A 56,049-nucleotide genomic window follows, 5' to 3' on the forward strand; every position below is an offset into this window, starting at 1 on the left:
TGTTGCATCATCGGGGTGTGGGCGCTGAGATCGCTTTGGCTCATCGTTTTAACTGTCCGGCTGAATCGTAAAAGCGCCTAGTGTACGGTATCAACCTAGTCCGCCTTAACCCCGGAGTGAAGATGCAAGCAAATCAATCCGAGATAACCCGCCTGGCAGTTGAATTGGGTCGCAAACTGACCGATTTGCATGCCCAGGTCAGTACGGCTGAATCCTGCACGGGCGGCGGTATTGCCGAGGCCATTACCCGCGTACCCGGTAGCTCCGCCTGGTTCGAAGCGGGCTACGTGACTTATTCCAATACACAGAAAACCAAACAGCTGGGCGTTGGTCCTGAGCTTTTTGTTCTGCTGGGTGCTGTAAGTCGCGAAGTGGTCGAGGCCATGGTGCGTGGTGCTCAAGAACAAAGTGGTGCGCGCTATGCCGTTGCCGTCAGTGGCGTGGCCGGGCCTGATGGCGGCACAAAAGAGAAGCCTGTTGGCACCGTTTGGTTGGCTTGGGGCGATTCCGAGCAGCTGTACAGCGTGCGCAAAGAGTTTGCCGGTGATCGGCAAAGTGTCCGCCGACAAACGGTTATAGCCGCCCTAGAGGGGCTGATACGCCTGCTCGAAAAAGAAAATCCAACTCTGGGGTAGGCGGGCGGCCAAGGCTATGGAATAATACTGGCTACTTATACAGTTGTTGGCGGCCGTCAGGCCCTCTTGATCACGTGAGGACTTCAATGGACGAGAATAAGAAGCGCGCTCTGGCTGCTGCCCTTGGCCAGATTGAAAAGCAGTTTGGTAAAGGCGCGGTCATGCGCATGGGCGATCACGATCGCCAGGCTATCCCGGCCATCTCGACCGGTTCTTTGGGGTTGGATATCGCGCTGGGTATTGGCGGTTTGCCAAAAGGCCGTATCGTTGAAATCTACGGTCCTGAATCCTCGGGTAAAACCACACTGACCTTGTCGGTGATTGCTGAGGCGCAAAAGCTCGGTGCTACCTGCGCATTCGTCGACGCCGAGCATGCCCTTGACCCCGAGTACGCAGGCAAGCTTGGGGTAAACGTTGACGATCTGCTGGTCTCGCAGCCAGACACCGGCGAGCAGGCACTGGAAATCACGGACATGTTGGTGCGCTCAAATGCCATCGACGTCATTGTGGTCGACTCGGTGGCGGCCCTGGTGCCAAAAGCTGAAATCGAAGGCGAAATGGGTGACATGCATGTTGGCTTGCAGGCCCGCTTGATGTCGCAAGCGCTGCGTAAAATCACCGGTAACATCAAGAACGCCAATTGCCTGGTGATCTTCATCAACCAGATCCGGATGAAGATCGGCGTTATGTTCGGCAGCCCTGAAACCACCACGGGTGGTAACGCTTTGAAGTTCTATGCTTCTGTACGTTTGGATATTCGTCGTACTGGCGCGGTCAAAGAGGGCGACGAAGTTGTCGGCAGCGAAACCCGCGTGAAAGTGGTGAAAAACAAAGTCGCACCACCATTCCGCCAGGCCGAGTTCCAGATTCTCTACGGCAAGGGCATCTACCGTAATGGCGAAATCATCGATCTCGGTGTGCTGCACGGCTTCCTGGAAAAATCTGGCGCTTGGTACAGCTACCAGGGCAGCAAGATTGGTCAGGGCAAAGCCAACTCGGCCAAGTACCTTGAAGACAATCCAGAAGTTGCCCGCACCATTGAAGGCTTGATTCGTGAAAAGCTGCTGGTCCCGGTAACACCTGCCAAGGCCGGTGCTGAAGCGCCAGTTGATGCTGAAGTTGACGCTTAAGCACCATGCTCGACAACCCCACGGCCGTGAGGCGCGCAGCAATGGATTTGCTGGCGCGTCGTGAGCACGGGCGTGTGGAGTTGGTACGTAAGTTGCGCCAGCGCGGCGCAACCGATGACTTGATTGATCCTGCCCTCGATCGCTTGGCGCAAGAGGGCCTATTATCTGAAGCGCGCTACCTGGAAAGTTTTATCCGCTACCGTGCCCGTTCGGGCTGCGGGCCTGTGCGCATACGTGAAGAACTGTCTCAGCGAGGTTTGCTGCGCGCGGATGTCGAGCAGGCGCTGGCCGAGAGTGGTATCGACTGGGCTGAGCAACTGCTTGATGTCTGGCAGCGCAAGTATGCCGGGAAGTTGCCGCAGGATATGCGCGAGCGGGCCAAGCAGCACCGTTTCCTCAGCTATCGAGGCTATCCGATGGAGCTTATCAGCGAGCTGTTGCGCGGCAAGCTCAGCGGTTAGTTGTCGGTCACGCGCTTAGCCAGTTTTCACGCAGGTTGATGAAATCAAGCAACTCGCGCAGCCGTCCGTGGTTGCGTCCGTTAAAACTGAAGGTCAAGCGCGGCAGATGTGCCAGCTCGGGTGTATCCTGGCCTTCCTTCGCCTTGTCCTGTAGTTGGAAATCATCGGCCTTGCAGATGTCTGCAAATGTGCTGCGTATTGCTGTCAGCGCTTGGGCATTGAGCGAGTGATTGAGGCGAATGATGAACTGCCTGTTCAGCCAGCGGCTGGAATTGTAGTTGCTGTAAAACCGGGTAATTTGCGTAACGGCATCATCGGCGCTGTAGACCAGGGTCATCAAGTTCAGGTCGCTGGCAAGGATATAGCCGCTGTCCTTGAGTTGCCGCTCGATGAACAGCAAGGCTTCTGACCAGAAGCTGCCACCTGGCTGATCAAGCAGCACCACTGGTACCAGCGGGCTTTTGCCGGTTTGTATCAGGGTCAGCACTTCGATGGCCTCATCCAATGTGCCAAAACCACCGGGGCAAAGTACAAGCGCGTCGGCTTCCTTGACGAAGAACAGTTTGCGCAAAAAGAAAAAGTGGAAGGACAGAAGATGGCTCGAGCCGCTTACAGTGGCATTGGCGCTTTGCTCGAAGGGCAGGGTGATATTGAAGCCCAGGCTATTGTCGAGCCCCGCACCTTCGTGCGCCGCTGCCATGATGCCGCCGCCAGCGCCGGTCACGACCATCAGGTCGTGGCGGGCAAGTTGGGCCCCGAGCTCACGGCCCAGTTGGTAAATCGGGTGGTCGACCGGGGTACGTGCCGAACCGAAGACCGTGACTTTGCGCCGACGTTTGAACTGTTCAAGCACGCAAAAGGCATGCTCCATCTCACGTAGGGTCTGCAGCATTATCTTGGCATCCCAGCGATTACGGTCTGCCTGGCCCATGCGAATAACGGTGATCAGCATCTCCCGGTACAGCTCGATGTTGGGGCTGTTGGCGGGGGCGATCAGCGACGTGAGTTCATCAACTTTACTGCGAAGATCAATACCACTGGCTTGAAAGTGCCGGGCTAGATAGTCATCGGCGTCGTAAGGCATGCTGTGTCTCCTTGGCCCGTCCATGCCAATAATAATAGGCTGTGCAACGATCCAGTGCTGCTGCGCTCGAGGCGTGCTTGATCAACTGTCGTCTTCGCGATCAAGGGCCTCTGAAAAAGCGGCGAGCATCAGCAAGTCGATAGCCATGAAAAAACGATCAGGGGCATGGGTGCAGCACATGGGTATTTGCTTATGCTTGCGGGGCCGCAGCAAGGGCAGCCCGGTATCAACTGCGCAGCATTATCGAGCGGGCTTACAGGCCGCAATCGGCCTTGTCGAACGTCTCGCGAACAATAGGCCTGTTGGTCTTGTATTCCGTAAATTCATAGCGCAATTCGGCGCCTTCGCTGAGCAACTTATGGAAACCGCCATTGTTGCATACGCTTTTGCCCAGCTGGGCGCGTACAGCGTCGAGGTTGTTGCGCATTTGCGCCGCATGCCGTGGCTGCACACTGAGGTGGTTGACCAGGGTGTGGCCTTCGACCGTGTAGCCCTGGTCGAGAATATCGGCGTTGATGGCGCGGGGCGTGCCAACGCTACTTTGCTGGGCGACGCTTTGCAGCATCTTGGCCAGCTCGTATTCTTTCAGCGAGGAAGCATGGGCGGCAAAGGGTAGGCTCAGGGCCAGGGTAAGAGCGGTTAGGCGTAACATCCAAGTCTCCACAGTCATTTCAATCCTTCGACAGGTAAGCACCCGCAGAGGTTCAGCTGGTGGCTATGATAACGCTCAAAGCCAGGGTTGTACCTTAGGGAAGCACAAAAATTACTCGCCCAGCCTTGTTTGAAGATGACTTGAATCGTTCAAGCAAGCCAGATTTGCCGGGCTTTGCTAGACTGCGCGCCGATTAATCCAGGACTGAATATGCCAAGCTTTTCTTACCGTGGTCCGCGCCCATGAGCCATGCAGTCGCGCGTTTGCGAGACAAGCGTCTGGCGCGCAGTGAAAAACCCTTTCTGGCAAGGGGCTGCAAGGCCGTGCGCTGTGATCAATGCAGAATTGCCCAGAGCCATTGTTTGTGCGCCTGGCGCCCACGCATAGATACGCAATCGGCCATGTGCCTGATCATGCATGACGTGGAAGTGCTTAAGCCGAGTAATACTGGCTGGCTTATCGCGGACGTAGTTGCTCAAACCAGTGCCTTCGGTTGGCTACGAACCGAAGTTGATCCGGCCCTGCCTGCGTTGCTCAATGATCCACAGTGGCAGCCATATCTTGTCTTCCCCCGGGAGTACGTTGCACCTGAGCGGGTCGTCAGCCAGGTTGATGTAGCGCCAGGCAAGCGGCCGTTGTTCGTGCTGCTTGATGCGACCTGGACCGAGGCGCGCAAAATGTTCCGCAAGAGCCCTTATCTGGATAACCTGCCGGTGCTGAGCCTGTCACCGGAACGCCTGTCGCGTTATCACCTGCGCCGTTCTACCCGTAACGAACAACTCTGTACTGCCGAAGTCGCGGCCTTGTGTCTTGAACTGGCTGGTGACCAGCGCGCCGCCGACGGCCTGAATGCCTATTTCGACGTGTTCAGCCAACATTACCTGGCGGCCAAGGCGCCGCGCGCTGTTGACCTGGCCGACCCAGTGCACCGCAGGTTGCAGCCGTTTCTGGAATAGCATTGCAGCCGTCAATCGATTGTTTGACGGCTGGTCTTCGTTTGCCCTTAACCTTCGTTCGCAGTGCCTGGCTTCGGTTTTTGGGGCCAGAGTTGCGCCAGGAGCATGCCGGCAAACATCAGTGTGCAACCGATGTAGCCACGTAGATGGAGCGTTTCGTTGAGCAGGATGGCACCTGCAATCGCAGCGAACACAGCTTCCAGTGAAAGAATGATTGCCGCGTGGGAGGCAATAGCATGTTTCTGTGCAACCACTTGCAGGGTGAAGCCAATGGCGACACCGAATATGCCGCCGTAGATGATCGCCGGGGCCGCCGCGATGATGGCGTCCAGTGCAAATGGTTCGAATATCAGCGCCAGGATCATGCTGATTGCCGCACAGGTGATAAATTGAATGATTGCCAGGCGCAGCGGGTCATGGCGGGTCGCAAAGAAACCGACCAGCAATACATGCAGCCCCCAGACGAACGCACCAGCCAGTTGTAGCCAGTCTCCGGATGCGACCGTAAAACCTTCGCCCACACTCAGCAGAAACATGCCGACAACGGCCAGGCTGGCGCCTAGCCAGATACCCAGGCCGCTGCGTTGACCAATGAACAGGCCGAGTATGGGCACGATAATGACGTAAAGACCGGTGATGAAACCCGAGTTAGTGACGCTGGTGAACAGCAGGCCGACTTGCTGTAGATTGATCCCGACCGCCAGTGCCAATCCCATGATCGCGCCGCCGGACAATAGGCTTTTATCCACTGCTGGCTTGCTTTCGGCTTTGTTGCGGCTGAGGAGCGGGAGTATGGCCAGCAGCACGACTGCTGCCAGGGAAAAGCGCAGGCCGCTGTAGAGAAAGGGCCCGATCGAGTCCATGCCTAAACGTTGTGCAACAAATGCGGAGCCCCAGATCATGGCTGTGACTAGCATCAAAAGATCGGCGCGCAGGGCTTGGCTTCGCATAAAAAGACTCACGGATTAGAAGGCCGCAGACTTTGCCGGAAAGTATTGCGCTTGACCACCCCGGTTTCGCTGGGCATGCTGGGCGCCGCCTCAGGCGCATTTGAGGCTCGCGCCTAGTGTATGGGTTGCTAAAGTGTTGAGTTAACAAGCGCTCTTATGTCGCCCTCATAACAATAACGGGATCTGCCATGGCTGTTTACGAAATCCTGATCGCTGATGACCATCCATTGTTTCGCAGTGCATTGCAGCAAGCGTTGACCCAGGGTTTAGGGCCGGGTGTGCGGCTGGTAGAGGCAGCAAGCATTGCTGAGCTGGAAAGCCGTTTGGCTGAGAAACCGGATTGGGACCTGGTTTTGCTCGATCTGAATATGCCTGGGGCCTATGGCTTTTCCGGGCTGGTATTGCTGCGTGGGCAATATCCACAGATACCGGTGGTGATGATTTCCGCACAGGAAGAGTCTGCGATTGTGTTGCGCTCGAAGGAATTCGGGGCCAGTGGCTTCATTCCCAAGTCGAGTTCGTTGGAAACCATCCAGCAAGCCGTTCGTCAGGTTCTGGAGGGTGATACCTGGTGGCCAGAAATCAGCGCTGATGTGCAAGCTGTATCGGCTGAAGCCAAGGCCGCAAGTGCCGGGCTTGCCAGTTTGACGCCGCAGCAGTTTCGGGTCTTGACCATGGTTTGCGAAGGGCTGCTTAACAAACAGATCGCCTATGAACTGGGTGTTTCAGAGGCAACGGTGAAGGCACATGTCACCGCGATATTTCGCAAGCTGGGTGTGCGTACGCGCACGCAAGCGGCGCTATTGCTGCAACAACTTGAGAGTATTCCAAGCGCGACGACGGTTTGAGGTGATTGTTGCCTTCAGTGGCATGGCTGAAGACCTGCGCCTGGTGTAAAAAAGTCAGGTCTCAAGCAGCGTATTAGCGTAGCCTGCCGACCTTTTCCGTTAGTGGTTGTTAGATTATGTCTCCATTCAAGGGCCAGACAGGCCTCAAGCGCATCCTCAATGCCACGGGGTATTCGTTCGATGGCTTGCGCGCCGCCTATAGGGGCGAAGCTGCATTTCGCCAATTGGTGCTGCTCAATGTGGTGTTGATTCCACTGGCATTTGTGTTTGATGTGAGCAAGGGCGAGCGCGCCGTCATGATCGCGGTGTGCCTGCTGGCGCTGATTGTCGAGTTACTCAACTCTGCGGTTGAAGCGGCGATTGATCGTATTTCCCTGGATTTGCATCCGCTGTCAAAGAACGCCAAGGACATGGGCAGTGCCGCTCAGTTTGTTTCGCTTTGCCTGATTGCGAGTGTCTGGCTGGTGATCCTTTTCGGCTAGCTGGTGCGCAGGCCTGCGCCGGGTATCGGTAGATGGCGAGGCTCAGGCAATGGTTGGCAGTACGATTTCATCACTGCGCCTTACACCAGCCGTCAGAGTCTGGCACAGCTCGAGAAAAGCACGCATTGCCGCCGTTTGATACTTTTGTTGGTGCCAGATGAAGTAGAACTGTCGCCGCAGGTCGAGATCCGGGGTTTCAATGGGGACCAGGCTGCCGCGGCGAAAGGCATCGCGCAAAGCCAGGCGCGAGATGCAGCCAATGCCCAGGCCAGACTCAACCGCTCGTTTAATGGCTTCGGTGTGTTCAAGCTCCAGGCGTATGTTCAGCGGGTTGGGGTGATGGCGCATGGCTTGGTCGAAGGTCAGGCGCGTGCCGGAACCTTGTTCACGAAGAATCCAGGCTTCCTGGTTAAGTGCCTCAACGCTGGCAACTTTGTATCGGGCCAGTGGATGTTGCGGTGCACAAAAGACCACCAGTTCATCCTCCACCCAGGGTTGCACTTCAATGTCCGGATGCTGGCAATCGCCCTCGATCAAGCCCAGGTCCATCTCGTAATGAGCCACTTGCTGCACCACATGTGCGGTGTTGTGAACCTGGAGCTTGACCCGGCATTCGGGATGCAACTGCATGAAGTTGCCGATCAATAATGTCGCCAGGTAATTGCCAACCGTGAGGGTGGCCCCCACATTCAGGGTGCCAAAGCCGCTTTTGCCAGCCAGCAGGCGTTCAATCTCTTTGGTTTGGTCGATCAGGGCAACCGCCTGGGGTAACAATTGATGGCCCAGTGCATTTAGGGTCAGGCGCTTGCCCGCGCGATCAAATAGCTGGCAATCGGTTTGCCGCTCGAGCTCGGTCACCGAGGTGCTGGTGGCCGACTGCGACAGCGCCAGGGATTCGGCCGCACGAGACACGCTTTCTTGCTGGGCGACGGCCACAAATACTTGAAGTTGTCTGAGAGTAAATCGCATATCTATATAACCGATAACCTATATCTTAATAATTCACTTAACAGATATTCTGCGCCCCTCTAGAATGCAGCGCAATTACCCACAGTGGGTCGCGTACTTTAGTGAGGATACCTGCATGAGCAACTTGAACGTCGAGCGTGTGCTCAGCGTCCACCATTGGAATGACACGCTGTTCAGCTTCAAGACCACCCGTAACGCTGGGCTGCGTTTTGAAAATGGTCAGTTTGTAATGATTGGTTTGCAGCAGGACACTGGTCGCCCGCTGATGCGCGCTTACTCCATCGCCAGCCCGAATTACGAAGAGCACCTGGAGTTCTTCAGCATCAAGGTGCAGGACGGCCCTCTGACTTCGCAACTGCAACACCTCAAGCCGGGTGATGAGTTGATGGTCAGCCGCAAGCCAACCGGGACCTTGATTCTTGATGACCTGCTGCCAGGCAAGCATTTGTACCTATTGAGCACCGGTACTGGCCTGGCGCCATTTATGAGCGTAATCCAGGACCCTGAAACCTACGAGCGCTACGAGAAGGTGGTGCTGGTTCACGGTGTCCGTTATGTCAACGAGGTGGCGTACCGCGAGTTCATCACCGAGCACTTGCCGAAGAACGAATACTTCGGTGAGGCGCTGAAAGAGAAGCTGATCTACTACCCAACCGTGACCCGCGAAGAGTTCGAGAATCAGGGGCGCCTGACTGACTTGATGCGCAGCGGTAAGTTGTTCCGCGATATTGGCCTACCACCAATCAACGCACAGGACGACCGCGCAATGATTTGCGGCAGCCCGAGCATGCTGGATGAAACCAGTGAAGTGCTCGACGGCTTCGGCCTGAAAGTGTCTGCACGCATGGGTGAGCCGGGCGACTACTTGATCGAGCGGGCATTCGTCGAGAAGTAGGTTATTGGCCATGAAAAATCCCACCCTTTGCGGTGGGATTTTTTTTGCTGAAAAAAAGTCCCGCTAGAGCGGGACAAAGGGAGGATGTTAATACTTACAGCAGGGCTACAAGGCTGGTGCCTGGCACAACTTGAAAGTCGATCGACATCATTAGGCTCAAGGCGCTGATGGCTACGATGGAGAAGGCGAACAACTTGCGTGCCCACAGACGATCATCCACGGCGCGATAGCCGGAAAGGGCGATTACCAGCCACCAGGCACTGACCAGCAGGGCGATCAGCAGATACCCGTAGCCTGCAAAGCCAGTCAGGTTGAGCAGGAGCGAGGCGCCACTGAATGCCAGGATATACAGCACGATCTGCAGTTTAGTGGCGTTGATCCCGCGCTTGACTGGCAACACCGGGATGCCTGCTGCCTTGTAATCGTTCAGGCGGAATATCGCGATGGCATAGGAATGCGGCATCTGCCACAGGCAGAAGATCAGCAGCAACACAGCCGCACCGGTATCGAATTGACCGGTGACCGCACAGTAGCCCACTACCGGCGGCATGGCCCCGGACAAACTGCCGACCAGGGTGCCGTACTCCGAGCGGCGCTTGAGCCACAGGCTGTAGAAACCCACATAGACCACATAGCCGACAGCCGCCAAGACCGTCGCCAATCCGGTAGTTTCGAACCACAGCAGGCTGAACCCGGCGATGCCGAGTAACAGCCCGTGGGCCAGCGCTGCCTTGAGCGAGATCTTGCCGGTGACCAGCACGCGGTCGCGGGTGCGTTCCATGTGCTGGTCGATGTCGCGATCAATGCAGTTGTTCAGTACGCATCCGCTGGCCACCACCAGCGACAGGCCGATCACGGTGGACAGCAACAACATCAGGTCGATGTGACCTTGCGCCGCCAGAAAATAGCCGCCCGCAACGGCAATCAGATTGCCGAAGATAATCCCGGGCTTGGTGATCAGGAGATAGCGTTTGAACTTCATGGTCACATCCAGGGCATCATCAGTTGGTCGGCATTGACCATGATCCAGATCGCCAGCCCAACCAGCATCACGATGATCAGCACAGTGAACAGAAAGGCCAGCAGGTTCCAGCGGCCTTCCGAGGATGTGTTCATGTGCAGGAAGCAAACCAGGTGCACCAGAATCTGGACCACCCCCAGCACGACCATCGAGGTCAGTGCGACGTTGCGCGAGAAATGCCCACTCATGACCATGGCGAACGGAATCGCCGTGAGAATTACCGAGAGAATGAAGCCGATTGCGTAGGACCGCACGCTGCCGTGGCTTTCACCGGCATGGCTCTGTGCATGTGCGTGGCTCATTGGGCAACTCCCATCAGGTAGACAACGGTGAAGACGCAGATCCAGACGATATCGAGGAAGTGCCAGAACAGGCTCAGGCACGACAATCGGGTGGTGTTCTGCGGCGTCAGGCCACGGCTGTAAACCTGCGCCATCATGACCACCATCCACACCAGGCCCGCGGTTACGTGCAGACCGTGCATGCCAACCAGGGTGAAGAACGAGGACAGGAATGCACTGCGGTTTGGTCCGAAGCCTTCCATGATCAGGTGATGGAACTCGTTGATCTCCATGCCAATAAAGCCAAGGCCACAGAGGAAGGTCAGGAACAGCCAGGCAATGGTCTTGCCCTTGTCTGCTTTGTGGGCAGCCAGCATGGCCATGCCGTAGGTGCAACTGCTGACCAGCAGCAAGGCGGTTTCGACCAGTACATAAGGCAGTTCGAAGATGTCCTTGCCGCTGGGACCGCCAGCGGTGTGGTTAACCAGTACCGCATAAGTGGCGAACACGCTGGCGAACAGGATGCAGTCGGTCAACAGGGACAGCCAGAAGCCAAATACCGTCATGTCACCGCTGTCATGACCATGGTCATGATCATGGTCATGATCATGGTCTTGGCTGACGCCGTGTTGAGAATCAAGGATTGCCGTAGACATCCGGGTTACACCTCTTGCGCGAGTTGTTGGGCGTGTTGCGCACGGTTGTGGGAATGACCAGCTTCGCGAGGGAAGCGCTGGTTTTCGATGCGTTCGATTTCATCCGGCTGCACGTAGTAATCAACATCCTGGTTGTAGCTGCGCACGATGAAGGTGGCGACCATGCCGATAAAGCTCAGGCCAGCCATCCACCAGATGTGCCAGATCATGGCGAAGCCGAATACGGCGCCGATCAGGCCGATAACCAGTCCGGCCGCCGTGTTCTTCGGCATATGGATGGGGCTGTAGCTGGCGGGACGCAGGTAAGCGGTGTCGTTTTCTTTCATTTCGTGGAAGGCATCCACAGCATGCACGGTAGGTAGTTGCGCAAAGTTGTAGAACGGTGGTGGCGAGGAGGTAGACCATTCCAGGGTGCGGCCACCCCATGGATCGCCAGTGTGGTCACGCAGCGCATCGCGGTTCTTGATGCTGACGAGGATCTGGGCGATCTGGAACGCAATGCCGCAGAAAATCAGCACCGCGCCGAAGAAGGCGACAATCAGGTAGGGGTGCCACAGTGGATTGTCGTAATGATTCAGGCGTCGGGTCATGCCCATGAAGCCCAGCACATACAGCGGCATGAACGCTACGAAGAAGCCAGTGATCCAGCACCAGAAGGCGCACTTGCCCAGGCGCTCGTCGAGCTTGAAGCCGAAGGCCTTGGGGAACCAGAACGTGAAGCCAGCCAGGTAGCCGAACACGGCACCGCCGATGATGGTGTTGTGGAAATGGGCGATCAGAAACAGGCTGTTGTGCAACACATAGTCGGCGCCCGGTACGGCCAACAGTACGCCAGTCATGCCGCCAACGGTGAAGGTCACCATAAAGCCCAGGGTCCAGAGCACGGGTGTGGTGAAGTGCAGGCGGCCACGGAAAATGGTGAACAGCCAGTTGAACAGCTTCACCCCGGTTGGAATCGAGATGATCATGGTGGCAACACCGAAGAAGGCGTTGACATTGGCACCCGAGCCCATGGTGAAGAAGTGGTGCAACCAGACCACGAAGCCAAGCACCGTGATTGCCGCAGTGGCCCAGACCATCGAGGTGTAGCCGAACAGCCGTTTGCCGGTGAAGGTGGAGATGACCTCGGAGAATATGCCGAATGCCGGCAGGATCAGGATGTACACCTCCGGATGGCCCCAGGCCCAGAACAGGTTGATGTACATCATGGCGTTGCCGCCCAGCTCGTTGGTGAAGAAGTGCATGTCCAGGTAACGGTCAAGACTCAACAACGCCAAGGTGGCAGTGAGGATGGGGAACGACGCGACAATCAGGATATTGGTGAATGTGCAGGTCCAGGTGAAGATCGGCATTTGCATCAGCTTCATGCCTGGGGTACGCATCTTCAGTACGGTGACCAGGAAGTTGACCCCGGTCAGCAAGGTTCCCAAACCGGATAGCTGCAAGGCCCAGATGTAATAGTCGACCCCGACCCCGGGGCTGTAGCCCAGCTCCGACAGCGGTGGATAAGCAACCCAGCCGGTGCGCGCGAACTCGCCGACACCCAGGGACAGGTTGACCAGAATCGCGCCGGCCACGAACAACCAGAAGCTCAAGGAGTTGAGGAAGGGGAAGGCCACGTCGCGAGCGCCGATCTGCAGCGGCACGGCGATGTTCATCAGGCCGACCATAAAGGGCATGGCCATGAAGATGATCATGATCACGCCATGGGCGGTGAAGATCTGGTCATAGTGCTCGGGCGGCAGGAAGCCGTGGTTGGCGCCCTCGGCCATGGCCAGTTGACCGCGCATCATGATGGCGTCAGCGAAGCCGCGCAGCAGCATGATCATGGCGACGAAAATATACATCACGCCAATTTTCTTGTGGTCGACTGAAGTCAGCCACTCGGTCCACAAATAGGACCACTTGCGGTAATAGGTCAGCGCAGCCACTACGGCCAGGCCAAGCAGGGCAACGACAGCCAGGGTGCCCATAACAATAGGGACGTCCAGGGGCACTGCTTTGAGCGTTAACAAACCGAACATCAGTGGTTACTCCTCGATACTCGCGTTCATGGGCATGTGCATGTTTTTCATATCCTGCATCTCATCTTTGCTCCCAGCGCCAAGCTGCGGCGTTGAGGGGCCGTGCATGTACTGCATGAGAATTGAGTTGTAGAGCGTCGGGCTGACCGAGGAGAAGTACTGCGCCGGATCGTTTTCGCTGGGCTTGACCAGCTCCGGGTAGTTGCTCTGGTCCAGCGTTTTCGGCGCGGCCTTGACCTTGGCGACCCAGTCAGCGAAACCCTTTTCCGAAGTGGCGATAGCCTGGAATTTCATGCCGGAGAAGCCGTCGCCGCTGAAATTCGAGGACAAGCCATCAAAGTTGCCTGGTTGGTTGGCAATCAGGTGCAGCTTGGTCTGCATACCGGCCATGGAGTAGATCTGGCTACCCAGTTGCGGAATGAAGAAGGAATTCATTGCGTTCTGCGAGGTGATCTGGAAATTCACCGGGGTGTCGGTGGGGAAGGCAATCTCATTGATCGTGGCAATGCCTTGCTCGGGGTAGATGAACAGCCATTTCCAATCCAGCGACACTGCCTGAATCACGATTGGCTTGACCTCGGAGTCCAGTGGACGATAAGGGTCTAGCTCGTGGGTGGAGGTCCAGGTCAGGGTGCCGAGTACCGCGATGATCGCGCAGGGCACCAACCACACCACCAGTTCGATGGGGGTTGAGTGGGACCAGTTCGGCTTATAGGTTGCCTTGGTGTTGGATGCGCGGTATTTCCAGGCAAATGCCAGGGTCATCACTATGACCGGGATCACCACGATCAGCATCAACAGGGTGGAAGTGATAATCAGCGACTTTTCATCCATGCCCACCTGACCTTTGGGGTCAAGCAAGGTCATGTTGCATCCGCCGAGCATCAGCAGCGGGAGCCACGAAAGTCGTTTCAGGTATCCAAGGTACAGCTCAGTTTTCATCTTGCGGCCTTAATGGATAAATTGACCCCGTCGCCCCGGTCTTCTCTTACCGAGGTGACGTAGCCGACACCGTCCTGACAGCGTTAGCTGCGGGACGCTTTTTTGCGCAAAGCCAGCCGCCACCAGAATTCGGGCAAGCCTCTCCCGTCTAGTTCTCGCGTGGCGAAACTGAGTTGTGCGCTGTTTGGAATATTGTTAGTCAGCGTTTGCCATGACCCCCTAAGGGGCTTTTGCTGCAATCCTTTGAAGTGAAATCCGCATGGCAAGCCGCGCGGATTTTCAGCCACATCGCGCAATGCCTGCGCGTGGACGAATTCGATCAAAGCGTGAGCTAATTCACGGCTGCTGATGAAAGGTGGCAAACACATTACAAATTATTACAGGTGCAACTTCAAGTTACATATTCCCGTGCGGCCTTTGCCGGAAGCTGAATCAGCACCCTGTGTTCAGTCGGTGAAAGTTGCAGAGCTACCATTTTTACTGGCTTGTAGCGCTTTGCTCAGTCTCTTGGCGAGTTGTGTCGGGTGCGACACCGGGCCGCACTTTTGCGCATCGTCACAGCGCTTTGAATTGATGCGGATCAGCAGGTTTAGTGTGCTTAGCTGGTAGGGAGGATGCGCTTGAGTGGTCGCCAGGCAGGAAACCTGAGGGTGGGGAGTGAGGCAGGCAGGTGCATGAAGGCCACGTCTTCTGTTGCCTGCCTCAGTAACTCAGGCGCTTGGCGGCGCTGGTTTTTTGCGCAAGGTATCGAGCGCAAGCAGGTCTTCATCACGCCAGGCCATTACCACAAGGCAGCCTGCAAATATGATCAGTGATGGATAAAATAAGGCTTTGCTGCCGGTAAAGATCCAGCCCCATGGGTCAATCACCGATTGCCACACCGCCAACAGCGTAGCTGCGCTTAATAGCAATTGGATGGGGTAAACCAGGCGACGCATAAATCCTGCAACAATCAGCAAACCGATGAGCATTTGCAGTATGCCAGCTGCATGTAGCAGGTTATCGGAGGCAAAAAGGCCGAAGTAGAACTTGTTGGCGACCGCAAGACCGTGCTCGACATTGACCACTTTATTGACGCCCCAGATTACCAGTAGCCAACCAAGCGAAATACGCAGTAGCAGCAGGCTCCATTGTTTCATCATCAGGTTTTCCTTGAACAGCAGTAAGAGAAGTACTGATGTGACTGGGTGCTCGGCAGTAAATTACAAGCGCCCTTGGCTAAAGGCGCTGTATTGGGCCGTTTGACGCGGCGCCGCGTGAGTGGCGCCCGCTGCAGGCTGGTGCAACAGACTCAGGTCAAGTGCCTGGAACCACTTCCAGTACGCAGATCTGATCCGGTTGCGGATAGTGCCAGCGCACCTCGACATCCCATAAGCGGGTGCCATACCGCCGTTCGGGTTGAGGGCTTTGATAAGCCGGGCGCGGGTCTTGGGCCAGGCATTGTTCAATCAGCTCAACCAAGGGGTGCTGGAGCCGTTGGGCCTGTTCAGATGCCTGCTGTAAGGCTTGAGGTTGCCAGTTAACCTTGATCAAGCGCGGTGCTGCATCAGCCATGCTGTTGGTCGCGCTGCTGATGCAGTCGGCGTAGGGCACATAGGGTTTAATATCCAGCACCGGGGTGCCGTCGAGCAGGTCGATGCCCGACAAATGCAACTTGCCTGGCTCGATCTTGTCCAGCGCGACCACGGATTGGCCGATGCCATTTGGCCTGTGTGTAGCGCGGGTGGCAAACACGCCCATCGACTGGTTGCCACCCAGGCGTGGCGGGCGCACTTTCAGACGGGGTTTGTCTTCAAGGGCCTGATGAAACAAGAACAGCAGCCAGACATGGCTGACGTGCTCTAGCCCTTCAATGGCCTCGGGCTGGTCAAAGGGCGCAACCAGCTCCAGCACGCCACGGGCTGCCGGAGCCAAATGCGGCTGGCGAGGAATGGCGAACTTCTCTTTGAAGCACGAGCGCACAAAACCGATGGGTGAAACGGAGTAAGACATTGCAGGCGACCACAGCTGGAAGTTGCCCATCTTAACCGCAAAGCGGCGCTCGCCTTAAGCGCGGTTGTCGGTGCCGTGCAGCCATCTTAAAGGCTGAAGCCGCCATCAATCGGGATGATATTGCCGGTCATGTAAGCCCCTGCGGTGCTGGCCAGGCTGATTGCCAGTGCTGCCATTTCTTCTTCACGACCCCAGCGTTTCATCGGGATGACCGCAGTGTCTTGCGCCATTGCCTCGTTGTCGTTGGCGATATGCTGGGTCATCTTGCTTGGGAAGCGTCCAGGTGCAATCACATTGACGTTGATGTGCTGTTCAACCAGTTCGCGAGCGAGCATGCGCGAAAGTTGGTGCAGTGCTGCTTTGCTCGGGCCATAGGCGTAGGCGTTTTCACCAAATGAGCTGATCCCAGCCACTGAGCCAATATTGATTATCCGCGCCGGATTGGCGCTGTTCCCGGCTTTTCGCAGCAGCGGCAGCAATTGCTGGATGCAGCTGAAAACCGAGGTGACATTGAGTTGCATGACTTTTTCCCAGCCCTTGGCCGGGTAGGACTCAAGCGGTGCGCCCCAGGTCGTGCCTGCATTGTTGACCAGGATATCGAGCTGGGTAATTTTGCCGCCAAGCGCTTGAGCGAGTGCCTGCACGCCTTCTTCGGTTGCCAGGTTAGCGGCTATGCCGTGGCAGGTGCCGAAGGCGCTGAGTTCTTTTGCGGTGTCGCTGCAAGCCTGAGCGTCGCGGGCGCACACATAAACGGTGGCGCCTGCTTCAGCAAAGGCTTTGGCGATCATCTTGCCGATCCCACGAGTACCACCGGTAACCAGTGCGGTGCGATCTTTCAGAGAAAAATAAGGGTGCATGGCGAGTCCTTGGATCAACAGGTGCCATCACCCTAATCGGCCAGCGCCAACTGTGGATGCATTATTGTTGGCGCAAATACAGCGCCATCTGCAGTGCGAGGTTGAGACAGCTATCGCCAGGCTTATTCAGCGGCCGCTTGAGGGCGCTCGCGCAAGGTCAGGCCCTTGAGGAAATTACGCAGGAACTGGTCGCCACAGGTGCGGTAGTTGCTATGGCCAAACTTGCGGAACAGTGCGCTCATTTCCGGTTTGGACACCGGGAAGTCAACGCTCTGCATGATCGCGTGCATGTCATCTTCTTTCAGCTCGAAGGCCACGCGCAGCTTTTTCAATACCATGTTATTGGTCATTGGCAGTTCGAATGGCTGGGCCGGACGGCTATCGTCCTTGCCGCGCTTGAAGTAAACCAGGCCATCAAGAAAATGCGCCATGAGTTCATCGTCACAGGCGATAAAGCCGTCTTCATCTTCTTTTTTCAGCAGTGGCTCAAGCTCGGCGCTGGTGACGCTCTTGCCGCTCAGGGCAATGATCTCGGCCAGTTTTGCATCGTTGACATCAAGCATATAGCGCACGCTGCGCAGCACATCGTTGTTAAGCATTATGGATTCCTGATTGAGGACCCAGGCAGCATGAGGCTGCCTGGGCAAGAAATGAGAGCGGGCGCAGGGCTCAGAAACGCTCTTTTGCCGCGAGATAACGCCATTGCCCCGGCGCGACTTTCGACAGGGGCACGCCGCCGACGCGTATGCGCTTGAAGCTCAATACCTTGAGCCCGACTTCATTGCACATGAATACGATTTGGCCCGGTATGGGGTTTTTCAGGGCGAAACGCAGGCGGGTTTCGTTCTGCCAGCTGACTTTGCAGGGCGGCAGGGCGTAGTTGTTGAAGACCAGTCCGTGATTGAGCCGCTTTAGATCACGTTCGCTAAGCTCGCCGCTGACTTCGACCACATATTCCTGCTCCATCTTGACGATGTCATCGCGCAGCTTGCGCTCGATACGCCAATCCTGCGTCAGCACATGCAGGCCTTCGGCACCGGCCTGCAAGGGAATGCAGGCAGTCAAGTTGGTCAGGTGGCCTTTCAAGGGGCGAATTCCCGAAGCGTCCTCTGGCCAGTGGCTGGCGGCGCTGAGTGCCTCTGTGATTCGCTCGGCGTTGTTGTGTCCTGGCGGGATATGCACCAGCAAGGTAACCGGATCCAGTGGTGCGGCGACCGCGTTTGGAAGCAACGCAACCTGCTGCTCGGCAACCTTGAAGTGGGGGGCGTCGATCACCTCGCCATCCACCGTTACCCAGCCGCCCTCAATGTACAACTCAGCTTCGCGTCGGGAGCAACCGACCAGTTCGATCAGGCGTTTGGAAAGGCGTATTGGCTCGGTCATCAGGCAGTCATCAATAAAGTAATGCTCCTATTGTAACTGGCTGCAAGGCTTGTGTACGGACGGCGCGGCTTTTAGGCCGGACATCGGCCGGCTCGAACCTGAATACCCGAGCCGTTTGTCGCCTAATTATCCTTGTATTCCCACTGGTTGGGACTTGGATTTCATTAAGTGGGAAAGTTCCAGCATTCTAAATGTAAGGAGCGCCCATGAACTACAAAACCCCAACTGATCGCTTGCTACAGATATTGGTCGCCTTGGGCCAAGCCGACGAGGTTATTTCGGCCAAGGAACTATCTGAAAACCTGCAGCAGCCCTTGAGCAGCACTTATCGCCACTTGAAGACCTTGCTGCGCTGGGGGTTGGCCGAGGACAACGGCCAGGGGCGCTATCTGCCTGGGCCAACCTGTATGCAGTTGGCCAAGAAGTTTGATCGCGATGCGGTATTGGTCACATTGGCCAAGCCTGAACTTAAACGCCTGGCTGAGCTGAGTCGGGAAAGTGTTGCCTTGATGGTGCCAGTCAATGGCCAGGCGATATGCGTGGAGTTGGTCGATAGCCAGCAGCCCTTGCGCTGCTGTTATCAGAAAGGCCTGGCCCAGCCCTTGTTGATTGGGGCATCGGCTCGCGCATTGCTGGCCTTTATGGATCAGGCGCAAAGCCTGGCCATATTGATCGCCAAAGGGGTCGAGGCCTCGGCGCTGGACGACTACATGCGCAATTTCGATGAAATCAGGCAGGCGGGTTATGCCGTTTCCAATGGTGAAATTGATGAAGGCGTCTGGGGCGTCAGCGCACCGCTATTTGATAGTCGCGAGCGCTTGCAGGCAGTAATCAGCCTGATGGCACCGGCGATTAGAGCAGAGCAACGCAGCGAGCAATTGATTCGCTGGACACAGGATGCGGCGCTGCGGGTCAGCGCACGTCTTGACTGAATATAAAGAGAGCCAAGGTATGACCGTTATCGCCGATATGCAGGTATGGACCGGCCGCACTGATGCAGCCGAAGGTCAAAGCGCTTTGCGCTGGCACCAATGGGTTCAGCCTTGTGCGCAACAACAGGCGTCAGGCACGACCTTGCTAGGTTTTGCCTGCGACGAAGGGGTCAGGCGCAATCAAGGGCGCACCGGTGCCCGCCAAGGTCCGCAGGCGCTGCGCAAAGCCCTGGCCAATCTCGCATGGCACGGTTCTGCGCCGGTATACGATGCCGGTGATGTCTGTTGTTAATCCGACCAACTGGAATCAGCACAACAGCGCTATGCCACAAGAGTTACCGAGTTGCTCGGCCAGGGGCATCAACCGCTGGGCCTGGGCGGTGGCCATGAGATTGCCTTGGCCAGTTTTACCGGGCTGGCGGATCACCTGCGCAGTCAGGAGTCTGCGCCGAAGCTGGGTATCTTGAATTTTGATGCGCACTTTGACTTGCGTTTCGCTGCGCAGAGCAGCTCCGGCACACCCTTTCTACAGATCGCCGAGTATTGCCAAGCGGCCGGCATGGACTTCGAGTACTGCTGCCTGGGCGTCAGTGAGCACAACAATACCCAATCGCTGTTTGACCAAGCGGCCAGGCTGAACGTGCGCTATCTGCTCGACCGGCAAATGCAAGGCTGGAACCTGGCGGCTGTCGAAGCGTTCCTGCAAGCGTTTCTGAGCAGAGTTGATCACCTGTACATGACGGTCTGCCTGGACGTGCTGCCTGCAAACCAGGCGCCGGGCGTGAGTGCGCCATCGGCCCATGGTGTGGACCTTATGGTGGTCGAGCACCTGGTTCGACTTGCCAAGGCCAGCGGCAAATTGCGCCTGGCTGATATTGCCGAACTCAATCCAAGCCTGGATCAAGACAATCGCACTGCGCGTATTGGTGCCAGGCTGTTGGCCAGCATGGTCGATTGAGGTTTTTGAACACACTTACCTGATCAGAATTTGATCAGCAATAACAATAGAGAAATCTGCCATGTTGACCCTGGAACTGGATGCATTGACCACCACCGCCCTGGCGCTACTGTTGCTCGGGGCGGGGGCCTTCCTTAAAAAGCGCAGCTACTGGCTCACTCAACTCTGTGTGCCCGCACCGGTAATCGGAGGCTTTGGCTTTGCCTTGCTGGTGTGGTTGCTACGTAACCAGGAGTTGTTGAGCCTGAAGTTCGATACGGCGTTGCAAACGCCCTTGATGGTGGCGTTCTTCACTACGGTGGGGCTGGGTGGCAGCCTTGGGTTGTTGCGCAAGGGCGGCAAGGTCCTGTTCGTCTACCTGGGCGCCTGCTGGTTCCTGGCACTGCTGCAAAATGCCTTGGGCGTGGGAGTGGCCAGCTTGTTGGGCATAGACCCGCTGCTGGGCTTGATGGCTGGCGCTGTCTCGCTCGAGGGTGGTTTCGGTGCCGCCGCGGCATTTGGTCCCGTGGCGGAAAGCCTTGGCGCTCAGGGTGCAACCACCGCCGCACTGGCTGCCGCAACATTTGGCATGGTGGCCGGCGGCTTGCTTGGCACACCCATCGCGCGCTGGCTGATCGAGCGCAGGAAACTGGCCGTGGTGACCGAGCAGGTCAGTTCACTGGCTGCGTTGAGTCCGGGCGAGCAGGCACCGGCTCAGGCTCTGGATGCGCCGACGCTATTAAGGTTGCTGGCCTGCATTCTGGTGATCATGGTGCTGGGTTTCTGGCTCGGCAACGCCTTGAATGATCATCTCGGCATTGTTCTGCCGAGCTACGTTGGCGCCATGTTTGTCGCGGTGCTGTTGCGCAATCTGAATGATCGCGCACGGATCATCGAGATTCCTGACTCGGCCATCAGCACCATCGGCGATGTGTGCCTGGGTATTTTCCTGACCATGGCGATGATGAGCCTGAAGTTCTGGGAACTGGAGCAACTCGGCCTGCCGCTGCTGGGCATCCTGGTCGTGCAGATCCTGGTAATGATCTTGCTGACGGTATTTGTGCTGTTTCGCCTGCTGGGCGCCAACTATGACGCGGCGGTACTCTGTGCTGGCTTTATGGGGCATGGTCTTGGGGCTACGCCAAACGCGGTGGCGAACATGGGCGCGGTGTGTGAGCACTACAAAGTGTTTTCCTACAAGGCCTTTATCATTGTGCCGCTGTGCGGCGCGGTGCTGATCGATATTGTTGCGATCCCCTTGATTACCTGGTTCCTCAACGCTTTCGCGGGCGTCTGACCGGTGGCTCGGCAATAGTCACTTCATATAAGTCGAACCCATAAAAAATGCCGCTGAAATCAGCGGCATTTTTAGTTGCAATGAACCCGGTTAACCACCGAGATAGGCGTCGCGTACCTTTGGATCGTTGAGCAGCTCTTCACCGCTGCCCTGCATGACGATACGACCGTTTTCCAGTACGTAGCCACGATCCGCCAGTTTCAATGCCTGGTTGGCATTCTGCTCAACCAGGAACACTGTCACACCATCTTCGCGCAGTTGTTCGATGATATCGAAAATCTGCTGAATGATGATGGGCGCCAAACCCAGTGAAGGCTCATCAAGAAGCAGCAGCTTTGGCTTGCTCATCAGCGCACGGCCAATGGCAAGCATCTGCTGTTCGCCACCGGACATGGTACCGGCTCGCTGCTCAAAGCGTTCTTTCAGGCGCGGGAACAGGTGCAACACCTTGTCCATTTGCTCCTGGAAATCAGCTTTCTCGGTAAAGAACCCGCCCATGGCCAGGTTTTCTTCGACCGTGAGCCGCGCAAACACCCGACGGCCTTCAGGAACCACGGCAATGCTTTTGCGCATGATGTCCGGCGTCTGCATGCCGACCAGTTCTTCACCCTGGTAACGAATGCTGCCGCTGGTGGCTTGCGGGTTGCCGCAAAGGGTCATCAACAGGGTCGATTTGCCTGCGCCGTTGGCGCCGATCAGGGTCACGATCTCACCCTGGCGGACTTCAACGTTAACGCCGTGCAGGGCCTGGATCTTGCCGTAGAAGGTCGAAACGTTTTCAAAATAGAGCATCAGGCTTCCCCCAGATAGGCTTTGATTACATCCGGGTTGTCGCGGATCTGCTCCGGCGTTCCGTCTGCCAGCGGTGTGCCCTGGTTGATCACGAAGATGTGGTCGGAGATGCTCATCACCAGCTTCATGTCATGCTCAATCAGCAACACTGTGACGTTATGTTCGTCGCGCAGCATGCCGATCAGTGCCTTGAGGTCTTCGGTTTCCCGCGGGTTAAGACCTGCAGCTGGCTCGTCGAGCATCAGAATGCTTGGTCGCGTCATCATGCAACGGGCGATTTCCAGGCGGCGCTGCTGACCGTAGGCGAGGGTGCCTGCGGGGCGGTTGGCGAATTCGGTCAGGTTGACCTGCTCCAGCCAATGCGCGGCATACTCCATGGCCTCGCGTTCGCTTTTGCGGAACGCAGGCGTCTTGAACAAGCCAGACAGGAAGTTGGTGTTGAGGTGGCGATGTTGCGCCACCAGCAAGTTTTCAACCGCCGTCATGTCCTTGAACAAGCGCACGTTCTGAAAGGTACGCACTACGCCTTTGCGGGCAATCTTGTGGCCGGTCAGCCCCTCGATCTGCTCGCCATTGAGGCGCACGCTGCCGCTGGTTGGCTGGTAAAAACCGGTCAGGCAGTTGAATACGGTGGTTTTGCCGGCACCGTTGGGGCCGATCATCGATACTACTTGTTTCTCGTGGACGGTCAGATTCACACCGTTGACGGCCAGCAGGCCGCCAAAACGCATGGATAAGCCGCTTACTTCCAGAATCGGGCGGCTCATTGTTTCAGCTCCAGGTGTGGGCGCTGCATGGGCAGCAAGCCCTGCGGACGCCAAATCATCATCAATACCATCAGGGCACCGAAGAACAACATGCGGTACTCGCTGAATTCACGCATCAGTTCCGGCAGCAGGATCATCACGATTGCGGCGAGAATCACCCCAAGCTGAGAACCCATGCCGCCCAGAACCACAATGGCGAGGATGATTGCTGATTCAATGAAGGTAAACGACTCTGGTGTCACCAAACCTTGGCGAGCGGCAAAGAAACTGCCGGCAAAACCTGCGAAACAGGCACCCAGGGTAAAGGCCGAGAGCTTGATGACGGTAGGGTTCATGCCCAGTGCGCGACAAGCGATTTCGTCTTCACGCAGGGCTTCCCATGCCCGGCCAATCGGCATGCGCAGCAGCCGGTTGATCACGAACAATGTGAGCAGCACCAGCAGCAGGGCAATCAGGTACAGAAAGATTACCTTGTTGATCGACTGATAGGAGGTGCCGAAGAACTCGTGGAAGGTTTGCAGGCCTTCGGCGGCCTTGCGCTCGAACGACAGGCCAAACAGGGTTGGCTTGTCGATGTTGCTGATGCCGTTCGGCCCGCCTGTCAGCCAGGTCATGTTACGCAGCAGGATGCGGATGATCTCGCCGAAGCCCAGGGTCACGATTGCCAGGTAGTCGCCGCGCAAGCGCAGCACCGGGAAACCGAGAATAAAGCCGAAGAAGGCCGCCATCAGCCCCGCAATCGGCAAGCACACCCAGAAACCCAGGCCGTAGTAATACGACAGCAGGGCGTAGGTGTAGGCGCCAACGGCGTAGAAGCCGACGTAACCCAGATCGAGCAGGCCAGCAAAGCCCACGACGATATTCAAGCCCAGGCCGAGCATCACGTAGATCAGGATCAGGGTGGCGATATCCACCGCGCCACGGCTACCGAAAAACGGCCACGCCAATGCCACCAGGATCAGGCCGAGGATAATCCAGCGCTGGGTCGAGGGCAGGGTGATGAAGTTGGTTGCCTTGCTCGGCACGCTTGGCAGCTTCGGCGCCTGTGACCAGGCAGCGCTGATCGGCCCGCGAAACAGTTGCCAGAAGAACATCACGATGGTGCACGCCGCGATAGTCCACAGAACCGCCGGGCTGGCGTTGTGCACTTCGAGCTTGATACCAACGGTGGTGAGCTTGAGCCCCAGCACTGGATAGGCCACTGCCAGTACCAGCAGGGCGCTGAAAAATGCCGTCTTGAGGTTTTTAGTAATTGCCGAACTCATACTTTTTCAACCTCCGGACGACCCAGGATGCCAGTCGGGCGGAACAGCAACACCAGCACTAACAGGCTGAATGCGACAACGTCTTTGTATTGGTCACCAAAAATATCGGCGCCAAATGCCTCGGCAACACCGAGAACCAAGCCGCCAAGCACAGCGCCTGGAATACTGCCGATACCGCCCAGTACTGCTGCGGTGAAGGCCTTGATGCCCGCGAGGAAGCCCAGGTGCGGGTTGATCACGCCGTATTGCAAGCTCAGCAGCATTGCAGCAACTGCTGCAAGCGCGGCACCAATGACGAAGGTCAGGGCAATGATGTTGTTGGTATTGATGCCCAGCAGGTTGGCCATCTTCAAGTCTTCAGCGCAGGCGCGGCAGGCGCGACCCAGGCGGGAGCGGGAGATGAACCAGGTCAGGCCGATCATGACCAGGAAGGTGACGATGAAAATCAGCACCTGCATGTAGGAGATAACCACGCCGTTCATGCTGTTCTCGCCGAACACGAAGTTACCCGGAAGCAGATTGGGAATGGCCTTGTCTTTGGAATCCTGCGCAAGCAGTACTTCGTTCTGCAGGAATATCGACATACCAATTGCCGAAATCAGGGGGATCAAGCGGTTACCACCGCGTAAAGGCCGGTAGGCCACGCGTTCAATACTGTATCCATAGGCACTGGCGACAATGATGCTGGCCGCGAATCCCGTGATCAGCACAATGGGTAGGCTATGGATGCCAAACATGGCGAGACCGGCGACTGCGATAAACACCACGTAAGAGCCAATCATGTAAACCTCGCCGTGGGCGAAGTTGATCATGCCGATGATGCCGTAGACCATGGTGTAGCCAATAGCAATCAAGGCATAGGTGCTGCCAATGGTCAGGCCATTAACCAGCTGTTGCAGGTAGTGATAAAGATCAGGCATTGCCTAGCTCCTGGGTCGTTGCGTAATGCATCGCTTGTGGCGCCGCGCAAGACCGGGATTCTTCTGATAAACAAAGCCCACTGCGGCTGCAGTGGGCTTTGGGTTCGGACAGTGAGGCTTATTTAGCTTCGGTTTTTGTACCGTCCTGGTGCCATTCGTAAACCACGAAGCTGAAGTCCTTCAGATCGCCCTTCTCGTCGAAGGAAAGGTCGCCGGTTGGCGTCTTGAAGGTGTTAGCGCGCAGGGCGGCTGCCACTTTGTCGGTGTCAGTGCTGCCGGCTTTCTCGATACCACCAGCGATCACTTGTACCGCTGCGTAAGCAGGGAATACGAATGGGCCGCTTGGATCTTCGTTCTTGGCTTTGAAGGCTTCAACCAGTGCCTTGTTGGCTGGGTCCTGGTCGAACGACTTCGGCAGGGTAACCAGCAGGCCTTCGGAAGCAGGGCCGGCGATTGCCGAAATCTCTTTGTTACCCACGCCTTCTGGGCCCATGAACTTGACTTTCAGGCCCTTCTCAGCCGATTGACGCAGCAGCAGACCCAGTTCTGGGTGGTAGCCACCGTAGTAAACAAAGTCGACACCGGCTTGCTTGAGCTTGGAGATCATCGACGAGAAGTCTTTGTCGCCAGCGTTGATGCCTTCGAAGATGCTGACCTTGACGCCTTTGGCTTCAAGCGTCTGCTTCACGGCAGTGGCAATGCCTTCGCCGTACTGCTGCTTGTCGTGGATAACGGCAACGTTCTTCGGCTTGATATGGTCAGCGATGAAGTTACCCGCAGTTGGGCCTTGCAGGCTGTCCAGACCGATGGTGCGGAAGATCAGCTGATAGCCGCGAGCGGTAATTTCAGGGCTGGTCGAGGCCGCGGTAATCATCAAGATGCCTTCGTCTTCGTAGATGTCCGAAGCAGGCTGAGTGGAGCTGGAGCACAGGTGACCGACAACAAACTTAACTTCATCGTTAACGATTTTGTTGGCTACGGCCAAGGCTTGTTTTGGATCGCAAGCGTCGTCATAGACTACGCCTTCGAGCATTTCACCGTTTACACCACCCGCCTTGTTGATCTGCTCAATGGCCATTTTAGCGCCGATGAACTGCATTTCACCGTACTGGGCAACAGCACCAGTAACCGGACCCGCCAAACCGATTTTGATTGTGTCTGCAGCCATCGAGTAGCTTGCAACGCCGGCCATTGCCATGGCGGCTAACAGTTTGGACATCTGCTTAGTTGCCTTTTTCATAATGCTCCACTCTTGTGTTTTTAGTTGTTGTAGTTCTTGCGGCCAAAGCTGCAGAACCGAGTTCTATTCCTCGGCCATACCCCTAGCAACTGTACCGGTACAGTGTAGAGCGCGGATTTGCGCCTTGAAAAGCCGGAAGCAGGGGACAATAACCGAAGGTGTCGCTTAAATATAAGAAATGTATAGAAAAACGGCGTGCCTTGGGTTCATTTTATGACGTCAGGCGAACTTGCCTGCCAGCATGCCGACGTTATCATGATGGCAATCAAAAATCGGCTAAAAAATAGGCACAACCATGACAGAGCAACCAAGCACCCTTTATGCCAAACTCCTTGGGCAAACAGCCGCCATTACCTGGCAAGAGTTGCAACCCTATTTTGCCAGGGGCGCGTTGTTGTGGATTGAGCCGACACAGGATTTAATTGAGGTCGCCCAGGCCGTGGCCGAGAACGACACCGACAAAGTCTCGGGCTGGTTGTCGAGCGGGCTTGTCACTAAAATGACCGACCAGCAAGCTCAAGGCGTGCTGAGCCGTGATCCGCAGTTGTGGGCCGTGGTCGTGGCACCCTGGGTGCTAGTGCAAGAGCGCATGGATGCACCAAATAAGCGCTGAACGCTCAGATCGTCTCAGTGGTCGTACCCATTTAGATGCGTGATTAATTTTTACATGGAGTAGCACAATGTTTGAGCCAGGACACGTACATCGCACCAAGCAACGCGCTTCGAGCGATATACCTGAATTCAGTGTCGATATTTATTACGACGTGCACCGTGATGAGAACTTCAAGCCGATACTGTGCATGCGCATGGCCGGTAACGTTAACGGCTCTATGTTCGAAGAGTCCTTTGAGCTGTCGCGCGAAGAGGCATTCAATTTCGCCAGCGTGATTGGCCGCATTGGTAAAAAATACGGGGTGCCTGGCAGCGATGGCCTGATTGCACGCAACCACAAAGATTACGACCGGATGTATGCCGACATCAAGGCCAAGCTCGGCGTGCCTGTTGAGGTGCTCGAGCCCGAGGTAATCGAGGAAGCGGTGCCTCCGGTTTCCAAATATACCGAGGGTCACCTGCACCGGGCCAACAAGGTCGCCAGCAATGGTTGCCCGGTTTATTCACTGGACATGTACTACGACGTTCGCCAGGACCCGGTTGAAGGGCCGATGCTTTCGGTGCGCCTTGTCGGTAACTGCAATGGCAAGGACTTCGAGGAGAAGTTCGAACTACACCGCGACACCGCCTATAACTTCAGCAGTGTGGCAACCCGTGTCGTGGCCAAGCATGGCATTCCGGTGAACAACGGCATCATCATGCGTCGTCACAAGGAGTATGACTTGATGTTTGCCGATATCCGCGAAAAGCTGCAGCTACGCAGCGGCGAAGCGGTTGATCTGCAGCACTTGGCCAAAGACGGCCTGTAAGCACATGCGTTGGCGCTGGGTTACTGGCTGACCCAGCGTTGGCGTGCCCAGGCGCTTAATGCATCGACCGCCAGCACCAGCACCAGCATCGCCAGGATTACCGATGCAGCCTGTGCTTCCTGGAACAGGCTGAGGTGGAAGTAGAGCATTTGTCCCAGGCCCCCTGCGCCAACAAAACCCAGCACGCTGGCCATGCGAATATTGTTTTCCCAGCGGTACAGTGTGTAGGCGATCAGTTGTGGCCAAACTTCCGGCAGCGTGCCGTAGCAAAAGGCGACAGCGCGTCCACCACCGGCTAAGCGAATTGCCTGTGCGGGTTCGTCACTGACATTTTCCAAGGCTTCGGCAAATAGCCGGCCGAGCACGCCTGCGGTATGCAGTGCCAGGGCCAGCGTGCCGGCATTGGGCCCCAGTCCGGCAGCCAGCACGACCAGCGCTGCCCAGACCAGTTCAGGAATCGCACGTAACGCATTGAGCAGCAGGCGGCTGAGGCTCATGGCAAACAGGCCAAACCGTCCGGCGGCTGGAAGTGCCAGCAGCATGCCGAGCAGTGCGGCCAGCAGGGTGCCAATGGACGACATGGCCAGGGTTTCCAGCGCACCTTTACCAATAGCGCGTAAGTGCGAGGCGTTAAAGTCAGGGCTGAAAAAGCCACTGGCGTAGCTGCCCATCTGGCTCAAGCCATCACCGGCAAACAGGGTCGTCAGGTCGATATTCAGGTAGCTGAAGGATGCGAATACCGAAGCCAGCAGCAATGCCACCAGGCTGTAGTTGAGCAGGTACTTCATTGCAGTCTCGCCCTCAGCAATCTGCTCAGTTGGTCAGCGAGCAGCACCAACAGCAGGAAGGTCAGGAGCATGCTGGCGCCTCCCCCGCCAGCGAACATGCGCAATGACAAATCGATTTGCGGGCCGAGTCCGCCTGCACCGACAAAACCCATGACCACCGATGCCCGCACCGCACACTCCCAGCGGTACACCGTATAGGACAGCATTTCGGCCGAGGCATTGGGCAGCACGCCATAAGCGAATGCCATCAGTCGTGGACTGCCCGCTACCAGCAGCGCGCGAGCGGGGCGAGGGTCAACCGACTCGAAAATTTCGGCGTAGACCTTACCCAGCATGCCGCTGTAGGTAATGGCGATGGCCAGCACGCCAGCCGTTGGTCCCAGGCCCACGGCGCGCACGAATAATAGCGCCCAGACGACTTCAGGCACGCTGCGCAGCACAATCAACAGCCCGCGTACCGGCCAGCGCAGGGCCAGTGACCACCAGGCAGGGCGGCCATTGCGATGCGCTGCCGAGAGTGACAATGCGCGGCTGGCCAGCAGCCCGCAAGGAATCGCCAGCAGCAGTGCCAGCGCCATGCCTGCGGTGGCGATGGCCAGTGTTTCAAGGGTGGCGCGCAGCAGTATGTGCAGAAACTCGGAGTCATGGGCGGGCGGCCAGAAGCCACTGAGAAAACTGCCCATGGTCTTGGGGGGGGCAAGAAGCCACTGAGAAAACTGCCCATGGTCTTGCTGTTTTCAGCGTCGAACAAGACTCCAAGGTCAAGCTCGCTCAGCTTGATCCCGGGCCACAGGATGATGATGGCGAGCAGGGCCAGTGCCAGGCGTGGCAGTGCAGCCGGGTCGCGTAGAGCAGGTTTCAGCATCGTGGAATTTGCACCACAAGCGGGGGCGGCGTGATTACTTCTGGCGTTGGCTGCAACTTTTCATTGGCATAGAGCGTATCCAGTTGCTCAGGACTAATCTGGTCGCTTGGCAGGTCAAACATAATGCGTCCCGCGCGCACCCCTATCACCCGAGGGAAATGCGCCATGGCCAGGTCGACCGCATGCAGGCTGGCCAGCAGTGTCACCCCACGGGCGGCAGCTTCGTTGTTCAACACGTTGAGTGTATGGCCGGCGAGTACCGGGTCCATGGCGGACACAGGCTCATCGGCGAGAATCAATTGCGGGCCTTGGTACAAGACGCGGGCAATACCCACGCGTTGCAGCTGACCACCGGATAATTGGTCGCAGCGCTCGAACAGCTTGTCTGCCAGGTCCAGGCGGGCCAGCGCGGCTTGGGCGCCGGTAATGTCCACTGGGTAAAACAGGTTGAGCACGCTCTTGAGCAGTGACCACGCCCCGAGTTTCCCGGCGAGAATTGCCGTGACTACGCGCTGGCGCGGCGGTAATGGCGGTGCCTGGTGGATCAAGCCAATGCGTGCGCGCAAGCGTTGACGCTGGCTTGCACTGAGCGCCCAGGGCTGTTGTTCAAGCAGGCTGATCGAGCCGGTACTTGGCTGCAAGCTGGTTGCAAGCAAGCGCAGCAGCGTGGTTTTGCCTGCGCCTGAAGGGCCGATAATGGCGATGCGCTCAGCTGCGTTGATCGTCAGATCAATATCACTGAGCGCAACCTGTCCATTGGCGTGGGTCAGACCCACGCCTTGTAGCGTTACAGTCACTTCAACAGGCCAGCTGCGCGTGCTGCTTGCTCGATGCCTTCGTAGTTTTCAGGCTTGGTTTCGATAAAGCGACTCGCCGCCTGCAGGTCAAGAATGGCTTTCTGCTCCGGTACTGCCGGATCGAGCGCCAGGAACGCCGCCTTGATCTTGGCTTGCAGCGCCGGGTCAAGGGTGCCGCGCACGGTCCAGTTGTAATCGTAGTAGGTTGGCGTGGTGGCGATCACCTTGACTTTGTTGGTGTCGACCTTGCCGCTGGCAACCAGTTTTTCCCAGACCGATGCATTGAGTACTCCGCCGTCTGCCTTACCCGCCTGGACCCAGGCTGCGGTCGCGTCGTGGGCACCGGAGTAGGCAACCCGGCTGAAGAACTCTTCAGGCTTGATGCCGTCTTGGAGCATGAAATAGCGTGGCATCAGGCTGCCGGATGTCGACGACACTGAACCGAAGGCAAAGGTCTTGCCCTTGAGGTCCTTGACCGACTTGACGTCTGGATCGGCGCTGATGAACTTGCTGGTGAACTGGGCGTCCTGCTCGCGCTGGACCAGTGGCACGGCATTACCGGTTTTCAGTCGGGTCTGGACGAAGGTAAAGCCACCCAGCCAAGCCATGTCGAGACGATCAGAGGCCAGTGACTCGACCACTGCGGCGTAGTCGGCAACTGGAACAAACTGAACCTTCATGCCCAGTTGCTGTTCAAGGTATTCACCCAGCGGCTTGAACTTGCGTAGCAGCTCAGTCGGGGCCTCGTCAGGAATAGCAGAAACTCGCAGGACATCGGCTGCATGGCTGCAAACGGCGGAAACAGACAGCGCAATGCCTGCGGCGAGCGCAAGGGTACGTTTAAACATGGCGGGTTCTCCGGTTAAATAGCGGGGAAAGCGAGCTAATTATAAGGGCAAGTCTTGGTAAATGTGGACGTGAAGCATAACGTGCTTGCCTGCGGGACACGTATAAATGTTTTATGTGCGGGGCAACCATCGGGTATGACTGACGCTGCTGGGGTCAGCTAGCTGGCAGCGCCCACACGGCGAACTCATTGCCGCTGGGTTCGATAAAGTGGAAACGGCGTCCGCCGGGAAAACTGTAGATCGCCTTGTTTATTGTGCCACCGGCAGCGCTGACCTTGGCCTGCGTGTCTTCAAGGTCGTCACTGAACAGGACGATCAGCGCACTGCCGTTGGCGCAGGTCGAGCGTTGGTCCGAGGCGAAGAATCCACCGTCCAGGCCCTGATCGGAAAACGCCACATAGTCGGGGCCATAATCGATAAATGTCCAGCCAAAGGCTGCGCTGAAAAATGCCTTGGTAGCGTTCAGGTCCCTGGCTGGGAATTCGACGTAGTTGATCTTCTCATGGGCAGGCATTGGTGGCTCCTGTGTCGATGTGATTGGGCTCAAGCTAGCCTCGCGTTTCAGAGTAGACCAGCTACCCAGGGTATTTTTCTTCAATCCTTGCGATTGCATGCTGTTTAGCCTTGCGCTTCCTGAATTACAGTTGCGTGAGGGTTGGGTATGAGTGTTTGGTTGTCGATGGCGGCGTTTGCCCTGGCCAGTTCAATTTCACCGGGGCCGGTCAATATCATCGCCCTGAGTAGCGCAGTGCAGTTTGGCCTGCGTGCCAGCCTGCGGCATGTAACCGGTGCAACGCTGGGCTTCACCTTGTTGTTGGTATTGACTGGATTGGGTTTGCACAAGGTCTTGCAACTGTGGCCGTTTCTGACCGAGCTGATCAAGCTGGCTGGCGTGGCATTTTTGTTGTTCATGGCCTTCAAGCTGGCAACCGATAGCGGTCAACTGGACACAGCTGCAAGGGGGCGGGCGCCGTCGTTTCTCTATGGAGCAACGCTGCAGTGGCTCAACCCCAAGGCCTGGATGGCCTGCGTTGCTGGCATGGGCGCGTTCGTGGCTGATGGCGACGTGCAGCAGATTGCCGCGTTTTCAACGATTTACTTTATCGTCTGCTACCTGTCGATTGCCTGCTGGGCAGTGGCTGGGACCTTCTTGCAGCAGTACCTGAATTCACCAACTGCCATGCGTGTGTTCAACCGCTCGATGGCGGCGCTGCTGGTGCTGTGTTGCGGCTATTTGCTACTGGCTTGATCAGCCCCGGTATTGCCCGGGCGTGGCGGCCATGAACTGTTTGAAGGTGCGTTGCAGGTGCGCTTGGTCGGCAAAGCCTGCTGCCAGCGCCGCATCGACGATCAACTCGCCGCGCTTGAGCAGGCGTTGCGCAAGCTGCACGCGCTGGTTGGTCAGGTAGGTGTGTGGTGTCATGCCGAAGTGCTGGCGAAACGCGCGAATCATGTACGAGCGGGAGAGGCCCGCTGCGTCGCTGATCTGTTGCAGGCTCAGCGGCTGCGCGCAGTTTTCACGGATAAACGCCGCAGCCAGTTCAAGCCTGGCGTGGGCTTGTTCAGGTTCGCTTGCTGCGTCAATCGATGGCGCGAGCGTGCGATCCATCAGGGTGAAGAACGCCAGCGCCGATGCCTGCTTCTGCTTTGGCGCGAGCGAGGTGTCGAGCAGCTTGTCGTAGAACTGATTGAAGGCCTCGAAGAGCGTCGGGGAAAGGCTCAGTATCGGCTGGTAGGCCTGGAATTGCTCAATTGAAAGCCGCCGCACAGAGGCTTGCACCCGAGCCAGCCATTGGCAGTCGACATAGAGCATTCGATAGGACCAGGGTTGCTCGTCAATCGGGTTGCAGGCATGCACCGCCTGTGGATTCATCAGCACAGTGGTGCCTTGGCTGATAGCCTGGCGTTGCGCGCCGTTGATGTAGGTGCAGGCTCCGGCGGTAATCACCCCAATGGAAAAATGGGCGTGGGCATGCAGTGCATAACAGACCTTGCGCCCATCAATAATCGAGCGTGCCTCAATGGCTGGCAATGCCGGATCACGGCAGAATTGCGGCACGCTATCGGTCATGACCTTTACTCTGTAATCGCAGCGACTACGGAAATTTCAACCAGCAGTTCAGGGCTGGCCATGCTCGCTTGCACGCATGCGCGGGCCGGTGCAAAGCCACTGGGTACCCAGTTATCCCACACGCTGTTCATGGCCGCGAAGTGGCTCATGTCCTTGATGTAAATGGTTGCAGAGAGAATCTGCTCGCGGCTGCTGTTGACCGACTCAAGCAGTGCATCAACCTTGGCCAGCATGGTCCGGGTTTGATCTTCGATACCCGCTGTGCGGTCTTCGGCAACCTGGCCGCACAGGTAGGCGGTATTGTTATGAACGACAACGCGGCTCATGCGTGCGGAGGTTTCTAAGCGAGTGATGCTCATGGAAGTCCCTTGGTCTTGTGGCAGTGAATTGGGCACAGTCGCATTGTGCTGCAGCCTACTATGCTCGAAAGCCCATAGTCTAATCAGCTAGCGACTGAATGACGACCATGCTTTGGGTTTAAGATAGCCGCATAACCTTTGTCGAGACTGGAGTTGATGATGTCTGCTGGTTTACCCGCTTTAGCTTTTGCCGGAATTGGTCTGATGGGCCTGCCGATGACGCGTCGCCTGTTGGCGGCAGGTTATCCGTTGGCGGTTTGGAATCGCTCGCCTGAGAAGTGCCAGCCGCTGATTGAGCAGGGCGCGGCTTCTGTGGATCAACCGGCACAACTCTGTGCCAAGGCTGACATCATCATGTTGTGCCTGGCCAATACCGATGTGGTACGTGAAGTCGTGTTCGGCCCCGGCGGCGTGGCCGAGACAGCAAGGGCGGGCCAACTGTTGGTCGATTTTTCCAGTCTTGACCCCGCACAAACCCGGGAAATGGCCGCCGAGCTTGAGAGCCGTACCGGCATGCGCTGGATCGATGCGCCGGTCTCTGGCGGTACCGCTGGCGCGGAGGCGGGATCATTGGCAATCATGGCGGGCGGCAGCCATGCAGACATCGAACGAATCCGACCCGTGCTGGCCCATCTTGGCCAGCGCCTAACGCGCATGGGCGATGTGGGCGCGGGGCAGGTGACCAAGGTCTGCAACCAGATGATCGTTGCCTGCAATGCCTTGGTCATTGCCGAGGTCATGGCCCTGGCTGAAAAGTCAGGGGTCGATGCAAGCCTGATCGCGCCAGCCCTGGCCGGAGGCTTTGCCGATTCGAAACCCCTGCAGATTCTTGCGCCGCAAATGGCGGCGAGTTAGTTTGAACCCATCAAGTGGCACGTACGCACCTTGCTCAAGGATCTGGATACCGCCGTTCGAGTCGCCCAGCAGACAGGCTCGGCAACGCCCGTAACTGGCTTGGCCGCTCAGCTGATGCGCTTGCATGGCAGCCAAGGCTATCTGGAAAAAGACCCCGCCACCCTGGTTCAGCAATACCGTGAGCAAAAACTATGAAAATCTGCGCCAATCTATCACTGCTATTTACCGAACTGCCTCTGGTTGATCGAATAGTCGCTGCCAGTGCAGCGGGTTTTGACGGGGTTGAGATCCAGTTTCCCTATGAGGTTCCCGCTATTCGCTTGAAGGAGGCGCTTGAAGCCGCAGGCATGCCGTTGCGCGTGATCAACCTGCCAGCCGCAGACCTGATGACTGGCGGAGATGGCTTGGCGGCGGTACCGGCGCGCCAGGCCGAGTTTGATCAAGCGCTGGAGACTGCTTTGAGCTATGCGGCGATGGTACGCCCGGCCATGGTCAACGTACTGCCAGGAAGGCTGGCAGATGGGGTTGAGCGCGAACAAGCCTTGCAAACCCTGGCAGCAAACTTGCGCAAGACTGCCGACGCCTTCGCCTTGCTGGGTATTGCGGTGGTGTGCGAGGCGGTCAATACAACGGATATGCCCGGTTTTTTAATCAATACAAGCGAGCATCTGCATGCCCTGCTGGAGAGGGTCGATCACGCCAACTGCAGCGCCCAGTACGATATCTATCACATGGCCATGCAGGACGATGACATCAGTTCTGGTGTCCAGCGGCTCAAAGGCCGTATCGGTCATGTGCAATTTGCCGACTGTCCTGGTCGTGGCGCTCCAGGCAGCGGCAACCTGGACTTTATGGCCGCGTTCAAAAGCCTCAACGCCTCTGGTTATGAGGGCTGGATGGGGGCCGAGTACAAACCTGGCGCCCAGGGCACCCAGGCCAGTCTGAGCTGGCTAAGTCAATGGCGCACGCAGCTGGATCAGGCCTGAGCTGCGTGTTCAGGCGCTTGCCTATAGGTGATGTGCAAGACTGCTTTCTACCTTGAAGTCTGCGAGGAAGGTCAGTAGTTGCTGCATGGGAATGGGACGGCTGAGCAGGTAGCCCTGAATGCTGTCGCATTTCAATTTAGCGAGCAGGTCCAATTGCTCGGGGGTTTCCACGCCCTCGGCCACCACTTTGAGTCGCAGTGAATGAGCCATGGCGATTATGGCTTGGACAATTTCCATGTCTTCATTGGCACCGGGAATGTCCTGGATGAAAGAGCGATCGATTTTCAAGGTGTCGATGGGTAAGCGTTTCAGGTAAGCCAGTGACGAATAGCCAGTACCAAAGTCGTCAATAGATAAACTGACGCCTTGGGCGCGCAGCTCTTGAAGTAGATCGATGGCTTGGCCGATATTTCCCATCAGGGCGTTTTCGGTGACCTCCAGTTCGAGTCGTTGCGCAGGAACCGAGAAGTGCAACAGCGCCTCGCTGACTTCCGTGGCTAACTCCTTGCGACCCAGGTTGAGCGCAGAGCAATTGACGGCGATCTTGATATGCTCGTGGCCCTCGTCGGCCAATCGTGAGAGATCACAGCAAGCACGGCGCAGTACCCAGTTATCCAGCTCAGCGATAAAGCCGTTGGCTTCAGCGATACCAATAAACCGGTCAGGGCTTAGCAGCCCCCGCTGAGGGTGCTGCCAGCGCACGAGCGCCTCAAGCTTGCTGAGCTTCCCGCTGTGCAGGTTGAGTATCGGCTGATAGAAGAGTTGCAGGCCTTGATCGCTGCGCAAGGCGGTGTGCAGTTCTTCTTCGAGCAGCAATTCAACACTGGCCTTGGCCTTTAGCTGCGAGCTAAACACATGCATCTGATTGCGTCCGCTGCCCTTGGCTTGGTACAGCGCCAGTTCGGCATGCTTGAGCAGTTCATCCGGGCTGTTGCCATCCTCGGGAAACATGCAGATGCCGATGCTGGTAGTCATCGTCATGCAGCGGCCGTTGATCACTATGGGTTCTTTCATTGCCAGTAAAACGCGCCCGGCCAACACCCGTGCTTCATCCTTGGATTTGAGGCTGGCAAGCACACAGAACTCATCTCCTCCCAGGCGTGAGAGTACGTCGTCGTTGCGCAAGGCTGAGCTCACGCGCTCGGCTATTACTTTGAGCATGCTGTCGCCGATAGCGTGGCCCAGGCTGTCGTTGATCCGCTTGAAATGGTCGATATCGATAACCAGTACGCCCAGTGGTGTATTGGTTTGTTGGTGCTTGAGCAGCTTCTCGGTGAATGCGAGGTTCAGGCCCCGGCGGTTCAAGTGCTGGGTTAAAACATCATAGTTGGCTGCTTGCTGGAGCGATGTGCGGGCGTGGTCCAGTTGGTTGAGCAGGCTATTGACCCGATGCACATTAGACTGGTTGACGACCTGGTACTTGTCTCGCGCTGCGGCAATCAGGCTCGCGGCAAATCCAAGCAATGCCAGGCACGAGACAATCAGGGCCATGTGCGACTCAGCCCCCGGCACGTCTGTTGAGGCAGTGCTTGCGAGGTCGGCGACCACAGCTTCCACACCGAAGCTGTGCGTGAACTCAATGGCCAGTGCAAGCGCTGCGCTGGCGGTAATCCGGCTCAACCGTGACATCGCCGGGGATTGTGCATGCTGGTGGGCGGAGCTATACAGGGCGGCATAGCTGAATGCGAAAGCGAAGGCGAGCGCAGCCATGATCAGCAGGGGCGAATAAAACAGGGCGATCACCTGGGGACTTTGGGTGATCGCAAACAGATGCAGCACTGTGCTGCTCAAACTGATAAGCAAGGCGCTAGTGAAAAGCCGTGCCGGCTTGGCGTGCCCCTTGGAGATGCTCAGCATGACCACAAAGGCCGAAGCCGTTGCGACACACAGGGAACTGAAGTTTGCCGGCGCAGCTACGGCAGACTGCGCATATTCTTCAGCGGGTAACTGATTGATAAAGTGCAGTACCCAGGAGCCACTGCCCAGGCAGAGCGCACCGACTATCCGCCACAACCAGCGGCTCAGTGGCTGTTGCGCCTGGCTGATGCGCTCAATCACTTCAAGAACGGTGTAACAGGCAATACAGGCCAGTAGAAAAGCCAGGAGCATCATGCCCAGGCTTTGATGACTGGTTTCCAGCAGATGACCATCTGATGGCATGTGCTGGATAAATCGCAGATCAAACCAATCCATGATTATTTCTCCAGTAGCAACCGAATGCCATTCGTCTCAGGGCTGGCAAAGTGACATTGGCTCATGCAAGTGTAGCCATTGAGGGTCAATGCGCGAAAAAGTTGTTGAAGAAACAACGACCGGGCCTGGAACGCTGCATAAACACAGGTTTAAGCCGGTCGAACGTCGCGTTCTGGCTGGATGGGAATGTTTGGCTCAGCAGGCGTCACTGTCCTGATGTACGGATGCCATGGATAGGGTTGGGTTAGGGCCGTGGATTCAGCATGCGAATAGTCACAGACACAGGCCGCCATAGGCTCTAGCGTGCTTGCAACATCAATAGTTGGAACGCTGTCTGAGGTTTCAGCAAAACAACAAGAATAATAGGAAACTTCGCATGCAACCCACCCAGCAGGCAGCCAATGCGTGGCGCGTTTTGTTTTTGCTGTTTCTGGCCAACATGTTCAATTTTTTCGATCGCACCATTCCTGCGATCATTATCGAGCCTCTGCGCAAAGAATGGAGCCTGAGCGATCTGCAGCTGGGGCTGGTGGGCACGGCATTTACCATTGTCTACGCCATTGCAGGCGTGCCGCTTGGGCGCATGGCGGATACTGGCGCACGGCGCAAAATCATGGGCTGGGGCCTGGCGGCCTGGAGCGGCTTGACCGCGGTCAATGGCCTGGCGTGGAATTTTTGGAGTTTCTTGCTGATTCGCATGGGCATCGGCATTGGTGAAGCCAGCTATGCACCTGCCGCAAATTCACTGATTGGCGATCTGTTCCCGGCGCACAAACGTGCCAGGGCGATGGGTATTTTCATGCTCGGTTTGCCGATTGGCTTTTTGCTGGCGTTTTTCACCATCGGCAGCATGGTGCGTATCTTTGACAGCTGGCGAGCGCCATTTTTTATCGCGGCGGTGCCAGGCTTGCTTCTGGCGCTGATGATGTTCTTTATCAAGGAACCCGCGCGTGGCGCATCCGAGCGCGTTGCCGTGGCAACCACCAAGGTTGAAAAACCGCTGCGCAAGGTGCTGGCCATTCGCACATTCTGGTGGCTGGTGCTGGCCGGTTTGGCGTTCAACTTTGCAACCTATGCTTGCAACTCATTCATGGTGCCGATGCTGCAGCGCTACTTCTTGCTACCCCTGGAGCAAGCGGCCGTGGCCACTGGCGTGATCGTGGGCTTGACCGGCCTTGTTGGCTTGACCCTGGGTGGCTGGGTCGCGGACAAGATTCACCAGCGTTCAGAGACCGGGCGCCTGTTATTTGCGGCGTTGAGCATGCTGATTGCAACGCTGGCAACCGGCTACGCCCTGTTCTCCGGACGTATCGATGTCGCCGTATTTGTCGGCGTGTTCAGCCTCGGCTGGCTGTTCTCCTACAACTTCTACACCTGTGTGTACACGGCGATTCAAGATGTCGTAGAACCCCGCTTGCGGGCCACGGCCGTGGCGTTGTTTTTTGCCGGTCTTTACCTGCTGGGCGGTGGTCTCGGGCCATTGGCGGTTGGTTTGCTGTCTGATCACTTTGCCCAGGCGGCGATGCTGGCGGCAGGCGCCAGCGAGATGAACGAGGCGTTCAAGGCAGTTGGTTTGCATGATGCGATGTATCTGATACCAGTGGCGTTGTTCCTGACCATGCTGGCGTTGGTCCAGGCTTCGCGCTGCTTTGCTGCGGATGCGCAGCGCATGCAGCACAAAATGTCCGCCGAGGTGCCGCTGGATGCTGGCGTGGCCTTGGGCTGAGCTTTCACGCACACAAAAAGAAGCCCGCGAATGCGGGCTTCTTGATTCGAGTCGGCTACTTATTAACCTGCAACCAACACGCGGATTGCCTCAAGACGTAACGCCGCTTTATCGAGCGAGCTCAAGCCTTGCTCACGCTGGTTGCGCAGGGTTTCGATCTCGCCGTCTCGCACGCTTGGGTTGACCGCTTGCAATGCGGTGAGACGGGCCAGCTCTTCATCCATATCAGCTGCCAGGCGACGCTTGGCTTCGGCGACACGCTCCAGGTGGCGCGGCATGACTTTTTCTTCACCCACTGCAATTTGCGGGTTGAGTGTGTCGCGCTGCGCCTGGACGAACTTGTTGGCGCTGGCACGGGGCACGCTTTCCAATTGATCGTTGAGCGTCTCGAAGGCCACCTTGCTGGCAAGGTCGTTACCGTTGGCGTCGAGCAGGCAACGCAGCGCTGCCGGCGGCAGGTAGCGACCAAGTTGCAGGGCGCGTGGTGCGACCACATCACTGACATAGAGCAGTTCAAGCAATACGGTGCCTGGTTTTAGCGCCTTGTTCTTGATCAAGGCCACGCCAGTGTTGCCCATCGAACCGGAGCGCACCAGATCCATGGCGCCTTGCACCATGGGGTGTTCCCAGGTCAGGAACTGCATGTCTTCGCGGCTTAGCGCCAGGTTGCGGTCGTAGGTGATGGTCACGCCTTCGTCGTCGCCGAGCGGGAAGCTGGCGTCAAGCATCTTCTCGCTTGGGCGCAGGATCAGTGCGTTTTCCGAGTGGTCTTCGCTGTCAATACCGAAGGCATTGAACAACTGCTCCATGTAGATCGGCAAGGCGAACTGGTCGTCCTGCTCTTCGATATCGGCCGCCAGGGTCTGGCCTTCACCGGCGCCGCCGGAGTTAAGCTCCAGCAGGCGGTCGCGCCCCGCATGCAACTCGCCTTCAAGACGTACACGCTCGGTTTTGGCTTCGTCCGCCAGGGCTTGCCATTCGCTGTCATCACCGCTTTCCAGCAGCGGCAACATGCGGCTGCCAAACTGATGCTGAAGGGCGTTACCTGTCGGGCAGGTGGCCAGAAATGCGTTGAGCGCATTGTGATACCACTGGAACAAGCGCTCTTGCGGGCTGCTCTCAAGGTAGGGCACATGCAACTGGATACGGTGCTTTTGGCCGATACGATCAAGACGGCCAATACGCTGCTCAAGCAGGTCGGGGTGGGCCGGCAGGTCGAACAGTACCAGGTGGTGAGAGAACTGGAAGTTGCGGCCTTCACTGCCGATCTCGGAGCAGATCAGCACTTGGGCGCCGAATTCTTCGTCAGCGAAGTAAGCGGCGGCACGGTCACGCTCAAGGATGCTCATGCCTTCGTGGAATACGGTGGCGGGGATGCCCGAGCGCACGCGCAGTGCGTCTTCAAGGTCCAGCGCGGTTTCGGCGTGGGCGCAGATCACCAGGACCTTGAACTTTTTCAGCATCTTCAAGGTGTCGATCAACCACTCGACACGCGGGTCGAAGCGCCACCAGCGCTGTTCTTCATCCACCTCGGCTTGGGCTTGATAGCTGACTTCCGGGTACAGGTCCGGATGCTCGCCAATCGGCAACTCCATGTACTCGTCCGGGCTTGGTAGCGGATAGGCATGCAGTTCCCGCTCAGGGAAACCCTGGACAGCGGCACGGGTGTTACGAAACAGCAGGCGGCCAGTGCCGTGGCGATCGAGCAATTCGCGGATCAAGCGCGCCGAGGCTTCGCTGTCGCCGTCATTGACTGCTGCCAGCAGGCCTTCGCCTTCGGCACCAAGGAAGTCATGAATGGTTTTATGGGCCTCGGACGACAGGCGACCTTGATCCAGCAATTCTTGCACGGCCTCGGCAATCGGCCGGTAGTTGGCACTTTCGGCGCGGAAGGCTTCGAGGTCGTGGAAGCGGTTGGGGTCGAGCAGGCGCAGACGGGCAAAGTGGCTGTCCTGGCCGAGTTGCTCAGGTGTTGCGGTCAGCAACAGTACGCCGGGGATGACTTCAGCCAGTTGCTCGACCAATGAGTATTCCGGGCTGGAGCGTTCCGGGTGCCAGACCAGGTGGTGTGCTTCGTCGACTACCAGCAAGTCCCAGCCAGCGGCAAATAAAGCGTCCTGGGCCTTTTCATCTTCGCGCAGCCACTCCAGGGCGACCAGCGCCAGTTGGCAGTCTTCGAATGGGTTGCTGGCGTCGCTTTCAATAAAGCGTTCGGCGTCGAACAGGGCGACGTCGAGGTTGAAACGTCGACGCATTTCCACCAGCCACTGGTGTTGCAGGTTTTCAGGAACCAGTATCAGTACGCGGTTGGCACGGCCAGAGAGCAGTTGACGGTGGATCACCATGCCTGCTTCGATGGTTTTACCCAGGCCGACTTCGTCAGCCAGCAATACGCGCGGTGCAATTCGGTCTGCAACTTCGCGGGCAATGTGCAGCTGGTGCGCAATGGGCTGTGCACGCACGCCACCCAGACCCCAGAGCGGCGATTGCATGTGGTTACTGGTGAATTCAAGCGTGCGGTAACGCAGGCCGAACCAGGCCAGTGGGTCAATCTGGCCTGCGAACAGGCGGTCGCTGGCCAAACGGAACTGGATAAAGTTGGAGAGTTGGGTTTCCGGCATTGTCACGCTTTGATGCTGCGCATTGAGACCGTGATAGACCAGCAGGCCGTCGATATCGTCGACTTCCTGTACGGTCAGCTTCCAGCCTTCAAAATGGGTGATCTCATCGCCGGGCGAGAAGCGCACACGCGTCAGTGGTGCGCTGCGCGCGGCGTATTGACGGGTTTCGCCAGTCGCCGGGTAAAGTACCGTGAGCATGCGACCTTCCTGCATGAGGATGGTCCCCAAGCCCAGCTCTGCTTCGCTGTCACTGATCCAGCGTTGCCCCGGTTCATACTGCTGCGCCATGCCTGTCTCCCGCGTGAAAAGCCGGCTATGGTAACCGCAACGCCGGTTTAGGCCAAAGCCCCATTGATCTTTTCGCGTTTTGCTGGATATAAAAAATCAGCCTTTGAGTCGAAAGTGTAGTGAGGTCAGGCTCATGTTTGCGCTCAACCTGCCGACAGCCTGACCAAAGGAGGGTCCAATCGTGTTGCCACCGATCCCGCAGAGCTTGGTCCCCGTTACTGCTAGCCAGGATGTGGTCAAGCCCAAACCGCTTACCCCGCCGGTCATGCCTGTGGCAGAAACCAGCAAGGAAAGCGCGCTTAACCTCGATAAACGCCATCCGCAGGACGCCGAGGCGATATTGCGCGAAGAGCAGCGCCGCCAACAAAAACGCTATGCCGCGGCACTGCTGGCCGAGGCGGGCGATGAAACCAGCGACATCGAGCCCAATGAGGACGGCGAGGAACTCCCGCGCCGGGGATTGTGGGTGGATATTGAGGTCTGAGCAGCCGACAATGCAGGTTGTGCTAACCGCGCGAGTGATCTTCTCGCACAGCCCGAATGGTTCGCCCCTTTGCCTTGAGTGAATAGCGCTGTGAGTTTGTTTGCCGATACCCCACTGCAGCTGCCTGATGCTGAGCTGGATTTTTATCCGCAGTGGCTCAACGCCGAGCTTGCCGACCTCTGGTTGCAACAACTGCATCGGCAGACGCCCTGGCAGCAGCCGGAGGTCAATCTGTTCGGGCGCTGCCATCCGGTACCACGTCTGTTGGCCTGGTATGGCGACGCGGGCATTGGCTATCGTTATTCGGGCCTGTATCACGTGCCCCTGCCGTGGACGCCTCTGCTGGCGCAGATCCGTACGCAACTGGTAGATTTTGTAGGCCAGCCCCTCAATGGCCTGCTGCTCAATTATTATCGCGATGGCCAGGACTCAATGGGCTGGCACAGTGATGACGAGGCCGAACTGGGGCGCGATCCGATTGTGGTTTCATTGAGCCTTGGCGGCGGCAGGCGTTTTGACTTGCGCCGCAAAGGCCAGCAGCGCATTGAGCACTCTTTGCACCTGGATCATGGCTCGCTACTGGTCATGCGCGGATCAACCCAGCATTATTGGCAGCACCAGATAGCCAAAACGCGCAAACCCTGCGCGCCACGGCTTAATCTGACTTTTCGTTATGTACTGGACGGGGATGGTTTTGCCCATGAGCAATGAAAACAACCTGATCGACTTTAACGTCGAGCGTGGCAAGCGGATCCACGACCTGCACGACAAGAAGCTCGATGAAATGCGCAAGGCGTTCGAGCAGGCCCTGCCACTGCCTAAGGCCAAGAAAAAGTCCAAAGGCAAGTCGAAGAAGCGCTAAGTCGTTACAAGCCCCTGTTGTTCTATTGATCTGGATCAGTGTCTGACGCTGATTCAGTCCCGCCCCGGGATCATTATTGATCCAAGTCAAGTCCAGCCAGCCTGCCGTTGCGTAACTTGGAGCCATTCCAGATTACACGCCGTCTAGGAGGCAACCATGTTTATCGACACTGTCGTTCTTGCAGGTATTGGCACTGTATTGCTGATGTTCGCCTTCTTTGGCGGGGTTGGTATGTTCATTTGGAAAGACGCGCACAAGCGCAAGTAAGGCGGGTCTTTCAACTCGACTGCACGCAAGGCAGCTTCAGGCGACTTCGGTCGCCTTTTTTTGTGGGTCATCGTCTGCAATGGGCATGGCCGAAGAGTCAGCACAACCTTTGATTGAAATCCCCAGTGTTCAGCCTTGAGCACTTGAATGCATAGCCATCTATTTTTCGCAGAATTGTTAGCATGGGCTAGACGAATTTAGTTAGCTGGCTAATAATTGTCACGCGAAAGGCTTTTACAAGCCTCTTAAGCTTCAGCGTGAAACCCGATTGCAGCATGATTGCCTAGCAATGCGGCTACGCCGCCGGTGGTCATCAATGAGCAATTTATAGCTTCGCAATACCTTGCGTGAAAGTTTCAGAGGCGTGTTGGTGTCAATCCGCTATTTTCATACTTGAGCAATTCCTCGGACGCAGTCATGCCCCACGCATCGCTGGCCTTCATTGCGCCTAGCCGACAAGCCATACAATTTGCAATCAAAACGCTGCTCGGAGCAGGGCTGGCGCTCTGGTGCGCGATGCGCTTTGGCCTGGAGCAACCGGTATGGGCGATGATGACCGCATTTATCGTGGCCCAGCCCTTGTCAGGCATGGTTGCGCAAAAGGGCCTGGCACGAATGGTTGGCACCCTGGTCGGGACCATATTGTCCGTGGCGTTTATTGGTCTTTTCGCGCAGACACCCTGGGTGTTCATAGGCGCGCTGGCGCTCTGGCTGGCCATGTGTACGGCTTCTTCAACCATGCTGCGCAGTGCCTGGTCCTACTCCTTCGTACTGGCAGGCTACACCGTGGCCATCATCGGCTTGCCAGCAGTGAGCAACCCGCTCACGGTGTTTGATCAAGCAGTGGCACGCTGCACCGAAATTTCATTGGGTATCCTCTGCGCCACCGCAGCAAGCGCAATCATCTGGCCTCAGAGGGTCGAGGTGCAGCTGATCCAGCAGGCCAATGTTGCCTGGCGCGCTGGCTTGAACGCAGCCTCGCTGGCCTTGGCGCAAGAGGGCCACGCGCGACAGGGCTTGCTGCAGGTTCTGGGGCATATAGTGGCGGTCGACTCACAACGCGAACATGCCTGGTTTGAGGGCACGCGCGGGCGTCAGCGCGCCGCAGCGCTGCGGGTCCTGAGCCGTGACTTGCTCAGCATGTTGCGTCTCGCTCGTGGGGTAGGGCGTCAGTTACGCCAGCTCAGTGCGCAAGAGCGAGAATGTATCGAGCCCCTGATCGTCGCTGCGCGTGAGCAGTTCGAAATGGAGCAGATGAGTGGTTTGGATGGGCTGGCCGAACGGGTTCGCTTGGCCGCCTTGAGCGAACGATTGAATACCGCGCAGCAGATCTGCCTGGAGCGCTTGTTGCTGTTGGTTACCCGCATGAAGGTTGCTGATCAGTCATTGCACGCTGTCGAACAGGGGGTTGCCCCGCGCAATGCGCCAGACCCCCTGTCATGGCACAGCGACTGGCAGACGGGTTTTATTTACGGTGGCCGCAGCGCCTTTGCCTTCCTGGCGTTTTGTACATTCTGGATGGCGACCGGCTGGACCCTCGCCTCTGGCGGGATCCTGATGACGGGGGTGGTCTGCAGCCTGTTTGCCAGCCGCGATAATGCAGCGCAGATCGGCATGATGTTCCTGCGCGGGATCTTCTACGCCATTCCAGTGGCCTTTGTGGTGGGAGAGCTGATCCTGCCGCAGTTGAGCAGCTTTGCCATGCTTTGCCTGGCCATGGGCGTGCCGCTGTTTTTTGCCGCATTGGGCATGTGCAATCCGGCCATGGGCGCCACGTCCACATCTTTTGCGCTGCACTTTATTTTGCTTTGCTCGCCGCAAAACCAGATGAATTTCAGCGTCTCTTATTTCCTCAATACTTCGCAGGCACTGATCATGGGGGTTGGCTTTGCCGTGCTGGCATTCAACCTGATTTCCATCCGCAACCCCCGCTGGCTGGGCAGCCGGTTGCTGGATGCCACGCTCAATGATCTGCGGCGCTTGACCCGGCGCCCCCTCAGTGGTGCCGAAAACTGGTTTGGCGGGCGTATTGCTGATCGACTATTGCAGTTGGCGCGACATTATCCTGCGTTGCCCAATGAAACGCGCACGCGCTGGGATGACGGTATCGCCAGCCTTGATCTGGGTGATGAATTGCTGCATCTGCGTGGGTGCCTGGAGGCCGGCGACAAGTCGTTTGGCATCGCCGAGCAGCATTTCCTGCAGCAACTCGATCTGCAACTGGGCATTGGTCCGGCGCCTGAGCGCGGGCAGGTGTTAGATACAGCCGTTGAGCAGTTGTTGCAGGCGCTCGATGCCAATGCTTCGAGTATTGACCGGCGCCTGGCGCGAGCCGCGCTGCTGCAATTGCAGTTAGGCTGGAAAAACTGGTGTGCTCATAAAGGAGAGCAATATGGGCTTGCATGAGTGGTCGATAGGCGGTGTCCTGCTCAGCCCGTTTCTTATCTACCTGGTGCTGGCGTTTGCGGTGACCGGGGTCTTGCGCCTGTTGCTTGCTCGCCTTGGCGCCTCGCGCTGGATCTGGCATGAAGCACTGTTCGATACGGCGTTGTTTGTGTGTGTGTTGGCAGGCATTGTTGCGGTGCTTGGGCGTTAGTCATGGAGAATCAATTTATGCGTTCAACTATTCGTGTGTGTATTACCCTTGCCGTTGTGCTGGCGGCCTTGTTTGCCGGTCACTGGCTATGGAATTACTACATGTATTCTCCATGGACGCGCGACGCACGAGTACGAGCCGATATCGTGACCATTGCGCCTGATGTTTCCGGGGCAGTGGTGGGGTTGTCGCTCAAGGACAACCAGCGGGTCAGCGTTGGCGACCTGTTGATGAAGATCGATCCGGAGCGCTATGACGTTGCCCTTGAACAGGCCAAGGCGGTATTGGAAACCCGCAAGCAACAGTTGAATTTGCGTCAGCACGAAGCCTCCAGGCGTGCTCGCCTGGGGCCGCAGGCAATCAGCGCCGAGCTACGGGAGAACTCGCAGATCAGTGCGCAAATTGCCCTGGCCGAATACCATCAGGCACAGGCTGAGGTGAAGCAAGCCCAGTTGAATGTCTCGCGCAGCCGGTTGCTGGCAACGCGCAACGGCTACATCACCAACTTGCAACTGGCTGAAGGCAATTACGTAAATACCGGCCAGCCAGTGCTGGCGCTGGTGGATGAGGATTCCTATTACGTACAGGCCTACTTTGAAGAAACCAAGCTGCCCAAGATTGCAGTCGGTGATGAGGTCGAAATCTGGCTGATGAGCTATCAACATCCACTCAAGGGGCATGTGCAAAGCATCAGCCGTGGCATTACCGATCGCAACGCCAGCCCGGATGGCCAATTGCTGGCCAATGTCGAACCGACCTTCAACTGGGTGCGCCTGGCGCAGCGTATCCCGGTGCGTATCCAGCTTGATGAAATACCGGAGGATGTCTTGTTGAGCGCCGGCATGACCGCCAGCGTCAAGGTGCTGGACAAGCGCTAAGGAACCTCGGTAAATCCCAGAGGTTCCTCAAGTGCGGCGCCAAGTCGAGCATCGGCCGTCTTGGCGCATTGTCCTAGAAACGCGCAACCTTGGCGGGTGTGCGCTGCATGATCACCTTGCCTGCGCGAATCGAGGTCAAGGCATAACCTTGGGTGCGGATCATCTCGTAGTCACTTGGCGCTGAGAGCAGCAGCAGGTTGGCTGGACGGCCGACTTCCAGGCCGTAGCGTTCGCCCAGGTTCAGTGTGCGTGCACTGTTATCGGTAATCAGGTCCAGGGCGCGCTGCAAGTCGGCATAGCCGAGCATATGGCAGATGTGCAGGCCTGCTTCGAGAATGCGCAGGATGTTGCCGTTACCCAAGGGATACCAAGGGTCGACGATTGAGTCCTGGGCGAAGCAGACATTCATCCCGGCGCGATCAATCTCGGCGACTCGGGTCAGGCCACGACGCTTGGGGTAGGTGTCGAAGCGTCCCTGCAGGTGAATGCTTTCGGTCGGGCAGGAAATGAAGTTGATGCCCGACATCTTCAACAAACGGAACAGCTTCGAGCAGTAAGCATTGTCGTAGGAGCCCATGGCAGTGGTGTGGCTGGCGGTTACCCTGGCGCCCATGCCGCGTACCCGGGCTTCTTCGGCCAGTACTTCGAGAAAGCGCGAGTGCGGATCGTCGGTTTCGTCGCAATGCACATCCACCAGGCAACCGGTGCGCTCGGCAAGGTCCATCAGGAACTTGATAGAGCTGACGCCCTGATCGCGGGTGTTTTCAAAGTGCGGAATGCCGCCGACTACATCGGCGCCAAGTTCAACCGCTTGCTCCATCAGCGCGCGACCGTTGGTGAATGATTCAATACCTTCCTGAGGGAAGGCCACAATCTGCAGGTCGACCAGGTGCCGGGTTTCCTCGCGTACTTCAACCATGGCCCTGAGCGCACCCAGGGTCGGGTCGGTGACATCGACGTGAGTACGGACATGCTGGATGCCATGTTCAACCAGCATGTCGATGGTTTTTTTGGCGCGCAACTTGGTGTCTTCGTGGGTGACCTGTGCTTTGCGCTTGCCCCACAACTCGATACCTTCGAACAGGGTCCCGCTCATGTTCCATGCCGGATCGCCCGCGGTGAGCGTGGCGTCGAGGTGAATATGCGGTTCAACGAAGGGGGCGATCACCAGGTTGCCACCGGCATCAAGGTCGTTCGACACTGCGCTGATCGTAGGGCTATGGGGGCTGATCTCGACGATCCGATCCTGTTCCAGGACGATTCGATACAGGCCTTCGCGACCGCGTAGACGGGCGTTAATAATGTTCATGCAGTACTCCGGGCAGGGCGTGAAGAGGACAAGCGCCAAATCAACAAGGCGATGCTGATGTTGAGACGATCGTGGGGGTTGCTAAATGAGCTGCCTGTTAGCGTTTCGATGCGCTGGGTCCGGTAACTCATGGTGTTGCGGTGCACGCCCAGGCGCTGGGCCGCGAGCGCGAGGTTACCGCTCTCGTGGAACCAGGCCTCAAGCGTAGGCATCAATACCGGTTCGTGACGATTGTCGTCGCTGATGATTGGGCCGAGCACCTTGTTGACGAATTGATCGAGCACGCTGCGATCACGAATCGCGCCCAGCAGTTCAATCGCTCCCAGCTCGTTGAAGCTGCACACGCCCAGGCGTTCAGGGAATGACTGCGCGGCAACCAGTGCCTGGCGCGCCTCATGCAGGGCATGGGCGAAACGTGCGGGGCCATGACCTTCTGTGCTCAGGCCGAGGTACAGGCGCAGCGGGGCAAGCTCAGGGTTGAGCGCTTCGATCAGTTCCTGCATTGCTTGGCGATTACGTTGCTGGTCGTTCCTGGCGACGGCCGGGAGCAGGGCAATCCAGTGTTCGCCCTGGCAGACTGGAGCAAGTGCCTGGCCAAGAGTGTCCAATAGTTGTTGCAGTGCACGCTGCAGGCGTTCGCGACTGCCTTGCAAGATGGATTCGGCCTGATCAGCACCGAAGGCTTCGATCAGTCGTTCGCTGCCTTCGAGCTTGAGCAGCGCAACTTGCCGGGCGGTGGTCAATGGCAAGCCCAGGCTGTGCGCCCTTTGCAGCAAAGAGTCGAGGGACTGCACATCACCTTCGAGCAGTTGCTCAAGCAAGTGCTGGCGTGAGCGGCCAAGCATTTGTGCCTGGACCAAGGCCGTGCCAATGGTTTGGGTGACCACCACCATTTTCAGCGAGTAAGGTTGCTCGATGAGGGGGACGCCCAGTTGTTGTGCAGTGTCGATGACGCTTTGGGGAATCTGTTTGATGTACTCCGGACCGGTCAGTATGACCAGTCCGGCGGCAGCGCGTTGCTGTGCCTGGCGCACCAGCAACAACAGGTTTTCTTCATCGCGCGGGTGGTTGATGCCCGTGACAAACACCAGCTCGCCGCCCATGATCCATTCGGCGATGCTGCTGTTCTCCGCCACATAAGGCCAGCGAACCGGGTTGTTCTGAATCGCCTGGCCAGCACGCAGACGCATGCTTTCGAGGCCAGGCAGGGCCAGTATGTCGGCCAGGGTCAGGCTCATTTAGTTGACTGAGCCTGAGGCGTTGATGGTGCTTGTCGGCACCGGGCTGATGACTTTCGACAGCAGTATGTAGGCACATGCAGCCACGCCAATCCCGACGATAGGGGCAACCCATGGCGACATGTAGGCGCACACCGCGCCAATTGCATAGGCGCCAAGCCCAACCCAGTTGAATGCCGGCAACTGGGTGTCGGCAAGCTTTGGATAGCGACCTTTATGACCGGAGAAGAAGTCGGCCATGATCCCGCCGCCAATCGGTGGAATGATCGAGCCGAGCAGGATCAAGAACGGAATCAGCATTTCGTACATACCGGCAATTGCCAGCAAGGTACCAATCCCAGCCCCGGCGACAGTGACCAGCTTGCGACGCTCGGTACGCAGCAAGTTACAGCCAGCGGCGGCGAAGTTATAGATGGTGTTGTCCTGAGTGGTCCACAGGTTGAGAAACAACATCACCACAGCCGCCATCGACAAGCCTTGCAGGACCAGCACTTCGACCACGTCCGGCTGCTGGTAGACAATGGCCCCCCACGTCCGGCTGCTGGTAGACAATGGCCCCGTAGGCGCCGGCAATAATCATCAAGCCGTTGCCGATAAAGAATCCGAGCAGGCTTGAGAGCATCGCCACTCGGCCGCTTTTGGCAAAGCGTGTCCAGTTGGTGGCTTGGGTTGCGCCGCTGACGAAGGTGCCGAACACCATGGTGATCGCCACGCTCAGGCTCATGCTTTCCTTGGGTTCGATCGCCATCAAGGCACTCATGCCCCCGGCATCGCGAGTGGCGATCCACAATGAGCAGCCAAGCAGCACCATCATCGCCGGTACCGCCACCCGCGAAAGCATGTCCAGGCCCTTGTAGCCAATGAAGGCCGTAATGCAGAAACCAAAGCCAAACAGCACCATCAGCGAGGTTGTCAGCCCTTGCGGCAGGCCGAGGATCTTTACCAGAACTATGGCAATGGTTGCGGTGCCCCAGGCGTACCAGCCTATCTGGGTGAAACCCAGCAGCACATCGGACAGCTTGCTGCCAGTCTCGCCGAAGCAAAAGCGCCCCATCAGCACAGAGTTCAAGCCGCTGCGACAGGCGATCAGCCCCAAAACCGCTGCATAGAGGCCGAGCAGCAGGTTGCCAATGACTGCGGCCCAGATCAGTGATGTGAAATCAAAGGCCATGCCGATTTTGCCGCCGGCGAACATGGTGGCGGTGAAGAAGGTGAAGCCGAATAGCAGAATCGAGGTTGAGAACAGGCCTTTGCGCGCGCCTTGCGGAACTTCGCTGAGCGGGTAGTCGCTATCGTTGTTGGTTGACATGGGGAAACTCCACAGGGGTAGTGAAGTATTCGGCATAGCAGATGGCGTGCCAGTCCGCTAAATTCTGAGAATGCACTTCACACAGAATGATTGTTACAAAACGATTTGTGCGTAGTGCACAAAAAAACGGTGAATATATTGGCTAGGCTATGTGCTGGATAAATCCATAGGGTCAGGTACTGTGCATGCAGGGCTTGCATGCACAGCTATTGTGCATTGTCCGATGGCTCAGGCACAAAGCACAATATATGTTTTTCGAGCGCTATTGCTTAGCTGACAGTAACCTGTGGCATCGGCGGCATCTCGACTGTTTGTTTCTTGCGTGGAGCCAGGATCTCGGCTTCACCGTCAACCACCATTTCATCACGCTGATTGACCACGCGAGTGGCGATGCGTACCCGGAACTTGGGTAGTTTCTCGAGAATCTCCAGTTGCACGGTCAGGGTATCGCCGAGCTTTACCGGCAGGGTAAAGCGCATGGTCTGGCCCAGGTAGATGGTACCGGGTCCGGGCAATTCACAGGCAACCGCTGCGCTGATCAAGGCACCGCTGAACATGCCATGTGCAATACGTTCCTTGAACATGCTTTCGGCGGCGAACTGGGCATCCAGGTGAACCGGGTTGTTGTCACCAGAAACGGCGGCAAATAGCTGCACGTCACGCTCCTCGACAGTCTTGCTGTAACTGGCTTTTTGGCCGACTTCGAGTTCGTCGTAAGGCGTGTTGCTAAGTTGGCTCATTGGTGGATCTCCTGGATAGTGGATCGAAATGGGCGTGGCTGGCCAAGTGTCTGCTCCAGCCAATCAATGATAAAACTGCTGACCTCCTGGCGATTGCTCTCGTTGAGCAATTCGTGGCGGGCTTCAGGATAGATTTTCAGTTCTACATGCTGTTTACCGGCCTCTTTAAGTGCGCCGGCCAAGTCTGCAAGACGTTTGCCCTGGCTTACCGGGTCACGTGCGCCGCCAATTATCAACAACGGCAGGCTGGCTTCGATCTGGGCGAGCTTTGCAGGTGGAGTGATCTGCTGCAGGCCGGCGAGCAAGTCGAGCCACAACTGGTTGCTGCAACGAAAACCGCAGAGCGGGTCATTGATGTACTTGTCGACCTCGTCCGGGTCGCGGCTCAGCCAGTCAAACGGGGTGCGGTTGGGCTTTAATGCCTTGTTGAACGAGCCGAATGAAAGAAAGTCGATCAATGCACTGTGGCCCATCGGACCTTGGCGCCAGGCCTCAAACCGGGCGATGGCCCGCGCGCTTTTGTACAGGGCAACGGGTTGATAGTTGGAGCCTGAAAGTACGGCGCCATGCACGCTGCTGCTGTGCTGCATCAGATAGGCTTGGCCGATATAGCTGCCCATGCTGTGGCCGAACAAGAATATCGGGGCTTGCGCATGTTGATGGCGGATCAGGTGATTGATGCAGGCCAGGTCATCGAGCACCAGGTTCCAGCCGTTGGCGTCCGCATAGTGGCCAAGGGTGCCATTTTCGGCTGTCCTGCCGTGGCCGCGCTGATCGTGCGCATAGAGTTCGAAGCCATTGGCGACCAGCGCTTGCGCGAAACCTGCATAACGCCCGCTATGTTCAGCCATGCCGTGGGCCAGCATGACGATTGCCTTGGGTGGCTGCTGGCCAAACCAGTGGTTGACATACAGTGGCGTGCAATCAGTACTTTTATGCCAAAAAGCCTCGTGTTGCATGGCGAATCCTTAGCAGGCGTGAATGGCTATTGTAGGACCAGCCTGGGCGCTTTGACAGTCGAATGAGGTGAGTAAAGATTCACGTCATTGATAGCGCCCGCCAGGCTATATGCGTATTGATGAGTTACTGATAACGTTCATCCAGCCCGTGCAGGTCTGGCTCGGCAATTACCCGCTACGCTTATTGCGTGCGCGACTCTATGCAAGGCATGCGCCCGCTGCTCAATAGAGGATGGATAAGACGTCAGCTAACGGCCTGCTCGAATGGGCAGACATTTTTCAGGGGAAGGGGATAAAAATAATGCAACCTGAGTTCTGGAGCGGTAAGCGCGCCGCCGGTGTACCCGATAACATTGACCTGAGCGCCTACCGCTCGGTCAACGAAGTGTTTGAAAGATCCTGTAAAAAGTTTGCTGACCGCCCAGCCTTCAGCAATATGGGCGTGACATTGACCTACGCTGAGCTCGATCGTCTGTCCGCAGCCTTTGCCAGCTACCTGCAGAAACATACCGATCTCAAGCCGGGCGAGCGCATTGCCGTGCAGATGCCCAATGTCCTGCAATACCCCATTGCAGTGTTCGGTGCGATGCGCGCCGGGCTTATCGTGGTCAATACCAACCCGCTGTACACCGCGCGTGAAATGCGTCACCAGTTCAAGGACTCGGGCGCTCGCGCTTTGGTCTACCTGAATATGTTCGGCAAGCTGGTGCAGGACGTACTGCCGGATACCGATATCGAGTACCTGATCGAAGCCAAGATGGGCGACCTGCAGCCAGCGCTCAAAGGCTGGCTGGTCAATACCGTGGTCAAGAAAGTCAAAAAGATGGTGCCTGATTACCAGCTGCCGCAAGCGCTGTCTTTCAAGAGCGTGCTCAAACAGGGGCAGGGTGGTGCATTGCATCCGATCAGCGTCGGCCATGATGATATTGCCGTGCTGCAATACACCGGTGGCACCACGGGGGTGGCCAAGGGTGCAATGCTGACCCACGGTAACCTTGTGGCCAATATGCTGCAGATCGACGCCTGCATGCAGCAGCTCGATGACAAGGGCGCGCCACTGATGAAGCAGGGCCAGGAAGTGATGATTGCGCCGCTGCCGCTTTACCATATCTATGCATTCACCGCTAACTGCATGTGCATGATGGTCAACGGTAACCACAACGTACTGATCACCAATCCACGGGACATTCCAGGCTTTATCAAGGAGCTGGGTAAGTGGCAGTTTTCGGCGTTGCTGGGCCTGAACACCCTGTTTGTCGCCTTGATGGACCATCCTGAGTTCAAGAATCTCGATTTCTCCAACCTCAAGCTAACCAACTCGGGTGGCACTGCCCTGGTCAAGGCCACCGCTGAGCGCTGGCACGAGGTGACAGGTTGCACTGTAGTCGAGGGCTACGGCCTGACCGAAACTTCGCCTGTTGCCAGTACCAACCCCTATGGCAAGCTGGCGCGCCTGGGTACTGTTGGGCTTCCTGTGCCGGGCACTGCGTTCAAGGTGATTGACGACGAGGGCGTTGAGCAGCCTTTTGGCGAGCGTGGCGAGTTGTGCGTGCAAGGCCCGCAAGTCATGAAGGGCTATTGGCAGCGTGCCGAAGCGACGGCGGAAGTATTGGACGCTGAAGGTTGGTTCAAGACCGGTGACATCGCCGTGATCGATGAAGATGGCTATACCCGCATCGTTGATCGCAAGAAAGACATGATCATTGTCTCTGGTTTCAACGTCTACCCGAACGAAATCGAAGACGTCGTCATGAGTCATCCTCAGGTTGCCAGTTGCGCTGCAGTGGGTGTGGCTGATGAAAAATCAGGCGAGGCGGTCAAGCTTTTCGTGGTTGCCCGCGAAGGTGGGCTCGATGAAGCCGAGCTCAAAGCCTTCTGCAAGGAAAACTTCACCGCTTACAAGGTGCCCAAGCAGATCGTGTTCCGAGACTCTCTGCCGATGACACCGGTCGGCAAAATCCTGCGCCGGGAACTTCGTGATATTGCTTGATCGATAGCCCTGCCTGAACTTTAAGATCAGGTGCCATTAAAAGCCAGGCTCTAGCGCGTATTGCGCCAGGGCCTGGCTTTTTCATTGTGCCTTTGATTATTCGACGCGCCGCAAGCTAATCGACCCAGGCTATTAAGGTCAGGCGTGTGCTGCTTGGTGTGACAGGAGCGTGACTGGATTTGGACAAATCGTACTGTTTATGACTGGTAGGGTTGAGTTTGGTGCTGGTCGATCTCAGGCAAAGCTGCTACTCTCGGCCCGCTTTTGGCCTGTGCGATGGTCAAGCTTCAGGCATATAAACAACAATACAACTGCCGAGACGGCAGTGATGAATAGATGTAACTGAGGAGTGGGCTTCCATGATCGAAAACTTCTGGAAGGATAAGTATCCAGTTGGGGTTGCTGCCGAGATCAACCCGGACCAATACCCTAATATCCAAGCGGTCTTGCAACAGTCCTGCCAGCGTTTCGCTGATAAGCCTGCTTTCAGCAATATGGGAAAAACCCTGACCTACGGCGATATTTACAAGTTGTCTGGTGATTTTGCAGCCTATCTGCAAAATCATACCGACCTGCAGCCTGGCGACCGTATTGCTGTACAGATGCCTAATATCTTGCAGTATCCGATTGTTGTGTTCGGTGCCATTCGCGCCGGCCTGGTCGTGGTCAACACCAACCCGCTATACACCGCACGGGAACTGGAGCATCAGTTCAACGACTCTGGCGCTAAAGCATTGGTCTGCCTGGCCAATATGGCGCACCTGGCTGAACAAGTAGTGCCCAAGACCGGGGTCAGAAGCATCATTGTCACCGAAGTGGGCGACATGTTGCCGATGTTCAAGCGCTTGATCGTCAATGCAGTGGTCAAGCACGTTAAAAAAATGGTCCCGGCCTATAAACTGCCGCAGTCCACCAGCTTCCTTGGCGCTTTGGCCAAAGGCCGTGGCCAGGCTGTTAAAGAGGCGAGCCCCGCCAATGGCGATGTTGCTGTGCTGCAATACACCGGCGGTACCACAGGCGTGGCCAAAGGGGCGATGCTCACGCACCGCAACTTGGTCGCCAACATGCTGCAAGTCAGGGAGTTGATGGGCGCCAACCTCAATGAGGGTTGCGAAGTGGTTGTGGCTCCGTTGCCGCTTTACCACATCTATGCCTTCACTTTTCATTGCATGGCGATGATGCTGATCGGCGCGCACAATATCTTGATCACCAACCCGCGTGACTTGCCCGC

54 protein-coding genes and 4 pseudogenes (1 of these 58 only partly in view) are annotated in these 56,049 nt (G+C 57.1%); 25 read left to right on the top strand and 33 right to left on the bottom strand.

From position 1 onward, the window contains the following. The first annotated feature begins 122 nt into the window (after positions 1-122). From PSES9_RS0121405 to recX, 3 genes are all read left to right on the top strand, one after another. Positions 123-635, top strand: coding sequence for a CinA family protein (locus PSES9_RS0121405; protein WP_010490429.1), 513 nt, complete (start codon positions 123-125; stop codon positions 633-635). Positions 636-721: 86 nt separating this feature from the next. Then, positions 722-1,765: a recombinase RecA gene (gene recA / locus PSES9_RS0121410; RefSeq protein ID WP_010490430.1), complete on the top strand. Its 1,044-nt coding sequence runs from the start codon at positions 722-724 to the stop codon at positions 1,763-1,765. A gap of 5 nt (positions 1,766-1,770) precedes the next feature. Continuing rightward, entirely contained in the window at positions 1,771-2,226 is a 456-nt protein-coding gene (recX, locus tag PSES9_RS0121415) for a recombination regulator RecX (RefSeq protein ID WP_036988393.1), read from the top strand. A 7-nt stretch (positions 2,227-2,233) separates the two neighbouring features. On the opposite strand, the gene PSES9_RS0121420 is transcribed toward recX, so the two are convergent. Both PSES9_RS0121420 and PSES9_RS0121430 read right to left on the bottom strand, forming a co-directional pair. Beyond that, entirely contained in the window at positions 2,234-3,310 is a 1,077-nt protein-coding gene (locus PSES9_RS0121420; protein ID WP_010490434.1) for an LOG family protein, read from the bottom strand. A 253-nt stretch (positions 3,311-3,563) separates the two neighbouring features. Further along, complete coding sequence (locus PSES9_RS0121430) at positions 3,564-3,962, bottom strand: quorum-sensing-regulated virulence factor family protein (protein WP_010490436.1); 399 nt, start codon at positions 3,960-3,962, stop codon at positions 3,564-3,566. A 242-nt stretch (positions 3,963-4,204) separates the two neighbouring features. Between PSES9_RS0121430 and PSES9_RS0121435 the strand changes: the two genes are divergently transcribed. Continuing rightward, the gene (locus PSES9_RS0121435; protein ID WP_010490438.1) at positions 4,205-4,918 is read left to right on the top strand and encodes a tRNA-uridine aminocarboxypropyltransferase; all 714 of its coding nucleotides are present in this window, start codon (positions 4,205-4,207) and stop codon (positions 4,916-4,918) included. A 47-nt stretch (positions 4,919-4,965) separates the two neighbouring features. Here the strand turns inward: PSES9_RS0121435 and PSES9_RS0121440 are convergent, their stop codons facing one another. Beyond that, on the bottom strand, positions 4,966-5,868 hold the full coding sequence (locus PSES9_RS0121440; RefSeq protein WP_010490440.1) for a DMT family transporter: 903 nt from the start codon (positions 5,866-5,868) through the stop codon (positions 4,966-4,968). Between the two features lie 188 nt (positions 5,869-6,056). Here PSES9_RS0121440 and erdR point away from each other — a divergent pair, with 188 nt between their 5' ends. Further along, entirely contained in the window at positions 6,057-6,716 is a 660-nt protein-coding gene (erdR, locus tag PSES9_RS0121445; RefSeq protein WP_010490442.1) for a response regulator transcription factor ErdR, read from the top strand. A 116-nt stretch (positions 6,717-6,832) separates the two neighbouring features. After that, positions 6,833-7,198, top strand: coding sequence for a diacylglycerol kinase (locus tag PSES9_RS0121450; RefSeq protein WP_010490444.1), 366 nt, complete (start codon positions 6,833-6,835; stop codon positions 7,196-7,198). 42 nt (positions 7,199-7,240) lie between these two features. On the opposite strand, the gene PSES9_RS0121455 is transcribed toward PSES9_RS0121450, so the two are convergent. Continuing rightward, positions 7,241-8,167 (bottom strand): LysR family transcriptional regulator, encoded by a 927-nt coding sequence (locus PSES9_RS0121455; RefSeq protein ID WP_010490445.1) that lies wholly within the window; start codon positions 8,165-8,167, stop codon positions 7,241-7,243. A gap of 115 nt (positions 8,168-8,282) precedes the next feature. On the opposite strand from PSES9_RS0121455, the gene fpr reads away from it, so the two are divergent. After that, the gene (gene fpr, locus PSES9_RS0121460; protein ID WP_010490447.1) at positions 8,283-9,062 is read left to right on the top strand and encodes a ferredoxin-NADP reductase; all 780 of its coding nucleotides are present in this window, start codon (positions 8,283-8,285) and stop codon (positions 9,060-9,062) included. A 94-nt stretch (positions 9,063-9,156) separates the two neighbouring features. On the opposite strand, the gene cyoE is transcribed toward fpr, so the two are convergent. The 10 genes from cyoE to PSES9_RS0121510 form a co-directional block, all read right to left on the bottom strand. Further along, positions 9,157-10,044, bottom strand: a complete 888-nt coding sequence (gene cyoE / locus PSES9_RS0121465) for a heme o synthase (RefSeq protein ID WP_010490449.1) — start codon at positions 10,042-10,044, stop codon at positions 9,157-9,159. 2 nt (positions 10,045-10,046) lie between these two features. Continuing rightward, positions 10,047-10,385: a cytochrome o ubiquinol oxidase subunit IV gene (locus tag PSES9_RS0121470; RefSeq protein WP_010490451.1), complete on the bottom strand. Its 339-nt coding sequence runs from the start codon at positions 10,383-10,385 to the stop codon at positions 10,047-10,049. After that, positions 10,382-11,020 (bottom strand): cytochrome o ubiquinol oxidase subunit III, encoded by a 639-nt coding sequence (cyoC, locus tag PSES9_RS0121475; protein ID WP_010490453.1) that lies wholly within the window; start codon positions 11,018-11,020, stop codon positions 10,382-10,384. The genes PSES9_RS0121470 and cyoC overlap by 4 nt, the downstream gene beginning before the upstream one ends. A 5-nt stretch (positions 11,021-11,025) precedes the next feature. Continuing rightward, complete coding sequence (gene cyoB / locus PSES9_RS0121480; RefSeq protein ID WP_010490454.1) at positions 11,026-13,044, bottom strand: cytochrome o ubiquinol oxidase subunit I; 2,019 nt, start codon at positions 13,042-13,044, stop codon at positions 11,026-11,028. A 6-nt stretch (positions 13,045-13,050) separates the two neighbouring features. After that, complete coding sequence (gene cyoA, locus PSES9_RS0121485; protein ID WP_010490456.1) at positions 13,051-13,986, bottom strand: ubiquinol oxidase subunit II; 936 nt, start codon at positions 13,984-13,986, stop codon at positions 13,051-13,053. A 710-nt stretch (positions 13,987-14,696) separates the two neighbouring features. After that, a complete protein-coding gene (locus PSES9_RS0121490) occupies positions 14,697-15,128 on the bottom strand; it encodes a DoxX family protein (RefSeq protein WP_029529698.1) in 432 nt (143 codons plus the stop codon). A gap of 154 nt (positions 15,129-15,282) precedes the next feature. Further along, positions 15,283-15,978: a tRNA (N6-threonylcarbamoyladenosine(37)-N6)-methyltransferase TrmO gene (gene tsaA, locus PSES9_RS0121495; RefSeq protein WP_010490459.1), complete on the bottom strand. Its 696-nt coding sequence runs from the start codon at positions 15,976-15,978 to the stop codon at positions 15,283-15,285. Positions 15,979-16,064: 86 nt separating this feature from the next. Then, positions 16,065-16,835 (bottom strand): SDR family oxidoreductase, encoded by a 771-nt coding sequence (locus PSES9_RS0121500; protein ID WP_010490462.1) that lies wholly within the window; start codon positions 16,833-16,835, stop codon positions 16,065-16,067. A gap of 122 nt (positions 16,836-16,957) precedes the next feature. Then, complete coding sequence (locus PSES9_RS0121505) at positions 16,958-17,434, bottom strand: DUF1456 family protein (RefSeq protein ID WP_010490464.1); 477 nt, start codon at positions 17,432-17,434, stop codon at positions 16,958-16,960. 70 nt (positions 17,435-17,504) lie between these two features. After that, positions 17,505-18,218 (bottom strand): rRNA pseudouridine synthase, encoded by a 714-nt coding sequence (locus tag PSES9_RS0121510; RefSeq protein ID WP_010490466.1) that lies wholly within the window; start codon positions 18,216-18,218, stop codon positions 17,505-17,507. A 206-nt stretch (positions 18,219-18,424) separates the two neighbouring features. Between PSES9_RS0121510 and PSES9_RS0121515 the strand changes: the two genes are divergently transcribed. From PSES9_RS0121515 to gltS, 3 genes and pseudogenes are all read left to right on the top strand, one after another. Beyond that, on the top strand, positions 18,425-19,150 hold the full coding sequence (locus PSES9_RS0121515) for an IclR family transcriptional regulator (RefSeq protein ID WP_010490467.1): 726 nt from the start codon (positions 18,425-18,427) through the stop codon (positions 19,148-19,150). Between the two features lie 19 nt (positions 19,151-19,169). Next, positions 19,170-20,108: pseudogene (gene hutG, locus PSES9_RS24035) on the top strand (formimidoylglutamase). 61 nt (positions 20,109-20,169) lie between these two features. Then, positions 20,170-21,384, top strand: coding sequence for a sodium/glutamate symporter (gltS, locus tag PSES9_RS0121525; RefSeq protein ID WP_010490469.1), 1,215 nt, complete (start codon positions 20,170-20,172; stop codon positions 21,382-21,384). Positions 21,385-21,474: 90 nt separating this feature from the next. On the opposite strand, the gene PSES9_RS0121530 is transcribed toward gltS, so the two are convergent. From PSES9_RS0121530 to PSES9_RS0121550, 5 genes are all read right to left on the bottom strand, one after another. Then, a complete protein-coding gene (locus PSES9_RS0121530; protein WP_010490471.1) occupies positions 21,475-22,176 on the bottom strand; it encodes an ABC transporter ATP-binding protein in 702 nt (233 codons plus the stop codon). Continuing rightward, the gene (gene livG / locus PSES9_RS0121535) at positions 22,176-22,943 is read right to left on the bottom strand and encodes a high-affinity branched-chain amino acid ABC transporter ATP-binding protein LivG (protein ID WP_010490473.1); all 768 of its coding nucleotides are present in this window, start codon (positions 22,941-22,943) and stop codon (positions 22,176-22,178) included. Before livG ends, PSES9_RS0121530 begins: the two co-directional genes overlap by 1 nt. After that, entirely contained in the window at positions 22,940-24,208 is a 1,269-nt protein-coding gene (locus tag PSES9_RS0121540; RefSeq protein ID WP_010490475.1) for a high-affinity branched-chain amino acid ABC transporter permease LivM, read from the bottom strand. The genes livG and PSES9_RS0121540 overlap by 4 nt, the downstream gene beginning before the upstream one ends. Then, positions 24,205-25,128 carry a high-affinity branched-chain amino acid ABC transporter permease LivH gene (livH, locus tag PSES9_RS0121545; protein WP_010490476.1) on the bottom strand — a complete coding sequence of 308 codons (924 nt, stop codon included), beginning with the start codon at positions 25,126-25,128 and terminating at the stop codon, positions 24,205-24,207. Before livH ends, PSES9_RS0121540 begins: the two co-directional genes overlap by 4 nt. A 118-nt stretch (positions 25,129-25,246) precedes the next feature. Next, on the bottom strand, positions 25,247-26,368 hold the full coding sequence (locus PSES9_RS0121550) for a branched-chain amino acid ABC transporter substrate-binding protein (RefSeq protein WP_010490479.1): 1,122 nt from the start codon (positions 26,366-26,368) through the stop codon (positions 25,247-25,249). Positions 26,369-26,663: 295 nt separating this feature from the next. Between PSES9_RS0121550 and PSES9_RS0121555 the strand changes: the two genes are divergently transcribed. Together PSES9_RS0121555 and PSES9_RS25590 are read left to right on the top strand one after the other, a co-directional pair. Continuing rightward, positions 26,664-26,981 (top strand): DUF2288 domain-containing protein, encoded by a 318-nt coding sequence (locus PSES9_RS0121555; protein ID WP_010490481.1) that lies wholly within the window; start codon positions 26,664-26,666, stop codon positions 26,979-26,981. Positions 26,982-27,048: 67 nt separating this feature from the next. Next, a complete protein-coding gene (locus PSES9_RS25590) occupies positions 27,049-27,789 on the top strand; it encodes a DUF5064 family protein (protein WP_010490483.1) in 741 nt (246 codons plus the stop codon). Positions 27,790-27,809: 20 nt separating this feature from the next. Here PSES9_RS25590 and phnE read toward each other — a convergent pair whose 3' ends face one another. The 5 genes and pseudogenes from phnE to PSES9_RS0121585 all read right to left on the bottom strand — a co-directional run bounded on the left by phnE (position 27,810) and on the right by PSES9_RS0121585 (position 31,601). Continuing rightward, positions 27,810-28,577, bottom strand: a complete 768-nt coding sequence (gene phnE / locus PSES9_RS0121565) for a phosphonate ABC transporter, permease protein PhnE (RefSeq protein WP_010490485.1) — start codon at positions 28,575-28,577, stop codon at positions 27,810-27,812. Next, positions 28,574-29,442, bottom strand: a pseudogene (locus PSES9_RS24045) (PhnE/PtxC family ABC transporter permease). Before PSES9_RS24045 ends, phnE begins: the two are co-directional and overlap by 4 nt. Beyond that, a complete protein-coding gene (locus PSES9_RS0121575) occupies positions 29,436-30,239 on the bottom strand; it encodes a phosphonate ABC transporter ATP-binding protein (RefSeq protein WP_010490488.1) in 804 nt (267 codons plus the stop codon). Before PSES9_RS0121575 ends, PSES9_RS24045 begins: the two are co-directional and overlap by 7 nt. Further along, entirely contained in the window at positions 30,236-31,087 is an 852-nt protein-coding gene (locus PSES9_RS0121580) for a putative selenate ABC transporter substrate-binding protein (protein WP_010490489.1), read from the bottom strand. Before PSES9_RS0121580 ends, PSES9_RS0121575 begins: the two co-directional genes overlap by 4 nt. A 154-nt stretch (positions 31,088-31,241) precedes the next feature. Further along, on the bottom strand, positions 31,242-31,601 hold the full coding sequence (locus PSES9_RS0121585; protein WP_010490491.1) for a VOC family protein: 360 nt from the start codon (positions 31,599-31,601) through the stop codon (positions 31,242-31,244). Between the two features lie 147 nt (positions 31,602-31,748). Here PSES9_RS0121585 and PSES9_RS0121590 point away from each other — a divergent pair, with 147 nt between their 5' ends. After that, entirely contained in the window at positions 31,749-32,336 is a 588-nt protein-coding gene (locus PSES9_RS0121590; RefSeq protein ID WP_010490493.1) for a LysE family translocator, read from the top strand. Here PSES9_RS0121590 and PSES9_RS0121595 read toward each other — a convergent pair whose 3' ends face one another. Both PSES9_RS0121595 and PSES9_RS0121600 read right to left on the bottom strand, forming a co-directional pair. Next, a complete protein-coding gene (locus tag PSES9_RS0121595) occupies positions 32,337-33,158 on the bottom strand; it encodes an AraC family transcriptional regulator (RefSeq protein ID WP_010490495.1) in 822 nt (273 codons plus the stop codon). Between the two features lie 5 nt (positions 33,159-33,163). Next, on the bottom strand, positions 33,164-33,517 hold the full coding sequence (locus PSES9_RS0121600) for a RidA family protein (RefSeq protein ID WP_010490497.1): 354 nt from the start codon (positions 33,515-33,517) through the stop codon (positions 33,164-33,166). Between the two features lie 159 nt (positions 33,518-33,676). On the opposite strand from PSES9_RS0121600, the pseudogene PSES9_RS24050 reads away from it, so the two are divergent. Together PSES9_RS24050 and PSES9_RS0121610 are read left to right on the top strand one after the other, a co-directional pair. Further along, a pseudogene (locus PSES9_RS24050) lies at positions 33,677-34,567 on the top strand (NAD(P)-dependent oxidoreductase). Next, positions 34,564-35,358, top strand: a complete 795-nt coding sequence (locus tag PSES9_RS0121610) for a hydroxypyruvate isomerase family protein (RefSeq protein ID WP_010490500.1) — start codon at positions 34,564-34,566, stop codon at positions 35,356-35,358. The pseudogene PSES9_RS24050 and the gene PSES9_RS0121610 overlap by 4 nt, the downstream one beginning before the upstream one ends. 21 nt (positions 35,359-35,379) lie before the next feature. Here PSES9_RS0121610 and PSES9_RS0121615 read toward each other — a convergent pair whose 3' ends face one another. Next, entirely contained in the window at positions 35,380-37,551 is a 2,172-nt protein-coding gene (locus tag PSES9_RS0121615) for a putative bifunctional diguanylate cyclase/phosphodiesterase (protein ID WP_010490502.1), read from the bottom strand. Positions 37,552-37,927: 376 nt separating this feature from the next. On the opposite strand from PSES9_RS0121615, the gene PSES9_RS0121620 reads away from it, so the two are divergent. After that, the gene (locus PSES9_RS0121620) at positions 37,928-39,277 is read left to right on the top strand and encodes a spinster family MFS transporter (protein WP_010490504.1); all 1,350 of its coding nucleotides are present in this window, start codon (positions 37,928-37,930) and stop codon (positions 39,275-39,277) included. 62 nt (positions 39,278-39,339) lie between these two features. On the opposite strand, the gene rapA is transcribed toward PSES9_RS0121620, so the two are convergent. After that, positions 39,340-42,186, bottom strand: coding sequence for an RNA polymerase-associated protein RapA (gene rapA / locus PSES9_RS0121625; RefSeq protein WP_010490506.1), 2,847 nt, complete (start codon positions 42,184-42,186; stop codon positions 39,340-39,342). A 181-nt stretch (positions 42,187-42,367) separates the two neighbouring features. Here rapA and PSES9_RS0121630 point away from each other — a divergent pair, with 181 nt between their 5' ends. From PSES9_RS0121630 to PSES9_RS0121660, 7 genes are all read left to right on the top strand, one after another. Continuing rightward, positions 42,368-42,670 carry a hypothetical protein gene (locus PSES9_RS0121630; protein ID WP_010490509.1) on the top strand — a complete coding sequence of 101 codons (303 nt, stop codon included), beginning with the start codon at positions 42,368-42,370 and terminating at the stop codon, positions 42,668-42,670. 90 nt (positions 42,671-42,760) lie between these two features. Next, on the top strand, positions 42,761-43,381 hold the full coding sequence (locus tag PSES9_RS0121635) for an alpha-ketoglutarate-dependent dioxygenase AlkB family protein (protein WP_010490511.1): 621 nt from the start codon (positions 42,761-42,763) through the stop codon (positions 43,379-43,381). Further along, entirely contained in the window at positions 43,371-43,532 is a 162-nt protein-coding gene (locus tag PSES9_RS25125; RefSeq protein WP_010490513.1) for a hypothetical protein, read from the top strand. Before PSES9_RS0121635 ends, PSES9_RS25125 begins: the two co-directional genes overlap by 11 nt. Before the next feature lie 156 nt (positions 43,533-43,688). Then, positions 43,689-43,799, top strand: a complete 111-nt coding sequence (gene ccoM, locus PSES9_RS25595) for a cytochrome c oxidase subunit CcoM (RefSeq protein ID WP_010490515.1) — start codon at positions 43,689-43,691, stop codon at positions 43,797-43,799. A gap of 417 nt (positions 43,800-44,216) precedes the next feature. Beyond that, positions 44,217-46,205, top strand: a complete 1,989-nt coding sequence (locus PSES9_RS0121650) for an FUSC family protein (RefSeq protein ID WP_010490517.1) — start codon at positions 44,217-44,219, stop codon at positions 46,203-46,205. Then, on the top strand, positions 46,192-46,395 hold the full coding sequence (locus PSES9_RS0121655) for a DUF1656 domain-containing protein (protein WP_010490519.1): 204 nt from the start codon (positions 46,192-46,194) through the stop codon (positions 46,393-46,395). The genes PSES9_RS0121650 and PSES9_RS0121655 overlap by 14 nt, the downstream gene beginning before the upstream one ends. Before the next feature lie 17 nt (positions 46,396-46,412). After that, the gene (locus PSES9_RS0121660) at positions 46,413-47,273 is read left to right on the top strand and encodes an efflux RND transporter periplasmic adaptor subunit (RefSeq protein WP_010490520.1); all 861 of its coding nucleotides are present in this window, start codon (positions 46,413-46,415) and stop codon (positions 47,271-47,273) included. A gap of 73 nt (positions 47,274-47,346) precedes the next feature. On the opposite strand, the gene codA is transcribed toward PSES9_RS0121660, so the two are convergent. From codA to PSES9_RS0121685, 5 genes and pseudogenes are all read right to left on the bottom strand, one after another. After that, positions 47,347-48,582, bottom strand: a complete 1,236-nt coding sequence (codA, locus tag PSES9_RS0121665; protein ID WP_010490522.1) for a cytosine deaminase — start codon at positions 48,580-48,582, stop codon at positions 47,347-47,349. After that, the gene (locus PSES9_RS0121670; RefSeq protein ID WP_010490525.1) at positions 48,579-49,820 is read right to left on the bottom strand and encodes a PucR family transcriptional regulator; all 1,242 of its coding nucleotides are present in this window, start codon (positions 49,818-49,820) and stop codon (positions 48,579-48,581) included. The genes codA and PSES9_RS0121670 overlap by 4 nt, the downstream gene beginning before the upstream one ends. Further along, positions 49,821-51,129, bottom strand: a pseudogene (codB, locus tag PSES9_RS24055) (cytosine permease). Positions 51,130-51,398: 269 nt separating this feature from the next. After that, positions 51,399-51,869, bottom strand: coding sequence for a MaoC family dehydratase (locus PSES9_RS0121680; protein WP_010490527.1), 471 nt, complete (start codon positions 51,867-51,869; stop codon positions 51,399-51,401). After that, positions 51,866-52,828, bottom strand: coding sequence for an alpha/beta hydrolase (locus PSES9_RS0121685; protein ID WP_010490530.1), 963 nt, complete (start codon positions 52,826-52,828; stop codon positions 51,866-51,868). The genes PSES9_RS0121680 and PSES9_RS0121685 overlap by 4 nt, the downstream gene beginning before the upstream one ends. 301 nt (positions 52,829-53,129) lie before the next feature. Between PSES9_RS0121685 and fadD2 the strand changes: the two genes are divergently transcribed. Next, the gene (fadD2, locus tag PSES9_RS0121690; RefSeq protein ID WP_010490531.1) at positions 53,130-54,818 is read left to right on the top strand and encodes a long-chain-fatty-acid--CoA ligase FadD2; all 1,689 of its coding nucleotides are present in this window, start codon (positions 53,130-53,132) and stop codon (positions 54,816-54,818) included. Positions 54,819-55,177: 359 nt separating this feature from the next. Beyond that, on the top strand, positions 55,178-56,049 hold the 5' portion of the coding sequence (gene fadD1, locus PSES9_RS0121695; protein WP_010490533.1) for a long-chain-fatty-acid--CoA ligase FadD1. It continues 817 nt past the right edge of the window; only the first 872 of its 1,689 coding nucleotides appear in the window; its start codon is at positions 55,178-55,180; its stop codon lies beyond the right edge, outside the window.

Origin of the sequence: Pseudomonas sp. S9, from assembly GCF_000222125.1 — a bacterium.
Lineage (GTDB): Bacteria > Pseudomonadota > Gammaproteobacteria > Pseudomonadales > Pseudomonadaceae > Aquipseudomonas > Aquipseudomonas segetis.

Bases quoted from the DNA above. Each gene is read 5' to 3' on its own strand.
- recA (WP_010490430.1), top strand. From the start codon at position 722: ATGGACGAGAATAAGAAGCGCGCTCTGGCTGCTGCCCTTGGCCAGATT.
- PSES9_RS0121405 (WP_010490429.1), top strand. From the start codon at position 123: ATGCAAGCAAATCAATCCGAGATAACCCGCCTGGCAGTTGAATTGGGT.
- PSES9_RS0121500 (WP_010490462.1), bottom strand. From the start codon at position 16,835: ATGCACCCTTATTTTTCTCTGAAAGATCGCACCGCACTGGTTACCGGT.
- PSES9_RS0121590 (WP_010490493.1), top strand. From the start codon at position 31,749: ATGAGTGTTTGGTTGTCGATGGCGGCGTTTGCCCTGGCCAGTTCAATT.
- ccoM (WP_010490515.1), top strand. From the start codon at position 43,689: ATGTTTATCGACACTGTCGTTCTTGCAGGTATTGGCACTGTATTGCTG.
- fadD2 (WP_010490531.1), top strand. From the start codon at position 53,130: ATGCAACCTGAGTTCTGGAGCGGTAAGCGCGCCGCCGGTGTACCCGAT.
- erdR (WP_010490442.1), top strand. From the start codon at position 6,057: ATGGCTGTTTACGAAATCCTGATCGCTGATGACCATCCATTGTTTCGC.
- cyoC (WP_010490453.1), bottom strand. From the start codon at position 11,020: ATGTCTACGGCAATCCTTGATTCTCAACACGGCGTCAGCCAAGACCAT.
- PSES9_RS0121660 (WP_010490520.1), top strand. From the start codon at position 46,413: ATGCGTTCAACTATTCGTGTGTGTATTACCCTTGCCGTTGTGCTGGCG.
- cyoA (WP_010490456.1), bottom strand. From the start codon at position 13,986: ATGAAAACTGAGCTGTACCTTGGATACCTGAAACGACTTTCGTGGCTC.
- PSES9_RS0121610 (WP_010490500.1), top strand. From the start codon at position 34,564: ATGAAAATCTGCGCCAATCTATCACTGCTATTTACCGAACTGCCTCTG.
- PSES9_RS0121595 (WP_010490495.1), bottom strand. From the start codon at position 33,158: ATGACCGATAGCGTGCCGCAATTCTGCCGTGATCCGGCATTGCCAGCC.
- cyoB (WP_010490454.1), bottom strand. From the start codon at position 13,044: ATGTTCGGTTTGTTAACGCTCAAAGCAGTGCCCCTGGACGTCCCTATT.
- cyoE (WP_010490449.1), bottom strand. From the start codon at position 10,044: ATGAAGTTCAAACGCTATCTCCTGATCACCAAGCCCGGGATTATCTTC.
- PSES9_RS0121680 (WP_010490527.1), bottom strand. From the start codon at position 51,869: ATGAGCCAACTTAGCAACACGCCTTACGACGAACTCGAAGTCGGCCAA.
- fpr (WP_010490447.1), top strand. From the start codon at position 8,283: ATGAGCAACTTGAACGTCGAGCGTGTGCTCAGCGTCCACCATTGGAAT.
- PSES9_RS0121670 (WP_010490525.1), bottom strand. From the start codon at position 49,820: ATGAGCCTGACCCTGGCCGACATACTGGCCCTGCCTGGCCTCGAAAGC.
- PSES9_RS0121510 (WP_010490466.1), bottom strand. From the start codon at position 18,218: ATGACCGAGCCAATACGCCTTTCCAAACGCCTGATCGAACTGGTCGGT.
- PSES9_RS0121420 (WP_010490434.1), bottom strand. From the start codon at position 3,310: ATGCCTTACGACGCCGATGACTATCTAGCCCGGCACTTTCAAGCCAGT.
- PSES9_RS0121455 (WP_010490445.1), bottom strand. From the start codon at position 8,167: ATGCGATTTACTCTCAGACAACTTCAAGTATTTGTGGCCGTCGCCCAG.
- PSES9_RS0121450 (WP_010490444.1), top strand. From the start codon at position 6,833: ATGTCTCCATTCAAGGGCCAGACAGGCCTCAAGCGCATCCTCAATGCC.
- livG (WP_010490473.1), bottom strand. From the start codon at position 22,943: ATGAGCCGCCCGATTCTGGAAGTAAGCGGCTTATCCATGCGTTTTGGC.
- PSES9_RS0121550 (WP_010490479.1), bottom strand. From the start codon at position 26,368: ATGAAAAAGGCAACTAAGCAGATGTCCAAACTGTTAGCCGCCATGGCA.
- PSES9_RS0121470 (WP_010490451.1), bottom strand. From the start codon at position 10,385: ATGAGCCACGCACATGCACAGAGCCATGCCGGTGAAAGCCACGGCAGC.
- PSES9_RS25125 (WP_010490513.1), top strand. From the start codon at position 43,371: ATGAGCAATGAAAACAACCTGATCGACTTTAACGTCGAGCGTGGCAAG.
- PSES9_RS0121515 (WP_010490467.1), top strand. From the start codon at position 18,425: ATGAACTACAAAACCCCAACTGATCGCTTGCTACAGATATTGGTCGCC.
- PSES9_RS0121615 (WP_010490502.1), bottom strand. From the start codon at position 37,551: ATGGATTGGTTTGATCTGCGATTTATCCAGCACATGCCATCAGATGGT.
- phnE (WP_010490485.1), bottom strand. From the start codon at position 28,577: ATGAAGTACCTGCTCAACTACAGCCTGGTGGCATTGCTGCTGGCTTCG.
- PSES9_RS0121585 (WP_010490491.1), bottom strand. From the start codon at position 31,601: ATGCCTGCCCATGAGAAGATCAACTACGTCGAATTCCCAGCCAGGGAC.
- PSES9_RS0121650 (WP_010490517.1), top strand. From the start codon at position 44,217: ATGCCCCACGCATCGCTGGCCTTCATTGCGCCTAGCCGACAAGCCATA.
- PSES9_RS0121540 (WP_010490475.1), bottom strand. From the start codon at position 24,208: ATGAGTTCGGCAATTACTAAAAACCTCAAGACGGCATTTTTCAGCGCC.
- PSES9_RS0121620 (WP_010490504.1), top strand. From the start codon at position 37,928: ATGCAACCCACCCAGCAGGCAGCCAATGCGTGGCGCGTTTTGTTTTTG.
- PSES9_RS0121505 (WP_010490464.1), bottom strand. From the start codon at position 17,434: ATGCTTAACAACGATGTGCTGCGCAGCGTGCGCTATATGCTTGATGTC.
- PSES9_RS0121555 (WP_010490481.1), top strand. From the start codon at position 26,664: ATGACAGAGCAACCAAGCACCCTTTATGCCAAACTCCTTGGGCAAACA.
- PSES9_RS0121685 (WP_010490530.1), bottom strand. From the start codon at position 52,828: ATGCAACACGAGGCTTTTTGGCATAAAAGTACTGATTGCACGCCACTG.
- PSES9_RS0121600 (WP_010490497.1), bottom strand. From the start codon at position 33,517: ATGAGCATCACTCGCTTAGAAACCTCCGCACGCATGAGCCGCGTTGTC.
- PSES9_RS0121530 (WP_010490471.1), bottom strand. From the start codon at position 22,176: ATGCTCTATTTTGAAAACGTTTCGACCTTCTACGGCAAGATCCAGGCC.
- PSES9_RS25590 (WP_010490483.1), top strand. From the start codon at position 27,049: ATGTTTGAGCCAGGACACGTACATCGCACCAAGCAACGCGCTTCGAGC.
- codA (WP_010490522.1), bottom strand. From the start codon at position 48,582: ATGAACATTATTAACGCCCGTCTACGCGGTCGCGAAGGCCTGTATCGA.
- PSES9_RS0121580 (WP_010490489.1), bottom strand. From the start codon at position 31,087: ATGTTTAAACGTACCCTTGCGCTCGCCGCAGGCATTGCGCTGTCTGTT.
- PSES9_RS0121655 (WP_010490519.1), top strand. From the start codon at position 46,192: ATGGGCTTGCATGAGTGGTCGATAGGCGGTGTCCTGCTCAGCCCGTTT.
- PSES9_RS0121430 (WP_010490436.1), bottom strand. From the start codon at position 3,962: ATGTTACGCCTAACCGCTCTTACCCTGGCCCTGAGCCTACCCTTTGCC.
- PSES9_RS0121435 (WP_010490438.1), top strand. From the start codon at position 4,205: ATGAGCCATGCAGTCGCGCGTTTGCGAGACAAGCGTCTGGCGCGCAGT.
- livH (WP_010490476.1), bottom strand. From the start codon at position 25,128: ATGCCTGATCTTTATCACTACCTGCAACAGCTGGTTAATGGCCTGACC.
- gltS (WP_010490469.1), top strand. From the start codon at position 20,170: ATGTTGACCCTGGAACTGGATGCATTGACCACCACCGCCCTGGCGCTA.
- PSES9_RS0121440 (WP_010490440.1), bottom strand. From the start codon at position 5,868: ATGCGAAGCCAAGCCCTGCGCGCCGATCTTTTGATGCTAGTCACAGCC.
- recX (WP_036988393.1), top strand. From the start codon at position 1,771: ATGCTCGACAACCCCACGGCCGTGAGGCGCGCAGCAATGGATTTGCTG.
- PSES9_RS0121490 (WP_029529698.1), bottom strand. From the start codon at position 15,128: ATGATGAAACAATGGAGCCTGCTGCTACTGCGTATTTCGCTTGGTTGG.
- rapA (WP_010490506.1), bottom strand. From the start codon at position 42,186: ATGGCGCAGCAGTATGAACCGGGGCAACGCTGGATCAGTGACAGCGAA.
- tsaA (WP_010490459.1), bottom strand. From the start codon at position 15,978: ATGTCTTACTCCGTTTCACCCATCGGTTTTGTGCGCTCGTGCTTCAAA.